Origin of the sequence: Janthinobacterium sp. KBS0711, assembly GCF_000988085.1 — a bacterium.
GTDB classification, from domain to species: Bacteria; Pseudomonadota; Gammaproteobacteria; order Burkholderiales; family Burkholderiaceae_D; genus Janthinobacterium; species Janthinobacterium lividum_E.
In genome coordinates this window covers 1074855-1132525 of record NZ_LBCO01000024.1, presented here as the reverse complement: position 1 = coordinate 1132525, position 57671 = coordinate 1074855, and the positions used below count along the sequence as shown (strand labels likewise).

The window sequence follows — 57671 nt, the reverse complement described above, 5'->3', positions numbered from 1 at the left end:
TGGTGACGGCCCATCGCCGGCCCGTGTTTGCCACCGCCAATGCCGTGGATTTGCTGCGTGATTCTTTCCGCGCCGTGCGGCATCAACGGCCGTTCGCTATCGACGCCATCGTCATCCTGCCCGATCACCTGCACTGCATCTGGACCTTGCCTGAAGGCGATGCCGATTTCATGATGCGCTGGAGGCTGATCAAGACGTGGTTCAGCAAGCATGCAGAATTTAAAGACGTTTGGCAGCACCGTTTCTGGGAGCATGTGCTGCGTGACGAGAGCGACTTCGCAAACCACGTCGATTACATCCACTACAACCCCGTCAAGCATGGTCTTGTGAGTAAAGTCATCGATTGGCCGTATTCCAGTTTTCACCGGTATGTAAGGCAGGGATGGTGTGCCGCGGATTGGGGCGGGGATGGTGTGGATGTGGCGGGTGTTGGGCGGGAGTGAGCAGCGCTAACAGTGTTGTCGGATTACGCGCTGCGCGCTAATCCGACAACGGCGCAAAGCATGCAATGTAAGACCTACACTTTTAAAAATTCCTCTTTCCCACCCAGCCAGCGCGCCAGGTGCGCTTCCACGGTGGCCGCTGCGGCGGCCGTGGTGGCGTGCAGCAGGTCGTGCGCCACGTCGCGCGCCTGGTCGACCAGCCATTGATCCGTTTCCAGGTCGGCAAAGCGCAGCATGGCCTGGCCGGATTGGCGCGCGCCGAGGAATTCGCCGGGGCCGCGGATTTCCAGGTCGCGGCGGGCGATTTCAAAACCGTCCGTCGTTTCGCGCATGGTCATCAAGCGCTGGCGCGCCACGCCGCCCAAGGGGCCCTGGTACAGCAGCAGGCAGACGCTGGCTGCCGAACCGCGGCCCACGCGCCCGCGCAGCTGGTGCAGCTGCGACAAGCCAAAACGCTCGGCGTGTTCGATCACCATCAGCGAGGCGTTCGGCACGTCGACGCCCACCTCGATGACCGTGGTGGCCACCAGCACATGGATATGCCCGGCGATGAAGGCGTCCATCACTTCCTGCTTTTCCGCCGGTTTCAAGCGGCCGTGCACGAGGCCCACCTGCAGCGCGGGCAGGGCTTCGGCCAGCATCATGTAGGTGTCGGTAGCCGTCTGCAGCTGCAGCGCTTCCGATTCCTCGATCAGCGGGCAGACCCAGTACACTTGCCGGCCTTCCAGCGCGGCCGCATACACGCGGGCGATGACTTCGTCGCGGCGGTTCTGGTCGATGGCGCGCGTGACGATGGGGCTGCGGCCGGGCGGCAGCTCGTCGATCACCGACACTTCCAGGTCGGCGTAATACGTCATGGCCAGGGTGCGCGGGATGGGCGTGGCCGACATCATTAACTGGTGCGGCACGGCCGCGCTGTCGCCCTTGTTGCGCAGGGTCAGGCGCTGGCCCACGCCGAAGCGGTGCTGCTCGTCGACGATCACCAGGCCCAGTTTGGCAAACAGCACGTTATCCTGGATCAGCGCATGCGTGCCGATCACCAGCTGCGCTTCGCCCGATTCGATTAGGGCCAGCGCGGCCGTCTTTTCCTTTTTCTTCAGGCTGCCCGTCAGCCACGCCACCTTCACGCCCAGCGGCTCCATCCAGGCGGCGATCTTGCGGAAGTGCTGCTCGGCCAGGATCTCCGTGGGCGCCATCAGCGCGGCCTGGTAGCCGCTGTCGATGGCTTGCGTGGCGGACAGGGCGGCGACGACCGTCTTGCCGCTGCCGACGTCGCCCTGCAACAGACGCTGCATCGGATAGGGCTGGCGCAGGTCTGCGCGGATTTCCTCAAGCACGCGCGCCTGCGCGCCCGTCAGCTTGAAGGGCAGGGCGGCGGCGAAGGCGTTCGACAAATTGCCGACGATGGGCAGCGATGCCGCACCTTTCGAGCGGCGCGCGCGCTGGGCGCGTTTGAGCGACAGCTGCTGCGCCAGCAGCTCATCGAACTTCATGCGCACCCAGGCCGGGTGCGAGCGATCCATCAGCGCGCTTTCATCGATGTCCTGCGGCGGGTAGTGCAGCAGGTGCACGGCGGCGCGGAATGGCGACAGCTGCATCTCGCGCAGCAGCTGGTCCGGCAAAGTGTCCTGCCAGTCGATGCGGCGCATGGCGTCGGCGATTTCGCGCCGCAGCACGTGCTGCGACAGGCCTTCACCGGACGGGTACACGGGCGTGAGTGCGGTGGGCAGGGGCGCGCCCTCGTTGACCACTTTATACGTCGGGTGCACCATCTCGGCGCCGAAAAAGCCGTGTTTGAGTTCGGCGCGCGCACGTACCCGCGTGCCTTCGGCCAGCTGCTTGACCTGGCTGCCGTAGAAATTCATGAAGCGCAGCAGCAAATTGCCCGTTTCGTCGGCAATCGTCACCAGCAGCTGCTTGCGCGGCTTGAAATTGACTTCGCACTTGGTGACGATGCCCTCGACTTGCCACGACTCGCCGCCGCGCAGGCAGGCGTCGCGTATCGTGTAGACCTTGGTCTCGTCCTCGTAGCGCATCGGCAGGTGCAGCACCAGGTCCATATCCGTGCGCAAGCCCAGTTTGGCCAGCCGGCTTTCCGTGCTGACCACTTTTTTGACGGCTTTCGGCTTCGCGGCCGGCTTGGCTGCGGGAGGAAGATCGGGCTTTGGATCGGACATATGCAAGGTTTTGGTGCCGCTAGCGTAAAATAGAGGGTTGTCCGGCACACCCTGTGCGTACCGCAGTTGTAAATTGTTGCGGCGGATTATTGTAATGCCTGTATAGGCGCACAGTATAGTGCCAGATGTTCCATTGCGCACTCCTAATCATTTTTGACGTACTTTTGAAGCAAAACGCATGTATTCGCTTTCCGATTTCGATTTTAATTTGCCGCAAGAAAACATTGCGCAAACTCCATTGGCCGAGCGCAGTGCCTCGCGCCTGTTGCATCTGGACGGCGACGCTTTGGTCGACCGCCAGTTCGCCGACATCGTCGGGCTGTTGCAGGCGGGCGACCTGCTGGTGATGAACGATACGCGCGTACTCAAGGCGCGCTTCTTTGGCGTCAAGGAAAGCGGCGGCAAGATCGAGGCGCTCGTCGAGCGCGTGCTCGATGACCGCACCGTGCTGGCCCAGGTGCGCGCGTCGAAGTCGCCGCCGCCCGGCTGCCGCATCCGCCTGGCCGACGCCTTCGATGTGACGGTCGGCCAGCGCGCCGGCGAATTCTTTACCCTGCACTTCGAGGCCGACGTGTTCGAGCTGATCGAGGCGCATGGCCGGCTGCCGCTGCCGCCGTACATCGAACACGATGCGGACGCATTCGACGAGACGCGCTACCAGACCGTGTTCAACAAGGTGCCCGGTGCTGTCGCCGCGCCGACGGCCGGCCTGCATTTCGATCAGACCCTGCTCGATCAATTGAAGGCCAAGGGCGTCAACTTCGCCTATGTGACCCTGCACGTGGGCGCTGGCACCTTCCAGCCCGTGCGCACGGAAGTGCTGGCCGAACACAAGATGCATACCGAGTGGTACACCATGCCGCAGGAAACCGTCGATGCCGTGCGCGCCGCGCAGCTGGCCGGGCGCGACGTGGTCGCCGTCGGTACGACCAGCCTGCGCGCGCTGGAATCGGCCTCGCAAAGCGGCCAGCTGGTGGCGGGCAGCGCCGATACGGCCCTGTTCATCACGCCCGGCTATGCGTTTAAAACGGTGACGCGCTTGATCACCAACTTCCATTTGCCGAAGTCGACCCTGCTGATGCTGGTGTCGGCCTTTGCCGGCTATGCGCCGATCCGCAGCGCCTACGCGCATGCGATCGCGCAGAATTACCGTTTCTTCAGCTATGGCGACGCGATGCTGCTCACCACGCAATCGCGCGCTCCGCTGAACCTTGATACTCCCGTGAAAGACTGACATGCTGGAATTTACATTACTCAAGACCGACACGAGCGGCCTGACCAAGGCACGCCGCGGCACCTTGAAACTCAACCATGGTGTCGTGCAGACGCCGATTTTCATGCCAGTGGGCACTTACGGCTCCGTGAAAGCCATGTCGCCGCTGGAACTCAACGAGATCGACGCGCAGATTATCCTGGGCAACACTTTTCACTTGTGGCTGCGTCCAGGCAACACCGTCATGGAGAAATTCGGCGGCTTGCATGGTTTCATGGGCTGGAACAAGCCGATTCTGACGGATTCCGGTGGTTTCCAGGTGTTTTCGCTAGGCGCCATGCGCAAGATCACGGAAGAGGGCGTGCATTTCAATTCGCCCATCAACGGCGATAAATTGTTCCTCTCGCCGGAAGTGTCGATGCAGGTGCAGCGCGTCTTGAATTCGGACATCGTCATGCAGTTCGACGAATGCACGCCGTATGAAATCCAGGGCCGTCCGGCCACCATCGAGGAAGCGGCCAAGTCCATGCGCATGTCCTTGCGCTGGGCGCAGCGCTCGAAGGACGAGTTCCACCGCGGTGAAAACCCGAATGCGCTGTTCGGCATCGTACAGGGCGGCATGTTCGAAATGCTGCGCGACGAATCCTTGGCCAAGCTGGAAGAGATCGATTTCCCCGGCATCGCTATCGGCGGCCTGTCCGTCGGCGAGCCAAAGGAAGACATGATGCGCATGCTGGCTCACGTGGGCCCGCGCCTGCCGGCCAACAAGCCCCATTACCTGATGGGCGTGGGCACGCCGGAAGACCTGGTGGCGGGTGTGTCGAACGGTATCGACATGTTCGACTGCGTCATGCCGACGCGCAATGCTCGCAATGGCTGGCTGTTCACGCGTTTTGGCGACATCAAGATCAAGAACGCCAAGTACAAGGAAGACCAGGCGCCGCTGGACGAGACCTGCAGCTGCTACGCCTGCCGCAATTTCTCGCGTGCGTATTTGCACCATTTGCACCGCTCCAAGGAAATCCTCGGTGCGCGTTTAAATACCATCCACAACCTGCATTACTACCTGGACCTGATGCGCCAGATGCGCGAAGCGCTCGATGAAGACCGTTTCCACGCGTTTACCCTGCAATTCCACGCGGAACGCGCACGCGGAACTTAAGAAAACCTTATCTGGCGCCCTGGCCGCAGCATGGCCGGAAGTTTTGTGTATTGGTGCTTGGACGGGGGCGATAAAGCATTGCATAATGCCTTTTTAGCCCCATTTGAAGCTGCCATGCCTGCAATTGGAGGCTTGGCGGATTGCCAATGCTAGAATACAGCGCTATTTTTTCAAACTGATTAGAACTGGAGTCACCGTGTTTTTCATTTCCAACGCTTATGCGCAAGCCCCAACCGAAGCCCTGGGCCTCGGCGGCAACCTGACCAGCTTCCTGCCGCTGGTATTGATGTTCGTGGTCATGTATTTCCTGATGATCCGTCCACAGCAAAAACGCGCCAAAGAACAACGGGCGATGATGGACGCGCTGGCCAAGGGTGACGAAGTCGTCACCGCCGGTGGCATGCTGGGCCGTGTTGTCAAGGTAGTGGACGCTTACGTCACCATCGAAGTGGCGACCGGCACCGAAATCACGGTGCAAAAGAGCTCCATTACCACCTTGCTGCCTAAAGGCACCCTGAAGGCGCTGTAATTCCTCGCTGTCATTGCCTCGGCAATGACTCAACGGGGCGGCTATCCGCCGCCCCTCGCGACGCCTCCGACGCTCAACACTGAACGCTGAATCAATATGAATCGCTATCCTGCCTGGAAATACATCATCATCGTCGTCGCCTTATTGCTGGGCGCACTCTATACGGCGCCCAATTATTTCGGTGAGTCACCGGCGCTGCAAGTAACCAGCGGCAGGTCGACCGTCAAAGTGACGGGCGAGCTGATGACGCAAGTCGAGCAAATATTGACGAAAGAGAACGTCAAGTCGGAAGGTGTCACCATGGATGGCGCCGGCAACCTCGCCTCCGTGCGCGTGCGTTTCGCCGATCCCGATACCCAGTTCAAGGCGAAACTGGTGCTGGAAAAGGACCTCAATCCCGATACGACCGATCCCGCGTACATCGTGACGGTCAACCTGCAAGCCAATACGCCAGTGTGGATGCAAAAATTGCATGCCTTGCCCATGTTCCTGGGCCTGGACTTGCGCGGTGGCGTGCACTTCCTGATGCAGGTCGATGCGAAAGCCGTACTGAACAAGAAAGTCCAGGGCGTCCAGTCCGCCGCGCGTAGCGTGTTGCGCGACAAGAATATTCGCCACGCCGGCATCGAGCGCGTGGGCGACAGCGTCCAGATCAACTTCCGCGACGCGGAAACGCGCCTGAAGGCAAAAAATGTGTTGTCCGACCAGATGACGGAACTGGCGTTTGCCGATGCGGGCGAAGGCAGCGACCTGAAACTGAACATCACCCTGAAGCCGGCTGCCCTGAAGGCAACCATCGATGAAGGCGTGAAACAGAATATCTCCACCCTGTCCAAGCGCGTCAACGAGCTGGGCGTCGCCGAGCCGCTGATCCAGCAGCAAGGTCCTGACCGCATCGTGGTGCAATTGCCTGGCGTGCAGGACGTGGCCCGCGCGAAAGCCATCATCGGCCGCACGGCCACCCTGGAAGTGCGTCTGGTCGATGAAACTATCGTGCCTGGCACCGAACTGTCGAGCGCCATCCCGTTCAACTCGGAACTGTTCACCGTCGGCAAGGGCGTACCTGTCGTGCTGGCGAAAGACGTGATCCTGACGGGCGACTATATTTCCAGCGCCACGGCCAGCTTCGACCAGAACCAGCAGGCGGCCGTATCGATCGACCTGAACGGCGACGGCGGCCGCAAGATGCGCGAAGCGACGCGCGAACGCGTGGGCAAGCGCATGGCCATCGTGCTGTTTGAAAAGGGCAAGCCGGAAGTGCTGTCGGTTGCCACCATCCAGCAGGAACTCGGTTCGCGCTTCCAGATCACCGGCATGGGCGGCGCGGAAAACGCCAACGAACTGGCGCTGCTGCTGCGCTCGGGCGCCCTGTCCGCACCGATGACCGTCATCGAGGAACGCACGATCGGACCGCAGCTGGGCGCGGAAAACATCGCCAAGGGCTTCCACTCGACCTTGTACGGCTTCATCGCCATCGCCATCTTCATGATCGCCTACTACATGCTGTTCGGCGCCTTCAGCGTGCTGGCCCTGGCGGCCAACCTGCTGTTGCTGATCGCCTTGCTGTCGATGATACAGGTGACGTTGACCTTGCCCGGTATCGCCGCTATCGCGCTGGCGCTGGGTATGGCGATTGACGCCAACGTGCTGATCAATGAACGTATCCGCGAGGAGCTGCGCGCCGGCAATACGCCGCAAGCGGCGATCGCCGCCGGCTTCGACCGCGCCTGGGCCACGATTCTCGACTCGAACGTGACCACCCTGATCGTCGGCCTGGCGCTGCTGGCCTTCGGCAGCGGCCCCGTGCGCGGCTTCGCTGTCGTGCATTGCCTGGGTATTCTGACCTCGATGTTCTCCTCCGTGTTCGTTTCGCGCGGCGTGGTCAACCTCTGGTATGGCCGCAAGAAAAAGCTGACGACCTTGTCGATCGGCACGGTGTGGGTGCCGGGCACCAGCAAATAAGCGGCGTCCCCGACTCACTCCATAGCGACAACAGCGATCGCGTCCGGTGGCACAGCCGCCGGACGCACAGAATAGAACTCAGAGGATTTCATGGAATTTTTCCGGATCAAAAAAGATATTCCCTTCATGCGCCATGCGTTGATTTTCAACGTGATTTCGGCCGTGACCTTCCTTGCCGCCGTCTTCTTCCTGGTGCACAAGGGCTTGCACCTGTCCGTCGAATTCAAGGGTGGCACCTTGATGGAGGTGAAATACCCGAAGGCAGCCAATCTTGAAGGCATACGCGGCACCCTGATCAAGATGGGCTATGAAGAGCCAGGCGTGACCAGCTTCGATACGGCGCGCGACGTGATGATCCGCCTGCCCGTGGAAAATGGCGTCAGCGCCGCGAACACGTCGCAGCGCGTGTTCGAAGCCTTGTGCAAGGCCGAGCAAGGGACGACCAAGGGCATCGATACCGTCACCGAAAAGGGTGAGCACGTCATCAAGAGCGCGTGCATGGACGCTGCCGGCAGCGAAGCGGTCGTGCTGCAGAAAGTCGAATTCGTCGGCCCGCAAGTGGGCGAGGAACTGGCGCAGAATGGCTTGAACGCGCTGGTGATGGTGATTCTGGGCGTGATGATCTACCTGGCCATCCGCTTCGAGTGGAAATACGCCGTCTCGGCCATTATCGCCAACTTGCATGACGTGGTGATCATCCTGGGCTTCTTCGCCTTCTTCCAGTGGGAATTCTCGCTGACGGTACTGGCGGCCATCCTGGCGGTGCTGGGCTATTCCGTCAACGAATCGGTGGTGATCTTTGACCGTATCCGCGAAAACTTCCGCAAGCAGCGCAAGGCGAGTGTGCATGAAGTGATCGACAGCGCGATCACCAGCACCATTTCGCGTACCATCATCACCCACGGCTCGACCCAGATGATGGTGCTGTCGATGCTGGTCTTCGGCGGCCAGACCCTGCACCATTTCGCACTGGCGCTGACCATCGGTATCTGCTTCGGTATTTACTCGTCCGTGTTCGTCGCGGCCTCGATCGCCATGTGGCTGGGCGTCAAGCGCGAAGACTTGATCAAGCCGGTCAAGGAAAAAGACGAAACCGACGGCGCCGTGGTGTAAGCGCAGGGTTTTTTGCAGCTTGAATGAAAGAACGATCACCGTTTGCGGTGGTCGTTTTTTTTTGTGACGGATGACGATGAAGCGTTTTTTATGGGTAGGTCTGATGGCGGGCGTGACGGCATGCGCGGGCGCCGCCGATTTCAGCCGTGTCGATGCGGGCAGCATCGCCATGCGCGGCCCGATTGCCGAGGGCGACGTGGACAAGCTGCGGCCGCTGGCCACGCGGGGCACCGCGCTGTTGCGCGTCAATAGCGACGCGGGCGACCCGCAGGCGGCGATGCAGCTGGCCCGCCTGGTGCGTCAGCTGCGGCTCGACATCGCCATCGACACGGTATGTGCGGGCAGCTGCGCCCTCTACGTTTTCCCCGCTGCGCTGCGCAAGAGCATTCCCGCCGACGCCGTGCTGGCGCTGCAGGAATCGGCTTTCCTGCGCGCGCGGATGGACCGGGTGCAGATGCGCCGCAGCCTGGTTGACGCTGGCGTGGCGGCCGAGGACCTGGACAGCGAAACGACGGCGCTGGCGGCCCGGTTGGCAGAGACGGCGGCGCAGGAAGCGGCGTTTGCCTTGGAGTTGGGCATTGCCCCCGCCTTTTACCGCGACTTCCGGCAAGTGGCGGCGCAGGCCGATAGCGTGCGCCAGCGCTTTCCCGACCAGGAGGCGGCCGTCTACTGGTGGCCGGCCGCCGCCCGTCTGCAGCGCTGCTACGGCATCGCCGGCGTGGACGAGGGCGCGCGCGCGGCGCGCCTGGCGCCCGACGGCTATGTGTACGTGCCGGCCCTGTCGGCCCTCGTCATGGGCGACCAGGCTTTGCAGGGCTGCCCATGAGCCGCAGCGGCCGTTTATTCCTGCTGATGGACGCCATGCGCGCCAAGCGCGTACCCGTCACGGCGGCCCAGCTGGCGCAGCAGCTGGGGGTATCCGAGCGCACGATTTACCGCGATATCCAGACCCTGGCCGAACTGGGCGCGCCCCTGCAGGGCGAAGCCGGCATCGGCTATGTGCTGCGCCGCGGCGCCTTCCTGCCGCCGCTGATGTTCGGTCCCGATGAACTGGAAGCGCTGGTGCTGGGGGCGCGCTGGGTGCGCCGGCAAGGTGATGCGGGCCTGGCGCAGGCGGCCAGCAATGCCCTGGCCAAGATCGCCGCCGCTTCGCCGCGCGACTTGCGCGACAGCATGGCCGAGACCAGCTTGTGGGTGCCGCTGGGGCGTCCCGCCGATGGCACGCAGCCGGCCGACCGTTACGTGCAGCCCGTGCGCGAGGCGATCCGCTACGAACAGAAGCTCACGCTGGCCTATCAGGATGAGCATGGCAGCGCCACCTCGCGCACGGTGTGGCCGTTCGCCCTGGCTTTTTTCGAAGGCAAGCGCCTGCTGGCCGCCTGGTGCGAGCTGCGCGGCGATTACCGGCATTTCCGCATCGATCGCATCGCCGAGGTGCTGCAGCATGCGGAGCGCTATCCCACGCGGCGCCATGTGCTGCTCGATGCCTGGCGCAAGGCCCACGAGATTGACCCGGAATCCTGACATTCGCTCCTGACAAAAACTGTCAGTGACGGCGACTACGATGGTGGCTTCTTCACTCACCGGAGCCATCCATCATGCGCCTGTACCACCACCCCATGTCTTCGAATGCCCGCCGTACGCTGATGACGGCGATCCACCTCGGCTTGCCGCTGGAGCTGGCCGAAGTCGACCTGATGAATGCGGACGACCGCCGCCGCCTGCTCGAACTGAACCCGAACGGCAAAGTGCCCGTGCTGGCCGATGGCGATTTCCTGCTGTGGGAATCGTGCGCCATCATGCAATACCTGGCCGAGCAGGTGCCGGGCCAGACGATTTATCCGCAGGCGCCGCAAGCGCGCGCCGACGTCAACCGCTGGCTGTTCTGGGCCGCGCAGCACTTTGCGCCCGCCGTCAGCGTGCTGGCCTGGGAGCGCGCCTGGAAAGGCATGACGGGCAATGGTCCGGCGGACCCGCTGGAAGAGGCGCGCGGCGAGCATGAACTGCATGCCTGCGCCATGGTGCTGGACGCGCACCTGGCGCAGCGTGAGTGGCTCTGCGGCGATGCCTTGACCTTGGCCGAGTTCGCCGTGGCCGCGCCGCTGATGTACAGCGAGGCCGTGCGCTTGCCGCTGGCGCAGTACCAGCACATCCAGGCGTGGTTTGCCCGCGTGCGGCAGCTGCGCGCCTGGCAGGAAACGGACGTGGAACTGTTGCCGGGATAATCTGCGCGCTAAGTGAGCCAGCGCACGGAGCCGGCGCGGCGCAGCGCATAAGATAGGGCTGTCTCTTTCAGGACATCCCTAGCTTTGGACTTTACCCGCTTTCGAGCGGGTTTTTTTTGTTTGGAATGCTTGGCGCCTGCTGCTGATAGTGAGTGCTTGCATTCGGCGTGGCAGGCAGCTTAGTGCACGAGCACCTTCAGCAGCGACTGCACTTCATCGTCCGATTCTTCCATGATGCTCGACAAGGTCGCATCGTCGCCGATCAGGCAATCGATGCTGCGCGCGGCGCGGGCGGCCCGCACGGCGATGGCGGCCGGGCTTTCGTTGAGCGGCGACGAGACGGGCGCCAGGTCATTTGCCAGCAGCAAGGTGTCGCCCAGCGATTCGGGCGGGATGGCGCGCAAGCCTTCCCACAGAGCGTCGATGGCGCCCATCACCGCTTCCGGCACTTTCAGTTTGGTCAGGACGCCATGGCCGATGGCCTGTTCGCCATGTTCGACCCAGTCCTCCGGTTCGCCGTCGAGGATGCCGGGGAATTCGGCCGCGCGCGACAGCAGATAAAAGCCGCCCACTTCATGCATGATGCCGGCAAACAGGGCCGTATCGGGGTCCACCTTGGTGACGCGGCGGGCCAGTACCTGCGACAGGGCCGCCACGTGGGCCGTATGCTCCCACAGCTGGTTAGCCTTCGCCTGCAGCACGGGATCGGTGATGGTGCTGCCCAGCTGGCGCACGATCAGCGATGCCACCACCGATTGCAAGGTACGCACGCCGAGCCGCTGCACGGCGTTGCGCACGCTGGTGATTTCATTGCCGGAACGGTTGAACGCCACGGAATTGGCGATGGCCACCGTGCGCGCCGCCAGCAGCGGGTCAGCCTGCACCAGCTTGGCGGCGGCCTCGATATGGCAGTCGGGATCGGCCAGCGCCTCTTGCAGCTTGAGCGAAGCGTCCACATTGGCAGGAAAGGTCAGCTCGCCACGAGCGGCTTGTGCGGCGATGCTTTTAAAGGCGTCGAGTCTGTTCATTGAAAAAATTATACTCGCAATATTTCCGTGCGGAACTTTTTAAGCATGATCTTTTCGCAAACAGCCTGGCAAAAGGCAAGCAAAGCCCCATAAACGGAAAAAGGCATGCCGCTGGATCAGCGGCATGCCCTTTTTGGAGCATGCGAGCGTTATCAGTCTGCTTCGCTAAATATCGCGTCGCAGCCTTCAACGAGTTCGTCGCTGTCTTCCAGCTCATCGGTCAAGCCCAGGTCGAACAGTTCCTCGACGGCGTTCATGAAGCTGTTGTGCTTGGTGGCGCCGATCAGGCGGTAGATTTCACCGTCTTCATTGCGCACGCCGATGATCAGTTTTTCCTGGCGCACCAGTTCCGGCGTGCTGGCGTTGAGCAGCAGGTTGCCGATGATGTGTTTATCGAAATGAGCAGGCTTTTTGCCTTCGAGCAGTGAGGTTTTCAACTTGGTTTCCTTTGTCTTGTTTGAATGTCTGTGCTTGGTGAATAGTCAGCCGTGGCCGTTGGCGATGACGTGTTTCAAGCCCGCCAGGGTGGTTTCCAACCGCATGAAATCGTCTTCGGTATAGCCGTCGAACAGGCGCTGGCCCTGCTTTGTCAGCTTGGGGAACACGTCATGAAACACCTGTTCGCCCTCGCAGCTCAGGCGCACGTAATAGGAACGCTTGTCGCGCGGACAACGTTCGCGTATCACCAGCCCCTTTTGTTCCAGGCGGTCCACCACGCCCGTCAAAGTTCCCTTGGTAATCAGGGTTTTCTGGCCCAGTTCCTTGTAGGACATGCCGCGGGTGTTGCCGAGCGTGGCGATGATGTCGAATTGCGCATGCGTCAAGCCGTACTGGCGCACGAAGTCGCTAGAAAACCGCTCGAAGCCTTGCATGCATTCGGCCAGCAGCCGGATACTTTTTAAATATCGTTCACCCATGGTGGTGATTATATCCTTCCGCTCCGCTTTTTTCCGCCGCGCCTGGATGCGTCCTTGCATGAGGGGCTGAATGGGGCGGAAGTCCGGTATCATGTGGGCAACTCAGCCCTTGCCCCTGGCCCGCCTCGCCGATGTCCTTCGCTAATCTTTCCCGTATCGGCCTCGACAAACCGCTGCGTTTGCTGCTGGTGCATGCCGGCGACGCCGAGTCGATTACCTGGGCCGGCCTGGTGCAGCCGCTGCGCCTGTGCGGGCGGGCGCTGGGGCCGGAGGCCCTGCAACTGGACGTGCGCACGCCGGAACAGGTGGCCGCGCAGGGCGGCAACTGGCATATCGCGCTGCTGGTGGCCGACGAGACGCAGGCGCCGCTGCGCGCCGAGCTGTGCCGGGCCGTAATCGAGCGCTGCCGTTCGGCGCCATTCTGGGGCGGCGTTGGCGCGGCCGTGCTGTGGCTGGCCGACGCGGGCGTCATGGATGGCGTGCGCATCGCCTTGCCGTGGGCCCTGTACGCGGATGCGGAAGCGAAGGCGGAACGGGCCATCCTGACGCCGCATTTGTTCGACATTGATGGCCCGCACATCACCTGCTGCGGCGGCGCGGCCAGCATCGATTTTTCGCTGACCCTGATCGAGACCATCTTTGGCGCCGATGTGCAGGCGCTCGTCAAGGAAGCGCTGTGCGTGGACAAGGTGCGCGGCAAGGAAGAGCGCCAGAGGGTGGCCTTGCAGGCGCGTTTCGGCGTGCTGCAGCCCAAGCTTTCCGAGGCGGTGACCTTGATGGAAGCCAATATCGAGGAACCGCTGTCGACGGACGACATCGCCAGCCTGGTGGGCCTGTCGCGGCGCCAGCTGGAACGGCTGTTCAAGCAATACCTGGGCAGCCTGCCGTCGCGCTACTACCTGGAGCTGCGCCTGCAACGCTCACGGCAACTATTGCTCGATACACATTATTCCATCGTGCAAGTTGGCCTGATGTGCGGCTTTTCCTCCGGCTCGCACTTTTCCACGGCCTTTGGCACCCTGTTTGGCAATACCCCGCGCGAAGAGCGGCAAAGAAAGCTGATGCCGCCTGTTTGATTAAAGCAAGCCCGGCTGTGATGAATTGTGAAAATCCTTGTCGCAGATTCAAAAGAGTTTTAGCATCCCGCTTTTTATAATGCAGTACACACGTAGCTGTCGTAGCTGCGGAGTACCTAACATATTGATGGGGAAATGCTATGAATGCCAAGCTTGATTCGACCGTAACGGCTCGTCCAGTCACCCGGGAAACCTTTGACCAGGTCCTCGTTCCTACCTACGCCCCTGCAGCCATGGTGCCCGTGCGCGGTTCCGGTCTGGACCTGTGGGACCAGTCAGGCAAGCATTACCTCGATTTCACCTCCGGCATCGCCGTCAACAGCCTGGGCCACTGCCATCCGGCCCTGGTCGACGTGCTGACCAAGCAAATCAATAATTTGTGGCATTTGGGCAACGGTTACACCAACGAGCCTGTCCTGCGCCTGGCGCTGGCCCTGACGGAAGCGACTTTCGCCGACCGCGCCTTCTTCTGCAACTCGGGCGCGGAAGCCAACGAAGCGGCCCTGAAACTGGCGCGCAAGTACGCGCACACCAAGTTCGGCGCGCACAAGTCGCGCATCATCTCGTGCTTCAGCTCCTTCCACGGCCGCACTCTGTTTACCGTCTCCGTCGGCGGCCAGGCCAAGTACACGGAAGGTTTCGAGCCGCTGCCGCAAGAGATCGACCACATCGCCTACAACGACATCGAAGCGGCGCGCGCCGCCATCGGCGATGACGTGTGCGCCGTGATCGTCGAGCCGGTACAAGGCGAAGGCGGCGTGGTGCCGGGCAATCCGGAGTTCCTCAAGGAGCTGCGCGCCCTGTGCGACAAGACGGGCGCCCTGCTGATTTTTGACGAAGTCCAGTGCGGCATGGGTCGCACTGGCGCCTTGTTCGCTTACATGGGCTACGGCGTCACGCCAGACATCCTGACGGCCGCCAAGGCGCTGGGCAACGGCTACCCGATCGGCGCCATGCTGACCACGAATGAACTGGCGCAGACCTTGGCCGTCGGCACCCACGGCACCACCTACGGCGGCAACCCGCTGGCCGCCACCGTGGCCTTGACCGTGCTGGACACGATCAACACGCCGGCATTCCTGGCGCGCGTGAAAGAAGCGAGCGTCAACACCATCGCCATGCTGCAAGGCTTGATCACGGATTACCCGCAAGTGTTCTCCATCGTGCGCGGCAGCGGTTTGCTGCTGGGCCTGGTCGTCACCGATGCCTATAAAGGCCGCGCGAAGGACATCCAGAAAGCGGCCGAAGCGCAAGGCTTGATGGTGCTGATCGCCGGCATGGACGTGGTGCGCCTGGCGCCGGCCCTGATCGTCTCGGACGAGCAGATCGCCGAAGCGGGCCGTCTGCTGCGCGCCGCCATCGACGGCATGCTGAAAGCCTGAAGCTAGCCCCGCTCCTGTTTGATCACCGGCCCGCCGCTTTGCTGCGGGCCGGCTTGGTTCTACCCGGGTATTCAGCCCAAGTATCGTCAGCATTGAAGGAGTACCCATGTATGTTGTCCGTCCGGTAGAAATTGCGGATATTGCAGCCCTCGAAGCGCTGGCCGCAGTCACCATGCCGGGTGTCCATACCCTGCCGAAGACGCGCGAAAAAATCGCCGCCTCCGTCGAGCGCTCCATCGCCTCGTTTGCCGCCCATGTCGACATCCCCAGCGAAGAGTCGTATCTCTTCGTGCTTGAATCCCTGCTCGACAAGAGCATTGCCGGTACGGCCGCCATCTTCGCCTCGGCCGGCTCGAACGGCACCTATTTTTCCTTCCGCAACGACGTCATCCAGCAAGTCTCGCGCGACCTGAACATCAGCCACAGCGTGCATGCGCTGACCCTGTGTTCCGAGTTGACGGCGTACTCGCAACTGTCCGGCTTCTATGTGCGCAACATGGAGCAGGCGGGCCTGGAAGCGGCCTTGCTGTCGCGCGCGCGGCTGCTGTTCGCCGTGCTGGCGCCACACCGCTTCGGCGACCGCTTCTTCGTGCCGCTGGCCGGCATCACGGACGCCGATGGCCAGTCGCCATTCTGGGATGCGCTGGGCCGCAAGTTCTTCCAGATGGATTTCCTCGATGCCGAAAAAGTCATCGGCGGGGCGCGCAACCGCACCCTGATCGTCGAACTGATGCCGCACTACCCCGTGTACGTGCCGCTGCTGCCCGGCGACGCGCAGGCGGCCATGGGCCAGATCCACCCGAGCGGCGAACTGGCGTTCAATCTGCTGACGGAAGAAGGCTTTGAAGCGGACGATTACATCGACATCTTCGATGGCGGCCCGATCCTGCAGGCGCACAAGCATGCGCTGCGTTCGTTTACGGGTTCGCTCACGCGCCGCGTCGTCGCGGGCGTGACGCCCAGCCGCACGGGCCTGAAAGTGCACTATGCGGTCGCTTCCGGCGCCGAGCGCAATTTCCGCGCCGTCACCTTCACGTGCGATGCGCTCGAAGCGCAGGACACCGTCGGCTTGCCGGCAGACTTGCTCGAAGCGCTGGCCGTGGCCGAAGGCGACAGCGTCATTTGCGTACGTATCTAAGGGAGTTAATTTTATGCTAGTAGTACGCGCCATCAACGCCAATGACCTCGATGCCCTGTATGGCCTGGCCAGCCAGGTCGGCACCGGCATGACCACCCTCAAGCCGGACATGAAAATGCTGGGCGACCGCCTGGCCATCGCCTGCGCCTCGTTCGCCGAAACCATCCCGCCCGAAAAGCGCGACTATATGTTCGTCATGGAAGATACCGACACGGGCCGCCTGGCCGGCGTGTGCGCCATCAAGGGCGCGGTGGGTCTGGACGAACCGTTCTATAACTACCGCATCGGCACGCTGGTCCATTCCAGCCGCGAGCTCGATGTGTTTACGCGCATGGAAACCCTGTACCTGTCGAACGACCTGACGGGCAGCACGGAACTGTGCTCGCTGTTTCTGCACCCCGATTACCGCAGCGGCAACAACGGCAAGCTGCTGTCGAAAAGCCGTTTTCTCTTCATCGCCCAGTTCCCGCAACTGTTCACGGAAAAGCTGATCGCGGAAATGCGCGGCTACCAGGCACCGGACGGCAGCTCGCCGTTCTATGAAGGCCTGGGCCGCCATTTCTTCAAGATGGATTTCCACCACGTCGACGACTTGACGAGCCTGGGCAAAAAATCGTTCATCGCCGAACTGATGCCGCGCCAGCCCATGTACGTGGCCTACCTGCCTGACGAAGCGCAGGAAGTCATCGGCAAGGTGCATCTGAGCACGGCGCCTGCGCGCCGCCTGCTGGAACAGGAAGGCTTGCACTTCGAAGGCTATGTCGATATTTTCGACGCCGGTCCCGTGCTGCAGGCGCGCGTCTCCGAACTGCGCGCCATGCGCGACAGCATGCCGGCCGTGCTCGACGCGGCGACTGTGCCAGTGCCTGCGCCGGAAGCGTGCGGCGATGCCGCCCAGGCCGAGCCTTACCTGGTGTCGAACACCGACCTGAAAGATTTCCGCATGATCGTCACCAGCGCCAATCCGCACAGCGGCAAGATCGCGCTCGATGACGATGAACTGCATCTGCTGCGCTGCCATCACGGCGACACCGTGCGCACCTTGTCACTCAACCCGAGGAAGCATCCCCATGTCTAACGTATTGAATGCATCTACCGCAGCATCGAACTTCATCAACGGCGCCTGGCTGCCAGGCACGGGCCGCGAACTGCTCACCATCGATCCGTCGAACGGCAAGCAGACCTGGGCCAGCCTGGAAGCGACGGAACGCGAAGTCGAGCAGGCATGCCAGGCCGCGCGCGCCGCTTTCGAAGCGTGGGCTGACACGCCCGTCGACGAGCGCATCGCCATCTGCGTGCGCTTTCGCGAACTGCTGAAGGAACATGCGGAAGCGCTGGCGCTACTGATCTCGGAAGAAGTAGGCAAGCCGCTGTGGGAGTCGCGCACGGAAGTGGCCACCATGGCCAACAAGATCGATATCTCGGTGCAGTCGTACAACGCGCGCACGGGCATCACGCAAAGCAAGATCGCCGATGGCGACGCCGTGCTGCGCCACCGCCCGCATGGCGTGTTCGGCGTGTTCGGCCCGTACAATTTCCCCGGCCACCTGCCCAACGGCCACATCGTGCCGGCCCTGATCGCCGGTAACACCATCGTCTTCAAACCCAGCGAATATGCGCCGCGCACGGCCATCAAGACCGTGCAGCTGTGGCAGCAGGCGGGCTTGCCGGATGGCGTCGTCAACCTCGTCAACGGCGGGCGCGACACGGGCGTGGCCCTGGGCGCCAATCCACATCTCGACGGCGTATTGTTTACGGGTTCGTGCCAGACGGGCATCAGCCTGCACCGCCAGTTCGGCGGCCAGCCGGGCAAGATGCTGGCGCTGGAAATGGGCGGCAACAACGCTTTAGTGGTGTGGGACGTCAAAGACGTGGACGCGGCCGTGCACCACGCGATCTTCTCCGCCTTTGTGTCGGCCGGCCAGCGCTGCACCTGCGCGCGCCGCCTGGTGGTGCAGGATAACGCCGCCGGTGCTGCCTTCATCGCGCGCCTGGTGGAAGTGGCCGCGAAACTGGGCATCGGCGCGTCCGACGCCCAGCCACAGCCGTTCATGGGCCCAGTGGTGTCGAGCACCGTGGCCGCGCGCCTGGTGCAGGCGCAGGCGGACATGGTCGCCAAGGGCGGCACCACCTTGCTGCAGATGCGCCAGTTGAATCCCGCGGCGGGCTTTGTCACGGCCGGCATCGTCGACGTCACCAATGCTGTTGGCATTCCCGACGAAGAGTGGTTCGGCCCGCTGCTGCAAGTGGTTCGCGTGGCCGATTTCAATGCGGCCCTGACGGTGGCCAACGCCACGGAATTCGGCCTGGCAGCAGCGCTGTTGTCCGACGATCCGGCCCTGTGGCAAACCTTCCAGGTACGCGCGCGCGCCGGCATCGTCAACTGGAACCGTCCGACCACGGGCGCGGCCAGCACGGCGCCGTTCGGCGGCATCGGCAAGTCGGGCAACCACCGTCCGAGCGCCTATTACGCGGCCGATTACTGCGCCTATCCGGTCGCCTCGATCGAGAACAGCGCGCTGGAAATGCCGGCCAAGCTGTCGCCCGGCCTGAATTTTTAAGAAGGTTTCATAAGGAATACCCATGCACAGCACGCGCGAATACAATTTTGACGGCCTGGTCGGCCCATCGCATAACTATGCGGGACTCTCGTTCGGCAATGTGGCCTCGTTCAGCAATGTGAAAAGCGCTTCGAATCCGAAGCAGGCCGCCTTGCAGGGCCTGGCGAAGATGCGCGCGCTGGCCGCGCGCGGCTTTGCGCAAGCCTTGCTGCCGCCGCAGGACCGGCCGAATTTCCGCCTGCTGCGCTCCATCGGTTTCACGGGCACGGACGCCGAGGTGCTGGCGCGCGCCTACAAGGAATCCCCGGTGATTCTGGCCTGCGCGTATTCCGCCTCGCCCATGTGGACGGCGAATGCCGCCACGGTCAGCCCGTCGGCGGACACGCAGGATGGCCGCGTGCATTTCACGGCCGCCAACCTGAATAACAAGCTGCACCGCGCCTTCGAGCACGCGCAGTCGGCGCGCAGCCTGCGCGCCATTTTCAGCGACGACAAGCACTTCGCCGTGCATGACGCGCTGCCGTCGACACCGGCCTTTGGCGACGAGGGCGCGGCCAACCACACGCGCCTGGGCGCGAGCCACGGCGCGCCATCGGTGGAATTGTTCGTGTATGGTCGGGTGGAGTTCGACCCGTCCGCGCCGTCGCCGAAGCGCTACCCGGCGCGCCAGACCCTGGAAGCGTCGCAAGCCGTGGCGCGATTGCATGGCCTGGACGCGAAGCGCACCGTGTACGTGCAGCAGAACCCGGACGTGATCGACCAGGGCGTTTTCCATAACGACGTCATCGCCGTCGGCAATGGCAATGTGCTGTTCTATCACGAGCAGGCGTTTGCCGATGAAGAAGCAAGCTTGTCGCAGCTGCGCCGCGCCGTCGCCGCCACGGGTACGCAACTGGACGCGCTGCGCGTGGACACGGGCCAGGTGCCGATCCAGGATGCGGTGACCAGCTATCTGTTCAACAGCCAGTTGCTGACGAAAGAAGGCGGCAAGATGGCGCTGGTGATACCCCAGGAATGCCAGGAAAACCGCGCCGTGTCGCGCTACCTGGAAGGCCTGGTGGCCAGCGGTGGACCGATCGACGAACTGATACATTTCGACCTGCGCCAGAGCATGCGCAACGGCGGCGGGCCTGCCTGCCTGCGTTTGCGCGTGGCCCTGACGGAAACCGAGGCGCGCGCCATGCACCAGGGCGTGATCATGACGGAAACGCTGTACCATCGGCTGGTGCAGTGGGTGGAAAAACACTACCGCGACCATCTGGAGCCGGGCGACCTGGCCGACCCGCAGCTGGCGCTGGAAGTGCATGCGGCGCTTGAAGAATTGACGATCATCCTCAACTTACCTGGATTGTACGACTTGTAGGCGATAGAAAAATACACAGAAAATCCGAGACAACTATCCGTAGCACAGACAAAATTGGACGGGCGACCCCCGTCTCTTGACACCGCTGCCGCCCAGCCACAAGCCCGAACGACAGCGTTGGACATTCACATTACCGTAATGGAGATGCAAGATGAATCACACGCCACAAGATTTGCGTACACAAACGCTGGAGCTGATTAACGCGGCTGGCAATGCAGGCAAGGCGGCAGCGCCTGTCGTGCAGCTGGTGCAGGCCTGGCTCGACTCGCTCGATGCCGAAGACCTGGCCGATATCGCGCCCGACAGCCTGGCGCCCGTGCTGGTCGAGGGCTTCACGCAAGCGGCCAAGCGCACGGGCAGCGGCTGCCAGATCGCCACCCTGCGTTATGCGGATGGCCGTGGCGGCATGGCGAGCGCCTTGCTGATCCTGAACGAAGACATGCCTTACCTGGTCGACTCCATCGTCATGGCCATGCGCCGCCAGCACCTGGCCGTGCGCGGCGTGATGAATACCGTGCTGCCCGTGCGCCGCGCCGCTGACGGCAGCGTCGAAGCGGTGCGCCAGTCTGGCGACCCGCTCGAATCGTATGTGCTGGTGCTGCTCGACGAAGAGCTGGCGCCGGAAGCCCTGGCCGCGCTGGTCGCCGCCCTGGAGACGGTCGCGCGCGACGCCGCCATCGTGCGCCGCGATGCCGCCGCCATGAGCGAGCGCCTGGCCGCCGTCGCCACGGCGGCATCGCAGCATGGCGAAGAAGGCGCGGAAGTGGCGGCCTTCCTGGAGTGGGCCCGCAGCGGCGGCTTTGAAGTATTCGGCTACGCCTACTATCGCGTCAAGCCGGGCGTGCGCGAACTGGAACGCGACATTCCTAGCCGCGTCGGCGTGCTGCAGGATACGGCGCACCCGGTCTACGGCACCTGCCTGGCGAACATCCCCGGCGACTTCGACACCCTGGCCAAGCGCGACTCGGCGCTGTCCATCGTCAAGGCCGACGTGGCAGGCACCTTGCACCGCGACCAGCAGCTCGACTTCATCGGCGTGCGCGACATGGATGCGCAAGGCGCGATCCTGGGCGAGCATTGCTTCGTCGGCTTGTTTACCCGTGCCGGCAATTCCACCCCGCTGGCGGCGCTGCCGTTTGCGCGCGGCCGCGTGGCCAAGGTATTGAGCCTGGCCGGCGTGCGCCAGCAAGGCTTCCGCGCCGAGAAATTCCGTGAAATCCTTGAGTCCTTGCCGCGCACGGAAGCGCTGGAAGCGGACCTCGACTGGCTGGCGCAAGTGTGCGGTTCCGTCGTCTCGTTGTACAAGCAGCCGCGCACCAAGGTCTTCGCGCGCCGCGACGTGTACGCGCGCCACCTGAACGTGCTGGTCTACCTGCCGCGCGAGCGTTACAGCGCCAGCGTCGCATCGAGCCTGGCAAAAGCCCTGCAAGCCAGTTCCGGCGCCACGCATGTGAGCATGCAAACCCTGGTGGCCGACGGCCCCCTGGCGCGCGTCTACCTGATCGCCCACGCCGCGCGCTACCCGCTGGACCTGGAAACGGATATCGAACAGCCGCTGCTGAGCGTGCTCGATGGCTGGCATAACGGCTTTGCCGCCGTGGCCGACGCCGTGCCCGACGTGGCCCTGCGCACCAGCCTGCGCAAACTGTGCGCCACGTTACCGCTCGATTACGTGGCCGCCACGGCACCGGCCGTCGCCTTCCGCGACCTCGACACCATCTTGCGCAATACGGATCCATCGCACGTGGCCGTGCGCATCGAGACGGGCGCCGTCACCACGATTCGCCTGTATTCGGCCAACAAGGTGCCGCCGCTGTCGACCATCCTGCCGGCCCTGCACAACGCGGGCGTGGCCATCGACCGTGAACAGGCGTATTCCGTTTCGCTGGCCGACGGCACGCGCTATTTCGTCACCAGCCTGACGGTCGATGCCGCCAGCGCGGCGAAACTGGCGCAGCCATCCGTCGTCGCCGTGGCGCAGGAGTTGTTTGCTTCCCTGTTCAACGACACGGCTGAAGATGGCCGCTTGAATGGCCTTGTCATCGAAGGCGGCTTGTCGACGCGCGAAGTGCAGCTGGTGCGCGCCTATACCAGCTACTGGCGCCAGACGGGCAGCCGCTTCTCGGTGCGCTACATTGCCGAAAGCCTGCGCAAGCAGCCGGCCCAGGTCAAAGCCCTGGTCGAAGCGTTCCTGCAGCGCTTCGATCCTTCGCTGTCCGACGCGCAGCATGCGCAAGCCCTGGAAAGCATCGCCGCCATCAAGGCTGGCCTGCCCTCCGTGAACCATGCCGATACCGAGGAAATCCTCGGCGCGCTGGCCGACCTGATGGCCGCCACCCTGCGCACCAGCTACTTCCAGAACAATCAACAAGGCGACAAGATCATCTTCAAGTTTGACACCAGCAGCCTGGCGCTGGTGCCGGAACCGCGTCCTTACCGCGAGATTTTCGTCTTCTCGCGTCGCTTCGAAGGCGTGCACCTGCGCGGCGGCCCGGTCGCCCGTGGCGGCTTGCGCTGGTCCGACCGCATGGAAGACTACCGCACGGAAGTGCTGGGTCTGGTGAAAGCGCAGATGGTCAAGAACGCCGTCATCGTGCCGGCCGGCGCGAAGGGCGGTTTTGTCTGCAAGATGATGCCGAAGGACGCCGTGCGTGAAACCATCGCGGCCGAAGGCGAAGCCGTCTACCGCCTGTTCATTTCCAGCCTGCTGGAAGTAACGGACAACCGTTCGCTGGGCAATATCGTTCCGCCAGTCGACACCGTGTGCTTCGATGAAGCCGATCCATACCTCGTGGTGGCCGCCGACAAGGGCACGGCCACGTTCTCGGACATCGCCAACGGCATCGCCGTGCAGCGCGGTTTCTGGCTCGGCGACGCGTTCGCTTCGGGCGGCTCGAACGGCTACGACCACAAGAAACTGGGCATCACCGCCAAGGGCGCGTTCGAAGCCGTGAAGCGCCACTTCTATGAAATGGACCACGACCTGAACACCACCCCGATCACCATGGTCGGCGTGGGCGACATGTCGGGCGACGTGTTCGGCAATGGCGTATTGCTGTCGCGCCAGTTGAAACTGGTGGCCGCGTTCGACCACCGCCACATCTTCCTCGACCCGACGCCGGACGTCGCCGTCTCGTTCGAGGAACGCGCGCGCCTGTTCGCCTTGCCGCGCTCCTCGTGGGACGACTACAACAAGGGCTTGATCTCGGCCGGCGGCGGCGTGTATCCGCGCTCAGCCCGCACCATCGAACTGTCGCCGCAAATCCGCGCCGCGCTCGATATCGCGGAAACTTCGCTGCCGCCGGAAGAACTGATGCACCGCATCCTGAAGTCGCCCGTGGACCTGTTCTACAACGGCGGCATCGGCACCTACATCAAGGCCTCGACGGAAACGCACGCACAAGTGAAGGACCGCGCAAATGACCACATCCGCGTCAGCGGCAATGAGCTGCGCGTAAAAGTCGTGGCCGAAGGCGGCAACCTCGGTGCGACGCAGGCGGGCCGTATCGAATTCGCGCTGGCCGGTGGCCGCATCTTCACCGATGCGATCGACAACTCGGCTGGCGTGGATTGCTCGGACCATGAAGTGAACGTGAAAATCTGGCTGGACGTGGAAGTCAACGCGGGCAAGCTGACGGAAGAAGAACGCAACCGCGAGCTGTATGCGATGACGGACGACGTCGAGCGCCTGGTCTTGCGCGACAACACGCAGCAGACGCATTTGCTGGTGCGCGAGTTGCAGGCGCAAAGCGAAAGCGCGGTGCAGGATGGCTATGCCGCCCTGATCGCCAGCCTGGAAGAAGAGGGCGCCCTGTCGCGCGAGCTCGAGCAGCTGCCGTCGGTGGCCGAACTGGCGCGCCGCAAGCTGGACAACCGTGGCTTGACGACGCCGGAACTGGCGGTGGTGATCGCCAACGTGAAGAACCGCTTCAAGCGCATCCTGTCCGCCTTGCCGTTGACGGGTGAAACGTGGGCCGAGCCGGTGCTCAAGCCGTACTTCCCGTCCTTGCTGGTGGAAACCCGTTCGGCGCTCGATCATCCGCTGGCCAACGCCATCCTGGCGACCGTGCTGGCCAATGAAGTGATCAACCGCTGCGGCCCGCTGATGATCCGCAACCTGGCGGCGGAACACGGCGTGGACGAATCAAGCGTGATCCTGGCATGGGGCCAGGCCTGGGTGGCGCTGAACCTGGCGCCCGTGTTCGACGCGCTCGATGCGGATGCCTTGACGATTCCACGCGACGTGTCGATCAAGGTCGATGCACAAACGCGCGTGCTGCAGCAAACGATGATCGCCGGCGTGCTGTCCGTGCCGGCCGAGCAATTGCGCGGCGCCGGCCTGGCCGAACTGACACGCCTGTTTGGCGCGGAATCGAAGCGCGAGCTGCTCAAAGCTGTCGGCATCAAGTCGGAAGCGGTGCTGGTGCCGGGCTTGACGCCGGCCTTCGTGCAGGCGTGGGATGCGGTCGATGCGCTGGAAGTCGTCGCCGGCTTCCTGTTCCCGGCCCTGTCCGTGCCGCGTCCTGCTTCGATGGACCTGGCTTCCTTCCTGCAAGTGGGCCTGGCCCTGCGCAGCCAGGCAGGCATCGATACCTTGGAACGTGGCCTGAAGCTGGCCGCGCAAGGCAAGTCGCAGGAGCAGTTGCGCAACTACGCGCAGCAAGCCCTGCGCCGCACGCAACAGCGTCTGCTGACGCAGGTGCTGGCGCGCGCCGAGCAAGGTAATGCGGGCCAGGCTGTCGATGCCGTGACGGGCGCGCTGGGCTTGTCGGCGTATGTGGCGGCGACGGAACTGGAGCAAGCCATGCTGGACGTGTGGACCTTGTCGGAAGCCGTGAATAAAATCACGGCGAAAACCCCAGCGGAAGCGGCGGTGTAATGACGCAAGAAGTAACCCAGGTAGTAACGCCGGTAGTGCAGGCGCTGGCGCAGGCCGATTTCAGCGGCGTGGCCCAGTTGTTTTCGGACGCCGGTTTCACGGTGGCCTTGCCGGCGCCCGGCATGCTGCAAGTCGTCAAACCGGGAGCCGGCCGCGCCAGCGTGGCCGTCTCGGTGGGCGTGCATGGCGACGAGACGGGACCGATCGAAGTGCTGGCGCATCTGCTTGACGCCTTGTCGCGCGATGCGTCCGCACTGGCCGTCGACCTGCTTGTCTGCGTGGGCAATGTCGATGCGATCCGGGCCGGCAAGCGTTTTATCGACGCCGACCTCAATCGCATGTTCCGCCCCGTACGGGGCAGCCTGGCGCAAGCGGCGGAAAGCGCGCGCGCCGATGAAATGATCGCCGCGACAACAGCGTTCTTTGCAGCGGCGGGATCTGTGCGCTGGCACCTGGATTTGCACACGGCCATCCGGCCTTCCGTGTATCCCACGTTTGCCATCGTGCCAGACCTGGTGGCCGACGACGCCAAGGCACAGCTGATCGATTGGCTGGGCCAGGCCGCCATCGGCGCCATCATCATGAACCCGCAGTCGGCTGGCACGTACAGCTATTATTCGGCCGAGCATTTCGGCGCGGCCGCCAGCACGGTGGAACTGGGCCGCGTGGGCACCCTGGGGCAGAACGATCTGTCCCTGTTCGACGACGTGTCGCGGGCGCTCGATGGCTTGCTGCGCGGCTTGCCTGCGCAGCCCGTCAAGGCGCAACCGCACGTGTTCAAGGTGGCGCAGGAAATCATCAAGCACAGCGATGAATTCCGCATGGCTTTTGATCGCAGCACGCAGAATTTCACATCCTTGCCGCAGCACGCCGTGATCGCCAGCGATGGCGACCATGTGTACACGGTGCGGCACGCGGAAGAGCTGGTGGTGTTTCCGAATCCGGACGTGCGCGTGGGCTTGCGCGCCGGTCTGATGGTGGTGCGCGTGTCCTGATCTTCACGCCATGCACGGCAGCAGGCGCCAGCCGGGGGAACCCGCCTGGCGCTTTTTTTTGTGGAAAAAATTCCGCACAGAAATAATTATCCATTAAGCAATCAGTTGATTTAAAATATTTACCCTTTGCAATTTTTTGGACCGATCATGTTGAAACGCCTGCTGACAGCCTTGCTGTGCCTGACCCTCTCCGGCCTGACGGCTGCCGCCCCTGCCGAAGAGAAGGCTGCCACAACGGAAATGACTGCCGAGCAATTCCTTGCCCAGCTGCACCTGCAGCGCGGCAAGATCACATTGCCAGGCGGTATCGCCACCCTGGATTTGCCCGCCAGCTTCCGTTATTTGTCGCCGGCGGACGCCGAGCGCGTGCTGGTCGAGGCCTGGGGCAATCCACCGGGCATGGAATCGCTGGGCATGATCGTGCCCGCCAAGACCAGCGTGCTCGAGCGCGATAGCTGGGGCGTGGTGGTGACGTATGAAAAGGAAGGGCATATCAAGGATGACGATGCGGACAGCATCAAATACGACGAATTGCTCAAGGATATGCAGGCGTCCGTGCTGGAAAATAATGCGGAGCGCAAGAAGCAGGGCTATCCCGGCATCCATCTGATGGGCTGGGCGGAAAAACCCAGCTATGCCAAGGATACGCACAAGCTGTACTGGGCCAAGGACCTGATGGTCGATGGCGGCGAGCACTCGCTGAACTACAACGTGCGCGTGCTGGGCCGCGAAGGCGTGCTGAATCTGAACGCGATTGCCAGCATGCAGCAGATCGCGACGATCAAGCAGGAAATGCAGCAAGTGACGGCGTTCACGGAATTTACCGACGGTAACCGCTACACGGATTTCGACAGCAAGACGGACAAGGTGGCCGAGTACGGCCTGGCGGCGCTGGTGGCCGGTGGCGTGGCCAGCAAGCTGGGCCTGTTTGGCAAACTGCTGGCGCTGCTGCTGGCCTTCAAGAAAGTGCTGATCCTGGCCGTCGTGGGCGGCGGCGCGGCCATCGTCAAGTTTTTCACTGGCAAGCGCAAGGACAAGCCGGCGCCGCAGCCACTGCCGCAGGAGTCTGTTGAACAGCCGGCGCATTTACCGGACGGCAAGGTCAACCTCGACAAGTAAAAGTAACTGGGCCGCTCGGTGCGCTGACGCACACGGACGCGCTGCCGGAAAGCGGCGCCTCGGGTACACTGGCTCATCGTTCACTATCAGGAGTCAGCCATGTCCGTGTCCATGTATCAGGCAACCATTCCCGTCTTCATCCGCGGCTTGCGGGTCGTCTCGGCCCTGCTGGAAAAAGCGCAAGCCCATGTGGAGGAAGATGGCATCGTGCCCGAGATTTTGCTGGGCGCGCAGCTGGCGCCCGACATGCTGGACTTGACGGCGCAGGTGCAGCGCGCCAGCGATACGTCGAAGATGTCGGTCGAACGCCTGAGCGGCGTGCCGGCGCCGAAGTTCGAGGATAACGAAGCGTCGTTCGAGCAGCTGCAGGAACGCATCGCCAACACCATTGCCTACATCGACAGCGTGAATGCGGGCCAGATGGCGGGCAGCGCGCAGAAGGAAGTCGTGCTGAACTGGACGGACGAGGGGACAAAGTTCTCGGGAGATGACTACCTGCTCAGCTTTGCCTTGCCGAACTTCTATTTCCACGTTTCCATGGTCCACGCCATTTTGAGAAACAATGGCGTGGCCGTGGGTAAGCTCGATTATCTTGGTCCTTACGATTAACGTTGCGGCTGTTGTTCCACCTGGTTCTGTACCGCATTGCCCAGCATGCCGCCGCCGATCACGCCGGCCACCGTTGCCAGCGCCTTGCCGCGGCCGCCACCTACCTGATTGCCGATCAAGCCGCCGATGACGGCGCCCGTGCCGATGCCCACGTAGTTCGGTTGTGCCGGTGCCGGCGCAGGTATTGGCTGCTGCTGGCGTGCCGGTTCGCGGTAGGCCGTGTCGCGGTAGCCATCATTGTTGTCATTGTAGGCAGGGCGCGCTTGCGCCACTTGCGTGTGGTGCACGACGCGCTTGTGCACGACGGGCGCCGGGGCTGGTGCCGGGGCCGCTTGTGCGACGACAGGCGCGGCCACCGGCGCAGTCACGGGCGCTGCCAGGGCGGCGGCGCCGGCCGGCGTCATGGCGGCCACGTCGGCAGGCACGGCAGGCACATTCGCCCGCGAATTGGGCAGGATGCCGGCGATGGACGCCGCGCCGACCAGGCACAGGACCGTCACGGAAATGGCGGCGCCGGCCATCAAAGGGTGGATGCGGCTGGCGGTAGTCGTCGTGTTCATGTGTTCTCCTGGGGTGGTACTGCGGGTGTTATTGATGTGTCCAGATTAGCGGCCCCGCCCGCGCAAGGCTAGCCCTTGCGCTGTATCAAACGTAAGCAGGTGTAAGCCGCGCTTTCCAAAGCACAGTAGAATCGGTGCTTCCCCTTTTCCGGAGTCCGCCATGAGCCAGCTATTCACGCCGTATGCACTGGGACCGCTGCAGGTGGCCAACCGCATCGCCATCGCGCCCATGTGCCAGTACTCGGCCGACAACGGCAACGCCACCGACTGGCACATGATCCACCTGGGCCATCTGGCCCTGTCCGGCGCGGGCTTGCTGATGACGGAAGCGACGGCCGTCTCACCCGAGGGACGCATCTCGGCCGAGGACCTGGGCCTGTGGTCGGATGCGAATCAGGCTGCGCTGGCCAAGGTGGTGCAGGCCATCCGCCGCCATGCGCCGATTCCGCTGGTGGTGCAGCTGGGCCATGCGGGACGCAAGGCGTCGAGCCGCGCGCCCTGGCAGGGTGGTTCCTGCGTGCACTTGGCCGAGGGCGGCTGGCAAACGGTGGCCCCGTCCGCCATCGCCCATGCAGCGGGCGAAACCGTGCCGATCGCGCTCGACGAGATGGGTTTGCTGCAAGTGAAGGGCGCCTTTGTCGCGGCCGCCCAGCGCGTGCATGCGCTCGGCATCGAAGGCATCGAACTGCACGCGGCGCACGGTTATCTGCTGCACCAGTTCTTGTCGCCGCTGTCCAACCAGCGCACGGATGCGTATGGCGGCAGCCTGGAAAACCGCATGCGCTTTCCGCTGGAAGTGTATGAGGCCGTGCGCGCCGCCGTGCCTGACTCGGTGGCCGTGGGCGTGCGCATTTCCGCCACCGACTGGGTCGAGGGTGGCTGGGAAATTGAGCAAAGCGTGCGTTTCGCGCAGGAACTCAAGCAGCTGGGCGCCGACTTCATCCACGTCTCCAGCGGCGGCATTTCGCCGCAGCAGCAAATTCCCGTGGGCCCGGGCTATCAGGTGGCGTTCGCCGAACGCATCAAGCGCGACAGCGGTTTGCCTACCATCAGCGTGGGTCTGATCACGGAAGCGCAGCAGGCGGAAGACATCATCGCCAACGGCCAGTCCGACATGGTGGCGCTGGCGCGCGCCATCCTGTTCGACCCGCGCTGGCCCTGGCATGCGGCGGCCCAGCTGGGCGCGCAAGTGTCGGCGCCGCCGCAGTACTGGCGCTCGCAGCCGCGCGAATTCAAGAACCTGTTCGGCGACACGACCCTGGGGCAGCGCTAAGGGAACGGCTCTGCTACACTGACGCTTCTTCCCCATTTCTCCAGGACGCTTCGACATGCGCCATTGATACTGCCGTGCTGTGCACGGCCTCGCCCATCCCGCCACAGCGCATAGCGCCGCGCGGGTTCGCCAGCCTTGCTCAAGGAGTATCCATGCCCGCATTACTACAACTCGACCGTCTGTCCTTCGTGCTGCCCGATGGCCGCGCCCTGTTTTCCGATTTGCAATTTGGCTTTGCCCCGCAACGTATCGGCCTCGTCGGCGATAACGGCGTGGGCAAGAGCGTGCTGGCGCGCCTGCTGGCGGGCCAGGCGCCGCCGTCTTCCGGCGCCGTGCGTTGCGACGGCAGCGTGCATTACGTGGCGCAGGAACTCGATCCTGAGCGCTATCCCAGCGTGGCGGCCTTGGCCGGCATGGACGACTTGCTGGCCGCGCTGGCGCGCATCGCGGCAGGCAGTGTCGACGAAGCCGATTACGCTCTCGTGGGAGATCGCTGGGATGCCCACGCCCGTTTGCGCCAGGCGCTCGATGCGCTCGATTTGCGTCATGTCGATGCCGACACGCCAACGGCCAGCCTGAGCGGCGGCGAGCGCCAGCGCGTCGCCCTGCAGGGCGCCTGGCTGTCGCAGGCGGACTGGCTGGTGCTCGATGAACCGAGCAACCATCTCGACGTGCAGCAGCGCGCCCGCCTGGTGGCGCAGATGGCGCGCTGGCCGGGCGGCTTGCTGCTGGTCAGCCATGATCGCGGCTTGCTCGAGCACGTCGATGCAATCGTCGAGCTGTCGAGCCATGGCTTGCGCAGCTATGGCGGCAATTACGCGATGTATGCGCAGCAGCGCGCGCTGGAACAGGCCGGTTTTGCGGCCGCGCTGCAGGCGGAAAAGGCGGGTGCCAAACGCGAACAGCGCGAGGCGCAGCAGCAGGCCGAACGGCAGCAGAAACGGGTGGTGCGTGGTGAAAAGGACGGCCGCGAAGGCAATCAGAGCAAGCTGCTGCTCGACGCAAAAAAGGAGAAAAGCCAGGATAGCCAGGGCAAGCTGCGCCTGCGCGCGCAAGAGGCGCAGCAGGCGCGCCAGCAAAGGGTGATGGACGCCAGCGCCCGCTGCGCGCCCGAGATGGAGCGGCTGCTGCTGGCGCCCGACAGTGCCGTGCCGAATGGCAAGCTGATCCTGGAATTGCGCGATCTGGTCTTGCCCTATGGCCAAGCCCAGCCTGTGAGCCTGGTCATCAGTGGGCCGCGCCGCCTGGCAGTGACGGGCAATAACGGCAGCGGCAAGTCGACCCTGCTGCGCGTGGTCGCCGGGCAACTGGCGCCCGCCGGCGGCGAGCTACTGTGCCATGCACGGGTGGGCTGGCTGGACCAGCATGCGGGACTGCAAGACGGCGAGCGCAGCGCCGTGCAGCGCTTGCAGGCACGCAACAGCATCGTGCCGGAAGGCGAGCTGCGCACGCGGCTGGCGCTGCTGGGCATTGCCGGCGCGCGCGCCACCATGCCCAGCCAGCTGCTCAGCGGCGGCGAGCGCCTGAAGGTGGCGCTGGCGGCGGAACTGTATGCGCAGGCGCCGCCGCAACTGTTGCTGTTAGATGAACCCGACAATCATCTGGACCTGGCCAGCCTGCAGGCGCTGGAGCAGATGCTGCTGCAATATCGGGGCGCGTTACTTGTGGTTTCGCACGACCAGGCATTTCTGAAGGCGATAAACCTTGACCCGGAGGGCTTGACATTGCGCAAGTGACAATTTAATGAAAAAAGTCACGCTCGATGCCTGTAGAGCATGCTTCATGAACCGATGCTGAATTTTGTTTGATTGTCGGTATAATCCACTGAATAACCGGGCCTATTTGTGAACTAAAACTGCTGGTTCACCAATATGATGACGTTTAATCTGGCACTGTTGTCGGTCACTACCGCGCTGCCAGGGCGTCATCCTGCGTGCCCTGCCGTGCATGAATTTTGGTTTCGCTTATATTGTTTTCTTGGAGAAATAGCATGTCGTTTTACGAAAAACTCAAAGCCCTCAACATCGAACTGCCAGTCGTTGCCGCGCCAGCTGCCGCCTACGTGATGCATGCCCGCACGGGCAACACCGTCTTCCTGTCCGGCCACCTGGCCAAGAAGGATGGCAAGGTCTGGGTTGGCCAACTGGGCAAGGACGTCACCACGGAAGAAGGCAAGATCGCCGCGCGCGGCATCGCCATCGAACTGATCGCCACCCTGCAAGACGCGTGCGGCGGCGACTTGAACAAGGTCAAGCGCATCGTCAAGGTCATGAGCCTGGTCAATTCCACCTCCGCATTCACGGAACAGCACCTGGTGACCAATGGCGCCTCGGAACTGTTCGTCGAAGTCTTCGGCGACAGCGGCAAGCATGCGCGCTCCGCCTTCGGCGTGGCGCAAATCCCGCTGGGCGCTTGCGTCGAGATCGAGCTGATCGCCGAATTGGCCTAATCATCTGAGCATGCCGGCGCTTGCCGCCGGCTCGCCTTTTCCTCCTTTCCAGCAAGAGCGGAACCGCCATTGGGGTGGAGGGATCGGTGTATTCAAGAAAAAAACGGAGACACGTAATGAAAACGAGTGAACAAGGCTTGCACCGCGGCCTGGGCGAGCGGCAGATCCGCCTGATGGCGCTGGGCGCCGCGATTGGCGTGGGCCTGTTTTTGGGTTCGGGCAACGCGATCAAGATGGCCGGTCCCGGCATCATGCTGTCGTACATCATCGGTGGCGCGGTCATCTTCATGATCATGCGCGCACTGGGCGAAATGGCCGTGCATAATCCGGTCGCCGGCTCCTTCAGCCGCTATGCCCAGGATTACCTGGGACCCCTGCAAGGCTATCTGACGGGCTGGAACTACTGGTTCCTGTGGCTGGTCACGTGCGTGGCGGAAATTACCGCCGTCGCCATCTACATGGGTATCTGGTTCCCCGACGTGCCGCGCTGGATCTGGGCCCTGGCGGCCCTGGGTTCCATGGGCGCCATCAACTTGCTGGCCGTGAAAGCCTACGGCGAGTTCGAGTTCTGGTTCGCCCTGATCAAGGTCGTCACCATCATCCTGATGATCGTCGGCGGCACGGGCATGATCATCTTCGGTCTGGGCAACGACGGCGTGGCCATCGGCATCTCGAACCTGTGGACGCATGGCGGCTTCTTCCCGAATGGCGCGCAGGGCGTGCTGATGTCGTTGCAGATGGTGATGTTTGCCTACCTGGGCGTGGAAATGATCGGCCTGACGGCTGGCGAAGCGGCGAACCCGAAGAAATCGATTCCCGACGCCATCAATTCCGTGTTCTGGCGCATTTTGATTTTCTATGTCGGCGCCTTGTTCGTCATCCTGTCGATCTACCCATGGAATGAAATCGGCACCACCGGCAGCCCCTTCGTCATGACGTTCGAACGCCTGGGCATCAAGACGGCCGCCGGCATCATCAACTTCGTCGTGCTGACGGCAGCCTTGTCGTCGTGCAATGGCGGTATCTTCAGCACGGGCCGCATGCTGTACAACCTGGCGCTGCAAGGCCAGGCGCCGAAGGCGTTTGCGGAAACCACGGCCAGCGGCGTACCGCGCCGCGCCATCCTCGTGTCCGTCTTCGCGCTGCTGCTGGGCGTGCTGCTGAACTACCTGGTGCCGGAAAAAGTGTTTATCTGGGTCACCTCGATTTCCACCTTCGGCGCCGTCTGGACTTGGGGCGTGATCCTCGTCACGCAGATCCAGTTCCGCAAGACCCTGACGCCGCTGGAAATCAAGAACCTGGCCTTCCGCATGCCGTTCGCGCCCTACGGTTCCTGGATTTCGCTGGCTTTCCTGGCGCTGGTGATCGGCCTGATGGCGTATTTCCCCGATACGCGCATCGCCCTGATGGTGGGACCGGCCTGGCTGATCCTGCTGACGGTGCTGTACTACGCGCTGGGCCTGGCGCCGAAAGAGCGCCGCGACGACGTGCCGCAAGGCTACGAAGCAGGCTGGCCGCCGGCCGATGTGCCACACGGCAAGAAGTAATTCAGCTGAACTGAGCTGAACCAGAAGCGCGCCCCTGCCCCTGCAGCGGCGCGCTTTTTCTTTCATCTCGGCAATCTCACACTCCGCTAGCGCCTATGCGCGTTTGGCGGCGCACGCTTGGCGTTGTTTCCTTGCATCAAAGTTCTGTTTAGCTGAGCCGATGAAAGCCCTATAATCGCTTAGTTTTTAAAATGGACGCGATCTTTCCGGTTTTCTGCCAGGTAGGGCCGGAGCGCTATTTGTTTTTACCCGTCATACGAAAGACGTATGCCTCATAAAGGAATGCTAGTGAGCCAAACCCTGGTCCAGAAAATTTGCCGCACCAAGCCGATCGATACCACGGTCGAATATGGTGAAGGCCTCAGCAGCAGTGGTTTGAGCCGGTCCATCGGCCTGTTTTCCCTCACCATGATCGGCGTCGGCGCCACCATCGGCACGGGCATTTTCTTTACCATGGTCGAAGCCGTCCCCAAGGCGGGTCCTTCGGTCGTCCTGTCTTTCCTGATCGCCGCCATCACGGCCGGCCTGACGGCCTTGTGCTATGCGGAGCTGTCGTTCCGCATTCCCGCCTCCGGCTCCTCGTATTCGTTTGCCTACGCCACCGTCGGCGAGTTTCTTGCCTTCATCATGGCCGCTTGTCTGCTGCTCGAATACGGCTTGGCGGGCAGTGCTGTGGCCATCGGCTGGTCGTCCTACCTGAACAACTTCCTGGAAAATGCGTTTGGCTGGCACATACCCGAGATGCTGCGCACGCCGATGATCGTTTCCGGCCCGCACGGCATGGAATTTCATGCCGGCCACATCAACTTGCCGCCGATCTTTTTGATCTGCATGTGCGGCTTCCTGCTATTGCGTGGCGCCAAGGAATCGGCCCTGATGAACGCCATCATGGTCGTCATCAAGCTGTCCATCCTCGTATTCTTCATTGCCATTGCCTTCTCCGGCTTCAATGCGGACAACTTCGTGCCCTTCTTCAATACCGACAATAGCAAGGGCTTTGCCGGCATGACGGGCGTGACGGCGGCGGCCGGCACCGTCTTCTTCTCCTTCATCGGCCTCGATACGGTGGCCACGGCGGGCGACGAAGTGAAAGACCCCAAGCGCAATGTGCCGCGCGGCATCCTGTATGGCTTGCTGATCGTCACCGTGTTCTATTTGCTGGTGGCCGTGGCCGCCCTCGGTGCGCAACAGGCGAAATTGTTCGAAGGCCAGGAAGCGGGCCTGGCGGTGATCCTGCAAAACGTGACGGGCAAGACCTGGCCCGCGCTGGTGTTGTCGGCCGGCGCCGTCATTTCCGTCTTCAGCGTGACCCTGGTGACGATCTACGGCCAGACGCGCATCCTGTTTGCCGTCAGCCGCGACGGCCTGATCCCGAAATCGTTCCAGAAGATCCACCCGCGCACCTTGGTGCCGGTCAGCAATACCATCATCGTCTGCCTCGTGGTGGCCGTGGTGGCCGGTTCCATCGATGCGACTTACCTGTGGGACATGGTCAGCATCGGTACCCTGACGGCCTTCATGGTGGTGTCGATCGCCGTGCCCGTGCTGCGCCACAAGCAAGGCGCGAACCGCATCGAAGGCTTCAGCGTGCCGTTCGGCCCGTATGTGATTCCCGGCCTGAGTGTACTCGCCTGCCTGTACATCATGCGCGATTTGCCGCATACGACGTTTGTCGTGTTTAGTATCTGGATGACGGTGACGGTGGCCATTTACTTCCTGTACAGCATGCGGCATTCGCACCTGGGCAAGAAGGCCCGCTAATGCAGTCTGTTCCATCCAAAACCGCCGCGCTTGCCGGCGGTTTTTTTTATTTCTAACCGGAATTTACATGATGAAAATAACTGATCTGGCCGCCTGCGGCTTGCTGGCAAGCAGCCTTCTGGGCACCACGGTACAGGCCGCCGCTGCAACCGGGCCGGCATTGCGCGATTACCGCGCCGTGGCCCTGTCGGCCGATGGCCGGCGCATCGCCGCCATCGAGTCGAGCAAGGCGGGCGAGCAAGCGCAGCGCCCGCATGCGGCCATCGTCGTGCGCGACGCCGCCAACGGCGCCATCGTGCAGCAATTCGATCCATGTGCCGTGTGTTCCTACGACAAGCCCAGCTGGTCGCCCGATGGCCGGCAACTGGCCTTTGTCGGCTACGACGCGAAGGCGGGCACGGCGCAGTTGTACCTGGCCACCCTGGCGCAGGCCCAAGCTCGCATGTTGACCAGCATCAAGGGCGTGGCCAGCACGGCGCGCTGGTCGCCCGATGGCAAGCAACTGGCCTTGCTGGCGACGGTCGGCGCGCGCAAGCTGGCCGGCGCCGTGGAGGCGGGGGCGCGCCAGGTGGGCGAAGTGGGCAGCGAAGACGACGCCCAGCGCATCGCCGTCGTGCCTGCCAGCGGCGGCGAGCTGCGCTTGCTGTCGCCAAACGACACCTATGTGTATGAATACAGCTGGACGCCCGATGGCCGCGGCTTTGTCGCCACCAGCGCGCAAGGCAATGGCGACAGCAACTGGTGGGACGCCAAGCTCAGCCATATTGATGCGGCCACGGGCGCCCTGCGCGTGATCGCGTCGCCGGCCATGCAGCTGAACTTGCCCTCGGTCTCGCCCGATGGCAAGACAGTGGTCTTCATCGGCGGCCTGATGAGCGATTTCGGCTCCATCGGCGGCGATATCTACACGGTGCCGCTGGCCGGCGGCACGCCGCGCAATGTGACACAAGACTATCGCGGTACCTTCAATGGCGTCGTCTGGCGCGGCGCCGGCTTGCTGGCAACGGCCCTGATCGATTCGCAGCTGGCGCTGGTGCCCGTCGATGCGCAGACCGGCCCCAGCCAACCTGTGCTGCTCGGTGAGCTCAGCAGCAGCGGCAGCGATGGCCGTCTGTCGTTCAGCGCCGATGGCTTGCAAGCGGCCGCCGCACAGGAAGATTTTACGCACGCTTCCTACCTGGTGGCCGGGCCGGTGGCCCAGCTGAAAAAGATCACGCGCGACAATGACGGTTTTGCGCCGCAGCTGACGGTGCAAAACGTGGGCTGGAACAACGAGCAATACAAGGTGCAGGGCTGGCTGCTGGGACCGTTGAAGACGGACGCCGGCAAGCGCTACCCGATGGTCGTCAACGTGCATGGCGGTCCTGGCGCGGCAGCTTCGCCCCGTTACGTGGGCGCGGGCACCCTGATCCACGAATTGACGCAAAAAGGTTATTTCGTCTTCCTGCCCAATCCGCGCGGCAGCTTTGGCCAGGGCCAGGCTTTTACGCGTGCCAACATGGCGGACTTTGGCGGCGGCGACTGGCGCGACATTCTCACTGGCATCGATGCGGTGCAAAAAGTGGCGCCCGTCGACGGCCAGCGCCTGGGCCTGATCGGCCATTCATATGGCGGCTTCATGACCATGTGGGGCGTCACGCACAGCGACCGTTTCAAGGCGGCCGTGGCGGGCGCGGGCGTGTCGAACTGGATCAGCTATTACGGCCAGAACGGCATCAACCAGTGGATGATCCCGTTCTTTGGCGCCTCCGCCTATGACGATCCGGCCGTCTACCGCAAGGCTTCGCCCATCGAATCGATCAAGGCGGCCAGGACGCCAACCCTGATCTACGTGGGCGAGCGCGACGTGGAAACGCCGGCCGCCCAGTCGCTGGAATTCTGGCACGGCTTGCGCGCCATGGGCGTGCCGTCCAGCCTGTTCATCTACGACGGCGAAGGCCATTCCTTCCGCAAGCCCGAGCACCAGCGCGACTTGCAAAAGCGTACTATCGGCTGGTTTGAGCGCTACCTCAAGTAGCTCGCCTATACATCCAGGCGCAGCTGCAAGCCCGTTGCCGTGTACGTCGGCGTCACCTTGAAACCATCGACCGTGATGCTGTCGAACTTGCCTTTCAGGCTGGCGCCCTGCAGCACGGTCAGGGTGTCGCCGGCGGCCGGCTTGTAGCCGTTCTGGAACGTCACCTTCAGGCTGCCGCCCGCCACCGTCATCTGGCCCGCCACGCTCAGGCGGCCTAGCTGTCCGCTGCCCAGCTTTAATTCCAGGTTGCCGTTGGCCAGCTGCGTGTACTTGCCGGCCAGCGCCAGGCCGGACGGTGCATTGCTGACCAGGGTGCCGCCGCTGACATACACGTCGCCCTTGCCGAAGGCCGTGGCCGACAAGCCTTCCAGGCGGCCCCCTTCCAGCTGCGTGCCGCCGCTCCAGCTATTGTTGCCGCCCAGCTTCAGTGTGCCCGTGCCTTGCTTGTTCAGCTTGCCCGTGCCGCCGATGTCGTTGCGCCAGCGGTCGACGGCGTAGAAGCCGCCCTTGGCCGCATCCATGCTGATGACGACATTGCCCGTGAAGACGGCATAGCCGTCGGCGGCGGCAAACAGGTTCAAGCGGCCCCAGCCTTCAGCATCGTCCATCACCGGGTAGCCCGATGGCAAGGCCGTTGTTTTCAGCACCACGCGGCGCTGCGCGTCGGACAGATACGGCAAACGCGTTTCCAGCAGCACTTCCGCGCCTTTCGGCACGACGGCCGGCGCATTGGCGGCGCCTGTCTGCGCGAAACCGAAGGTCAGGCGGCGGATATAGGCGGCCTTGGTGCTGGCGTAGTCCGCAAAGCGGTCGTTGGCGCCGGTGCCCGAATGGGCGTAGTCATAGAAGGTGTCGGCCGTGGTGCCGGTTTTCGCCATCAGGGTCGTGTGCGCCTGCGTTACGGCGGCGGCCTTGGTGGCGGCCGTTGCCGGGTCGAGCAGGTTGGCGGCGACGATGGCTTGCGCCTGCACGCGGCCGCTGATCACGTCGAGCGGCGAATGCATGCCGGCGATGATGCGGTTTTCACCGAGCTCCAGGCCCCGCGCCACCATTTCCTGGTAGCGCTCGGGCAAGGCATACGCCATGCCCAGCGCGCCGCGCACGGCTTCGGCCGAATGGCCGCTGGTAAAGCCGCCATCGGTGGCGGGCGTGGCGCTCCTGGCCGGCAGCAGGGCCGGGATCACGGCCACATTGCTGCTCCAGCGGAACGGGCGCGCATATTTGTAGAAGCGCTTGGCCGGTTCCGTCGAGCCATTGTTGCCCATGGCGTTGACGAGGCCCACCACGTTGCCGAACTCGGCATTGGCGCTGCCCGCCACGCCCGTGTTGCTGCCGCTGTCGTTGTAGAGTTTGCTTGTCGCATCCGGCGCAATGTCTGTGATGCTGGTGGTCTGGCGCGCCGCGCTGCGCCAGGCGTCTGTCAGCGGACCCATGCCGTCGGTGATGCTGTAGCCCTTGCCGCGGCGGTCATCGAGGTAGGCGGCCAGTTCCTGCGCGGGGGTGCGGCTGGTGGTGGCTTTGATGACGAAATCGATGTTGGCATTGTGCACGCTGGCATTGACGATGGTGCCGCCCGGCGTGCCATCGTTGGGCACGCCCGTCCAGGCGGAAGGCACGACGGCGGGGAAGCCGTCCACGGCCGGCGCCGAGACGCCGGCATCGACGATTTCCGTCAATGGTTTCCAGATGTCGAGCATGCCGATCAGCACGCGCACGCCCGCATTCGTGGCGGCCGTGGCGTAGCGCGCATCGCCGCGCTGGTTGCTGGCGATATTGTCGACAAAGGGGAGGGCTGTGGCCGATGGCGGCGCCGTATCGGGCGCGCCCTGGTCGGCGGGCGCGGCGGGAATGACGAGCGCCGTTTCCTGGTGGTCGGAACCGCCGCAAGCGGCAAGGGCGAGGGCGGCGCTGATGGCCAGCGCCAGCGGCAGGCGCCGGCTCAGGGGAAATGCGTGCATGGAAGACCTTGGCTGGAAGTGGAAAAACCATGGCAGCATAGAGAAGCCAGATGACCTCCTGATGACACCACTTGCGCCAGGGCGCCCCCCAAAGATTATCTGGGGGCCACGATATGCACGATCGCCGCGCTATGTACTACGATCTTGTCGGCATCGGCTTGCAACAGGCGGATGCGTCTTTTGACCAGCGGCCAGCCCGACCAGTCCACTTCGCTCACGGGCGGGGCGGCAGCAGCGGCCAGCGGGGCGCTGATGGCGGCCTTGTCGTCGAGCTGGTCCAGCGCGCGCGACAGGGTCAGACACACTTGCGTATGGCTGTGGCCAAGCAGGGCGTTGACGGGCGCGACGGGCAGCTGGCTGGCATGGCGTCCCAGGATCGAGCGCAGCGCCGCCACGTGGGCGACCAGCAAATAATTTTGCACGATGAACAGGTTGATGTCTTCCACTGCCCGCTGCTTGCTGGCCGGTTCGTCGAGCATGCGTACCAGTGCCGAGCTGAGCGCGGCCAGGCTGTCCATCAGTCGCTTGCGTTCGATGCGGTAGGCGAAATCATCGAAACACTTTCCTTGCAGCAGCGCGAAGCTGGCTTGCATGTATGACAGGTTCACGTTCAGCACCTGGCGCACGAGGCGCGGCAGGCTCTGGTATTCCCAGTTGGCCAGCACGAAGCTGAATACGGTGGCCACCGCCGCGCCGATCAGGGTATCGATCAGGCGTTCGCTGACGAGGTTCGGGTTGCTGGGCGCCACCAGGTGCATTTGCAGCAGAATCATCAGGCTGACGGCGATGGCCGTGTAGCGGTAGCGCAAATAGATGAAGGTGGGCGTGGCCACGATGGAGAGGAACAGGATGGCCATCAGCACGATATTGCTGTGCACGAAGCGGATCACGATGGCCGTGACCACGCAGCCGATGATGGTGCCGATGATGCGGTCGGCGCGGCGCTGGCGCGTCATGCTGAAGGTGGGGCGCAGGATGATGACGATAGTGAGCACGATCCAGTAGCTGTGCGCCGCATACGGCAGCCAGTGGCCGATCAGCAATCCCACGGAAATGGCCATCGACACGCGCAGGGCGAAGCGGAACACGGGCGAGTCCAGGCGCAAGTTGGCCAGCAGGGTCTTCAGTTCGTATTTCTGCTGCGACAGGAATGGCGCCATGTCCGCGCCGCTCCAGAATGGCACGTTGTCGTAGACTTTTTGCGTGGCCAGGTGCAGCTCAGCTATCATTTTCAGAATGGCGCGAATCTTGTTGCGCTGCGCGCGTAACGTCGCCAGTGCCTCTTGCGCGCTGTTGCCTTTTGCGTGCAGGCGGGCAATTTCTCCTTCGATGTCGGCCCATTCCTTGTCATAGCTGATCTGCGCATACGAAGCGCGCTTGCGCGTGACGGCGTAGGCGACGGATTCGATGTCGCGCGCCGCCTTGTAGGCCAGGTCGTGCAGGGATTTCAGCACGTCGGAGTCGGCCAGGTGCTGGCGCAGCAGCGCGTAATCCGTGTGCGTGGAAAGGATCAGTTCATACAGATCGAGCATGCACACGTGCACTTGCACGACGATGGCGTCCTTGCTGTTCTTGTGGCTGCGCAGAATCAGATCGCGCGACGCCTGCTGGCGGTCGGCCAGGATGCTTTGATGGCGCACCAGCTTGTTGAACTGCTCCGTCAAATTGAAGCGTGCATCGTAGAAATCGGCCTTGATGTCGATGTAGGCGGCCAGTTCGAACAGGGCTTCGGCCAGCACTTGCTGCTTGATGCGGTGGCGCAAGACCCAGGCGATGGCCATGGCGTAGGCCAGATAGATCAATCCCCCCAGCATGAACAGGCCCGCGTGGTGAAACGATTGCTGCCACGTCATCTGATGCTCCATCGACATGGTCATGATGAACAGGGCGGCCAGTTGCAAGGGCATGGATTTCTTGCCGTACACCACCATCATGCTGGCGAGGAAACTGACGAGCACGAGCACCGTCATCAACAGCCACTGCACGGGGCCGCACAGGCTGATCAATAAGGTCACGGCGCTGCACAGCAGCACGGAAGCCAGCATCTCGTTGAACTTGTGGCGCAGCGGGCTGGGCATGTCCATCAGGGTCGTGCACAGGGCGCCGATGCATACCGTCATGGCGGTGGCGCTGTCGCTGATTTCCTGGGTCAGCAAGGCCAGGCCGACCAGGCCGATGGCCACGCGCAAGCCCAGGTAAAAATAATGGCTGTAAATAAAGGTGCGCAGGTTCAGTGCGTAGTGCATGGGATTACCTTGTGGGCAGGGCACAGAAAGAGGCGCCGCACCGGGGTCTCCGATGCGGCGCCAGGATGTTGCATTCGCTACAGCCCGGAGTTACATCAGGGCGATGACAGGGTAACGCCGCCATTCCGGCTCGGCAAAGCGCTGGCAGTGTGCAAAGATGAAGTCGAGCACGGCTTCCTGATTGCTCAGCAGGGCAGGGTTGGCCGCTTTCCAGTCGGCAAACTTGGCCGCCAGCGCCGGCTCATCGCGCAGCAGTTCGGACGCCATGTCTTCGAACACGTAATCGGAAAATGCTTCTTTCTTTTCCAGCACGCTGTTGAAGAAGCCCCAGCGGAAGAAGCTGTCGTGCGCCTGCGGTTCCAGGGTTTCCACCGCATAGCGGGCATTATCCTGGTCCAGGCTGACAACATAATCGCCCGCCTGCACGGTGAACTGGCCCGTGCGTGCTTCCACGTCGACCGTGTCGTGGAACATGTGGCCTTCGTAGGCCGTGGCGCGCGTGCCGACCTTGGTGATGTGGTAGTAGCGCGCCGTTACCGTCTGTTCGGCGGTGATGCGTGACATTTCGACGCCGTTCCAGCGCAGGCGTTCGATGACTTCGCGCCACGCCTGCGGCACGACATAGGCTTTCGGCGCGGCCACGGTGACGTCCGCATCGAAGCGGTTGTAGTAGGCGATATCGCGTTCCCACGGCTGCGAGCGGTCGTAGGACAGGCGCTGGTAATCGCCGAGGATACTTGGCGTGTATTGCGCCGCATAGCCCTTGAAGGGGAAGGTCGACGGCTGTTCTTCATTCATGGCCCAGTGGATGGGCCACTCGGCTTGCGTGCGTCCCGCCGCCTTGGCTTGCGCGCGCAGTTGCTTGATCTGTTCGCCGTGTTTGACCGTGAACGCCATAGTGATGTCGAGCAGGGTGCGCATGGAGGCGTAGCGGTCGGCAAACGGTTTCAACATGTGCGTTTCCGGCATGAAGCCGATAACGTGATGCAAGGCCGCAAAGCCGGTCGAGAAACGGGGCACTTCGAGGAACTCGGCGATGCCGTGGTCGGGACTATCCTTGACGGGGTTCACATACGGGCAGGTGGGCCAGCCGGCGCTTTCCATCTGCGCAAAGATGTGCGGCAGCATGGTGTCTTGCAGGAAGGGACCCAGGCCATTGCCCAGCTTGTCCGTCTGCGTGTGGATCAGGGTCATCGTGTACGGGTAGTCGGCGCCGTTCGACGTGTGCGTGTCGACCATCACGTCCGGGTCCCAGTTGGCCAGCAGGCGATTGAACACTTGCGCGTTCAGGCTGTCGCACTTGATGAAATCGCGGTTCAAGTCCAGGTGGCGGCTATTGCCGCGGAAACCGAATTGCTCCGGGCCATCCTGGTTCACGCGCGACGTGTTGGAGCGGTTCAGGCTGCCATCGACGTTGTAGATGGGAATGAACAGCAGCACGGTGCTACCCAGCGCCGCCAGGCGTTCCGGCTGCGTGCACAGGTCGCGCACGATGGCCATGCAAGCGTCGATGCCTTCCGGTTCGCCCGGATGGATGCCGTTGTTGTTGAAGAAGACGGTGCGGCCTTCACGCTTGATCTGTTCGCGGTCGAACACGCCGTCCGCGCTGACGACGCCAGCGTGAATAGGCACGCCCGAATCGGACAGGCCGATCTGTTCGAAATGCAGCACTTGCGGGTAGCGTGCGGCGAGATCTTGATAGAAGGTGATGCATTCCAGCCAGGTCGTGGTCTGGTTGTGGTTACCGAGTTCGTAGGTCGTGCGCAAGTCTGGTGGCATAGCGGTCTGAGTCTGGGAGGGGGAAGGCGCGCTGGGTAAGTACGCCCGCTAGGGGCCAATTGTAGCACCGGCGTTGGCGCCTTGAGGCGCGGCAGAGGTGCCGGGCCGCACTTGTGTTATGAATAGGTTTCACGCGCGAGGGGGAGGCGGCATGGTGAAGACGGTGACAGCGATGGCGATGGCGGCGCTGCTGTGGTGGGCTTGCCTGGCGGCACAGGCGGCGCCATTGCGCTTGCCAGCAGGCAAGGGACCGGTGGCGCAGGGCGGCTCCGTCACAGCCGCTGCACAGGGCGCGCTGATACGCTACCGGGGCTGGCTGCTGGCCGTCGATGGGGCAGTGTCGGAAGAACGGCCCGACGTCTTGCTGACGTCGGCGCAAGCGGGCCACGCGCCGCAGCTGCAGACCGGGCCCACGCAACGCCCTTTGCCGCTGTGGTCGGCCCTCGAATTCGTCAAGGGAAATGCGCGCCTGCGCATCACGGCGCTGCCGGGGCCCGATGAGCTGCCCGCGCTGCTGCTGGACTTTGGCGGTGGCGACTACCGTATCGTGATTCCCGCCGCCGGTATTGCCCGGCAAGCGTATCCGCTGCTGGCGCAGCGCTTTCCCGGCGCCGACCTGGCCTTGCTGCTGCACGATGGCCGGCGGGTGATGCTGCCCTTGGGAAGTGGCAGGGCGCAAGTGTTTGGCGAGGAGCAAGCCGTGCCTTACCGTTTCACCAAGGTAAAACGCTAGGCGAAAAAAAGCCACTCCCGCAGGAGTGGCTCAGGCTAAAGCGCCCGTTGCCGGGTTATTGCTTCTTGTTATTCAGCGCCCATTTCTTTCAGCAGGTTGTCTGCGTGGTCGATGTGTTTCATGTTCCACAGCATGTAGCGCAGGTCGACCTGGATCGAACGGGTGTTGGCCTTGTTGTAGTCCCAATCGGAAATAATCGAGTCCAGGGTGCCGTCGAAGGCCAGGCCGATGAATTCGCCTTTGGCGTTCAGGGCAGCCGAACCGGAGTTGCCGCCGGTGATGTCCAGGGTAGCCAGGTAGTCGACCGGTACGGTTTTCAGCTTGGGATCGACGAATTTACCGAAGTCCTTGGCTTTGATCGCGGCCAGTTGATTTGCCGGTGCATTGAACTCGCCCTGGCCCGTGGCTTTGGCGGCGACGCCATTGACGGTGGTGAAGGCAGACCAGGTGGTGCCGTCGGCGCCATGGTCGCGGCCGGCTACTTTGCCGAACGTGACGCGCAGGGTGCTGTTGGCGTCAGGATAGACGGCTTGGCCCTTGCTCTTCATGAAGGCAATTTTGGCTTTCATGTAGTTGGCGTAGGCTTGCTGGATCTTGCCGGCCAGTTCTTCGTCTTCCGCTTCGTTTTTCAGCGAATCCGGGTACATGGCAACGGCTGCCTGGATGAAGCTGTCCTTGCTGGCCTGGAATTCGGCTGGCGTGCGTTTCAGCCATGCTGCGCGCTCGGCCTTGTCGGCCAGCTTGCTGCCTGCATACAGTTTGTCCAGGGCGGCGGACAGGTCGGCTGGCGACATGCCGTCCTTGATGCCGATGGCGGCGTCGAAGCTGGCGCGGCGTTGTGCTGCCGGTTGCGCTGCGTACTTGGTCAGGCTGTTCAGTACCAGCGCCTTGTCGACTTTTTCATCGTAGGTGCGCTCGACCGAAGTGATGCCTGCTTCCAGGCGTGGCAAGTCGCGCGTCTGGTAGCCGGATTTGCGTTCCGTATCGGCCTTGGTGCCTTCGTTCGACAGGCGGTACAGGCTGCGTGCCGTGTTCAGCAGGCGCGGCTGTGCGTAGCTGAGGAAGAAATCGCGCTTGGTGTCGGCATCGCGCTCGGCGATCAGCTTTTCCACTTGCTCGATATCGCCGGCAAATTCCGCCTTGCGTGCCGGCGTGGCGTTGACCCAGGTCTTCAGGGCTTCATGTTCCGCCGTTTTGCGCGCCAGGAAGTCGCTGCCGGCGTACGAGTCCAGCATGCCTTGGCGGTTCTTGTAGTAATTGTTCACGCCGGCAACTTGACCCGCGTATTTCAGGGCAACATCCTTGTTGTCCTTGGTTTCGCGCGCGATGATGGCCAGGGTTTCGCCCGACGCTTTCACGAAGGCCGGGTAGTTCCAGTCAAACGTGTACGCCACTTCCGATGGCAGGCGGTGACGGTTGGTGCGGCCAGGGTAGCCCAGGACCATGACGAAATCGCCTTCTTTCAAGCCATCCTTGGCCAGTTTCAGCACGTGTTTTGGCTGGTAAGGCACGTTGTCCTTGCTGAAGTCGGCAGCTTTGCCGTCTTTGCTGACGTAGGCGCGGTAGAAACCGTAGTCGCCCGTGTGGCGTGGCCACATCCAATTGTCGGTGTCGCCGCCGAATTTACCCACACCGGCTGGAGGCGCGTGCACCAGGCGCACGTCGCGGATTTCCAGTTGTTTGATCAGGTAGAACTCCAGGCCGCCGTAGTAGGCCGACACGGTGCAGCGGAAGCCCGCTTCTTTTTCGCATTCGGCGACCAGTTTCTTCTGGTTTTTCTCGATCGCGTCGATGCGTGCCTTGCCTTGCAGCTTGGCCACGTCGGCGGTGATGATCTTGTCGCTGACATTGGTCACGGCCGAGGTGACGAAGATGCGGCTGCCTGGGGCGGCCGGCAATTCTTCAGCGAACGTCTTGGCCAGGAAACCGTTGGCCAGCAAATCGCGTTCCTTGGTCGAGTTGACCGCCACGCTGTTGTAGACGCAATGATGGTTGGTGGCAACCAAGCCTTGCGGCGAGACGAACGACGCCGAGCAACCGCCCAGGCTGACGATGGCGCCCATCGGGAATTCGGTCAGTTTGGTGAGGTTGGTCGGATCGAGTTTCAGTCCGGCCGCTTTCAGTTCCTTGGCTACTTGTGGCAGCTGTTGGGGCATCCACATGCCTTCGTCGGCGTGTGCGAAGTTGCTCAGGATGGCGAGCGCGATGAGAGATTTTTTCATTCGAGTTCTGTTCTTTTACATTGTAGGGAAGTCGGAATCAGCGGAGTACCCGCTGATTGTGCAGCGGGCGACATAGAGTATCCGTATCGAACTCGCACTAGTCAATCACATTTTCCGGGCAGCATGTTCGCATGTGCTTGTTTGAATGGCATCATTTTGCTTGGCGTAGGGGCGGAAACGGGCTGGCAACGGGCATTTTTCCGTGCGGCGGCTGTGGTATTTGTACATACGTGTCCTGGCGACAATGAAAAGTGGCCGGGCGCTTGCGCGGCCCGGCCACTTGCTGAATACGCTGCTTTTTGTCTGCTTAGCGTATTTTGCCGCGGCGTAAAAGATTCACGATGCCCAGCAGGATGACGGCGCCCAGGAACGAGACGAGCAACGAAGCCAGGCTGAAATTGTCGCTATTGATGGTGCCCGTGCCGAACAGGGGCGCCAGCAGCCAGCCGCCCAGGAAGGCGCCGACGATGCCGACGACGATATTGAGGAAGATGCCCTGTTGCGCATTGGTTTTCATGACCATGCTGGCCAGCCAGCCAATGACGCCGCCAATAACGATCCAGATAATGAAATTCATGTAGTCCTCCGCGCGTGGATAAGTGGGTGTGCCATGTCAGAACAACATCATGCCAATGGATAGTGATGCCGCACGATAGAAAAGTCCAGCGGATTCGCGTGGCGCATGCAAAAGCCCGCCTGGCTGCGGGCAGCGAGGCGGGCTTGTCGGGCGGCAAGGTCGTGTTTAGTCGGCCTTGATCGCTTCTACCTGGATGGCCAGCTTGACTTCCGGCGAGAACGCCGGCATGCCGTAGTTCAGGCCAAAGTCGCTGCGCTTGAATTCCGCCGTGGCGTCGGCGCCGCACACTTCACGCTTGTAGCGCGGGTGCATGATGCACTTGAACTTGCTCACGTTCAGCTTGACGGGCTTGGTCACGCCCAGCAGGGTCAGTTCGCCATCGACTTCCACCAGCTGATCGCCGTTGAACTTGAGCGACTTGCTCTTGTAGGTGATTTCAGGGAATTTCTCGACATTGAACATGTCCGCTTTTTTCGCGTGCGTGTTCATGGCGTCCAGGCCAAAGTCGATCGAATCGGCATCAATGACGAGGTCCAGGCTGCCCGTCTTGGCGGCGCGGTCCAGGGTGACCGTGCCCTTGGTCTTGTTGAACTTGCCGCGCCAGACGGACATGCCCATGTGATCGGCTTCAAAGCTGGGGAAGGTATGCGTCGGGTCGAGGTTGTAGGTGTCGGTAGCGGCCATGGCCGAACCCGCGCCGGCCGCTGCCAGCACGGCGATCATCAAGTGCTTCAATTTCATTGCATTCCTAACTAAGTTGAACAACAGATTTTTGGATGTTACTGAGCTGAAACATGAAACTTAATCGTGACCTCATCGGCAACCATGCTCGTGTCTTTCCACTCGCCTTCGCCGATGTTATAGGTCAGGCGCTTGATCGGCAGGGCGCCGTCAAAGGCGTATTTTCCGCCATCGGCTTTCACCGCCAGGGGGAAGGTCACGTCGGTGGTCTTGCCTTTGATGCTCAGCTTGCCTGTCACCGTCAGCTTGCCCGCGCCCGCCGCCTTGATGCTGCTCGAGACAAAGGTGGCTTTCGGGAACTGGGCCGAGTTGAACCATTCTTTCTTCGCCACTTCCTTGTTGTACTCCGGGTCGCCGATATCGATGCTGGCCGTCTCGATTTCCACCGACGCCTTCGAGGCGTCCGGCGCGGCCGGGTTGTAATCGATGGCGATATTGAATTTCTTGAACTTCGCTTCCACAGGCACGTTCATTTGCTTGAACACGGCCGACACGCTGGTCTTGGCGGGATCGACTTTCAGCAAGGTGGCGGCGGTGGCGGCCACGGACAGGCCCAGCAGGGAAGCGAGGACGATGCGTTGGGTGGTTTTCATCTTGTTTTTTTCCTGTAGTTTCAGTGAGCAAAGCAGATTAAGACGGACTTGGAACGCCGGACAAAACCGTAGCGAGCGGAAGTGAGTTGTGGCCGAGAAGCGGAACTGTGCTTTTAGCACAGTGAGCATCGCAGGCCGCAAATCGCGACGCGCAGTAGGTTTGGTTCGACGTTCTTAGGGCAGCATGCGCTTAAGCACGCCATCACGGTCGATGAACTGGTGCTTCAACGCGGCCAGCACATGGGCGGCCACGGCGGCGGCCATCGTCATGTTCAGAACATAATGAATCTCTTTTAAAAGCGGCTTAAGTTCCGGGTTCGGCGCCATGATGACGGGCAGCTGGAACAGGCCCAGGTAGACCACGGGCACGCCGGCGGCCAGGGTGTACAGGTAGCCGGAAACGGGCACGGCGAAGATCAGGATGTACAGCAGCACGTGCATGGCGTCGGCCGCCTTCTTTTGCCAGGCAACCATGCTGGCCGGGTGCGGCGGCGGCACGTTGGCCTTGCGCCACAGCAGGCGGATGGCGGCGATGGCCAGCACGGTCACGCCCAGCCATTTATGCCAGGAGAAATATTTGAGCTTGGTGGGCGTCAGGCCGGGAATGTCGACCATGACCAGGCCCATGACGAAGGCGCTGATGATCAGCAGGGCGGTCAGCCAGTGCAGGATGATGGCGGTGGTGGTGTAGCGTTGCATCGATGGCTTTCTTGAAAGTAGTACGTATTAGGACTAATTCGGCCTAATATACCAAAGAAAAGCAAATTGCGCTGCGTGCTGGAGATTCTACAAGAAAGATTGCCGGAAAAACCGCGGGGCGGCCAGCATTTGTATGCTGGCCGCCCCGCGGGAGTGGGATTGTAAGATCCCCATGTGGAAATTGCTTAGATGGCTTTGGCCAATTGCGCGGCGATACCGATGTAGTTGCCCGGCGTCATGGTCAGCAGCACGTCCTTGGCATCTTGCGGAATGGCCAGGCCGTTGACGAAGGTTTGCAGCGCTTCTTTCGAGATGCCCTTGCCGCGCGTCAGCTCTTTCAGCTGTTCGTACGGGTTTTCGATGCCATAGCGGCGCATGACGGTTTGTACGGGCTCAGCCAGCACTTCCCACGTTGCGTCCAGGTCTTGCGCCAGGCGCGCGTGGTTTACTTCCAGCTTGTTCAGGCCGCGCAGGCAGCTGTCATACGCGAGCAGCGTGTAGCCCAGGCCCACGCCGATATTGCGCAGCACGGTCGAATCGGTCAGGTCGCGCTGCATGCGCGAGACGGGCAGTTTTTCCGACAGGTGTTTCAGCACGGCGTTGGCCAGGCCCAGGTTGCCTTCCGAGTTTTCGAAGTCGATCGGGTTGACCTTGTGCGGCATGGTCGACGAACCGATTTCGCCCGCTTTCAGTTTCTGCTTGAAGTAGCCCAGCGAGACGTACGTCCAGATGTCGCGGTTCAGGTCCAGCAGGATCGTGTTGGCGCGCGCGAAGGCGTCGAACAGTTCGGCCATGTAGTCGTGGGGCTCGATCTGGATGGTGTACGGATTGAAGACCAGGCCCAGGCGCTGTTCGATGACGGCCTGCGAGAATGCCGGCCAGTCGAAGCCGGGGTAGGCCGACAGGTGGGCGTTGTAGTTGCCGACGGCGCCATTCATCTTGCCGAGGATTTCCACTTGCTCGATGCGTTTCACGGCGCGCTGCAAGCGGGCCACGACGTTGGCAAATTCCTTGCCCAGGGTGGTCGGGCTGGCCGTCTGGCCGTGCGTGCGCGACAGCATCGGCACGTCGGCATTGTCGTGCGCGATCTGCGTCAGCTTGGCCACCAGGCCGTTCAATGCCGGCAGCATCACGCCATCGCGCGCGGCTTTGAGCATCATGCCGTGCGAGGTGTTGTTGATGTCTTCCGAGGTGCAGGCGAAATGGATGAATTCGGACGCCGCCACCAGTTCCGGCACGTCCGCCACTTGTTCCTTCAGCCAGTATTCGACCGCCTTGACGTCATGGTTGGTGACCGCTTCGATGGCCTTGATGCGGACCGCGTCGGCTTCCGAGAAATCGGCTGCCATCTTGTCGAGCAGGGCGCTCGCTTCTGCCGAGAAAGGCTTGATTTCAGCGAAACCGGCTTGCGACAGCGCTTGCAGCCAGGAGATTTCCACTTTCACGCGGTGGTGCATGAAACCGGCTTCGGACAGGATCGGGCGCAGCAGATCGGTCTTGCTGGCGTAGCGGCCATCGAGCGGAGACAGGGCCGACAGCGTGGAATACGGAGTAGTAGAAGTCATGAGAGCGGACGCAAGTTAAAGAAACGGTTGGCGTGTGGCGCGCGGGGAGGGCAGGGCTATTGCAATACAGCAACACTGGCGGCGCCACAGTAAAGGGCGATTTTACCACCGCTGGCCGCTGGCCAGCCGTCCGTCGGCTGCGGATAGCCCCCATGTTGGCCGAATCCGGCGCCGATGCGGCGTGCCTGCCACACACTGGAGGCCGCCGGGCGCGTGCTGCCAAACACCGCTGCCGCCGATGCTATACTGCTAGCTGCTCCTTTACCTTAAAGTACCTATGAAACTGATCGGTTCCCTCGCCAGCCCGTATGTCCGCAAAGCCCGTATCGTGCTGGCGGAAAAAAAGCTCGACTATGTCTTCGAGCTGGAAAACGTGTGGGTGCCGGAAACCCGCATCGCCCAGGCCAACCCGCTGGGCAAGGTGCCTTGCCTGGTGATGGAGGATGGCAGCACGCTGATCGATTCGAAAGTCATCGTCGAATACCTCGACACGCTCACGCCCGTCTGTAAACTGCTGCCGGCCGGCGGCAATGGCCGCGAGCGGGCCGATATCAAGAATTGGGAAGCGTTGGCCGACGGCATCCTTGACGCGGGCGTGCTGGTGCGCCTGGAGCGCACGCAGCGCCCGCCCGAGCAGCAAAGCGCGGCCTGGATCGCGCGCCAGCTGGACAAAGTCACCCTGGGCCTGGCGGCGCTGGAAGCACGTCTGGGCGAGAGCGCCTATTGCGCCGGCAAGAACTACACCCTGGCCGACGTGGCCGTGGGCTGCGCCCTGGGCTGGCTCAGCTTCCGCTTCCCGGAAATCGACTGGCGCGCGGAGCATCCGGCGCTGGCGCGCCTGTTCGACAAACTGTCCGAGCGCCCATCGTTCAAGGACACCGCGCCGCAGTGAGCGCACGATGACCGGCAACGATTCGAAGGCGCAGCAACGCCTGCAGATGGCCGATATCGCGCGTCTGGCCGGCGTGTCCACGTCGACCGTGTCGCGTGCGCTGAGCGGCAGTTCGCTGGTCAATGAAGAGACGCGCGCGCGCGTCATCGCACTGGCCCGTTCGCTCAAGTATTCCATCAATATCGGCGCGCAAAACCTGCGCCTGAAACAGAACCGCACGGTGGGCGTGGTGGTGCCGTATGACGCGGCCACGCGCCAGCACCTGTCCGATCCTTTCTTTCTCAGCATGCTGGGCAGCCTGGCCGATGCGCTGACGGAGCAGGGCTTCGACATGCTCATTTCGCGCGTGGATGCGGAAACGCTCGATGCGGCCGCCCTGTCCTTCGACAGCGGCCGCGTGATCGGCATCATCCTGATCGGCCAGTGGCGCCACCATGAACAACTGAACCAGCTGGCCGCGCGCCAGGTGCCCATCGTCGTGTGGGGCGCGCAATTGCCGCAGCAGCTGTATTGCACCGTCGGCGGCGATAACGTCGCCGGTGGCAGGCTGGCCACGGAACACTTGCTGGCGGCGGGGCGCCGGCGCATCGCCTTCTTTGGCGACGCCAAGCTGCCCGAAGTGGCGCAGCGCCACCAGGGCTATGCGCAGGCGCTGGCCGCGCAGGGACTGACGCCCGACCCGCAACTGTACGTGGCTGGCTCCTTCCTGCCGCAGGGCGGTGCGACGGACGTGCAGGAACTGCTGGACCGCCAGCTGCCGTTCGACGCCATCTTTGCCTGCAGCGACTTGCTGGCCATGAGCGCCATCAACGCCCTGCGCGCGCGCGGCGTGGCCGTGCCGGAACAGGTGGCCGTGGTCGGCTACGACGATATCGAACTGGCCGCGTATTTCCATCCGCCGCTCACTACCGTGCGCCAGCCGATCCGCGCCGCCGGACGCGCGCTGGTGGCCTCGCTGCTGGCGCTGGTCGACGGCGCGCCTGCGCCATCGCAGCAATTGCCAACCGAGCTGATCGTACGCGCCTCGGGCCGCTGAAGCGTGTTGGCAAGCGATTGCAACCGATTGCAATAATTTCGGATTTCCCCGTTTATTTTCATGCTGCATAGCAGCATGAAAAACGCTGAAATCGCCTTAATCTCCACCTGCTCTCCTCTGTATTACCCGTAATATTCTCTTAAAAACAACAATATTTGCATGTTGCAGCGCTCTATTGCAATCGATTGCAATAAATTCTTATTCGTTGAATAATGGCGTACCGGCTCAGCCAGCGCGCCACGGCATGCGGCGGCCAGTACTCATAACAAGCGGATACCTCGATGTATCGGCACACAACACTGGAGACAAGATGAAGACACGTACTGCTCAACGCGGCTGCATGGCCGCAGCCGTCGCCCTGGCCATGCTGCAACTGGGTGCCGCCCAGGCGCAATCGGCCGCCGACACCGTCAGCGCCGCTCCTGCCGATGGCCTGAACCTGGAACGCATCGTGGTCACGGGCACCACCGGCGGCACGTCCAAAATGAAATCGAGCAATTCCGTCAGCAGCATGGAGCTCGACACCATCCTGCACAACGCGCCGACCAGCGCCGCCGAAGTCCTGCGCTCGGTGCCGGGCTTGCGCGCCGAATCCTCGGGCGGCGAAGGCAATGCCAACATCACCGTGCGCGGCCTGCCCATTTCCGCCGGCGGCGCGCGCTATGTACAGATCCAGGAAGACGGCTTGCCCGTGCTGCAGTTCGGCGACTTCAATTTCACCACGCCCGACAGCTTCGTCAAGATCGATTCCACGCTCGATCACCTGGAAGTGGTGCGCGGCGGTTCGGCCTCCACCCTGGCCACCAATTCGCCGGGCGGCATCATCAATTTCATCAGCAAGAATGGCAAGGAGAAGGGCGGCAGCGTGGCCATCAGCCGCGGCCTGGGCTACGACCAGACGAGGGTCGATTTTGATTATGGCGCACCGATTTCGGAGCGCACGCGCTTCTTCATCGGCGGCTCCTGGCGTACGGGCGAAGGCATCCGCCACAGTGGCGTCAACAGCGAAAAGGGTGGCCAGATCCGCGGCAATGTCACGCATGAATTCGACAGCGGCTTCGTGCGCCTGTCGTTCAAGCACCTCGACGACCAGTCGCCCACGGCCTTGCCCGTGCCGGTCAGCGTGCGCAATGGCCGCATCGGGGAAATCGCCGGCATCGACCCGCGCAAGGCCAGTTTCTATTCGCCGTACTGGGTGCCCGACATGGTGCTGAACAAGGATAACCAGCGCGTGGCCACCCGCGTCAACGACGGCTTGCACGTCAAGAGCGATACCGTGGGTGTGGAAGCATCGTTCAAGCTGGGGCAGGGCTGGAGCGTGAGCGAAAACTTCCGCTATGCCGACAACTCGGGACGCTTCATCGGCGTGTTCCCGTCGAATAACGGCAGCGACGGCAGCTATGTATTTGCCAGCGGCCCGAACCAGGGCAAGCCCTACACGGGCCGCGCGTTTTCCGCCGTGGTGTTCAACACGTCCATCGACGACGCCAGCAATACCCTGAGCGACACCAAGCTGGCCAAGACGTTTGTGCTCGACAGCGGCAAGCTGACCACCACGGCCGGCTTGTACCTGTCGCAGCAAAAGCTGGGCCTGACCTGGAATTTCAACGAATACCTGATGCAGGCCACGGGCGACCAGCCGGCGCTGCTGCAAACGGTCAGCGGCACGCCAGGCTACATCGGCCCGGCCTTCGGCGCCTGCTGCTCGCGCGCCGTCGACATGGAATACCGCACGACGTCGCCCTACCTGAATCTGGCCTGGGAAAGCGGTGCGCTGAATCTCGATGGCGGCCTGCGGCGCGACCGCCAGCACGCGAGCGGCACGGCCAACCAGGCCACCGGCGCGCAAGCGTATCTGCCGTCGACGGTGCAGCGGGTCGACTATACCTTGGGCCACACCTCGTACTCGCTGGGCGCGAACTACAAGCTGCAAGCCAACCTGGCCGTGTTTGCCCGCGTCAGCGAAGGCGTGGCCTTCAATGCCGACCGCATCCTGTTCGGCACGCCGCTCGATGGCAGCGTGCCCGTGGCGATCAATACCGTGCGCCAGCTCGAAGGCGGCGTGAAATGGCGGCGCGGTCCCCTGAGCACCTTCGTCACCGTGTTCCAGGCCAAGACCAAGGAAAGCAATTACGAAGCGACCACCCAGCTGCGCACGGCCAACAGCTATGAAGCGAAGGGCGTGGAGCTGGAAGCTGCCTACAGCGCCGGCGACTTCCGCATCAATGGCGGCCTGACGTTCACGGATGCGGAGATCACGGGCACGGCGGCGGCCGACGTGGCGCTGATCGGCAATACGCCGCGGCGCCAGGCGCGTGTCGTGTACCAGATCGCGCCCACCTATGAGTGGGGGCAGGCTACCCTGGGCGCGAGCCTGGTCGGCACGGGAAAATCGTGGGGCGACGACGCGCACACGATCACCTTGCCCGCCTACCAGGTGCTCAACGCCTTCGTCAATTACCAGCTCACGCCGCAATTGCAGGTAGCGCTGACGGCGAACAATCTGCTCGACAAGATCGGCTATACGGAAGTCGAGGGCGATGGCCATGCGGCCCGCTCGATCACGGGGCGCGCCGTCAAGGTCAGCCTGAAATACGCATTTTAAGCAAGGATAGGATTCATGATCTCGATACGCAGCCCCCTGGCGCGCCTGCTGGCGCCGCTCCCCACGCACTTGCGCGACGATGCGGCGCGCCGCTATGCGCGCCAGGAGGCGGTCTTGCTCGACCGCCTGGGCAGCCTGTATGGCCAGCGGCCGGACTTCCTGCCCTGGCTGGGCGACCTGATGGAAAGCGTGGGGCGGCTGTACGCGGCGCGCGCCCCCGAACTGCGGCAGCAGGATGCGCAGCGCGAAACGCAGCCGGACTGGTTTGCCAGCCAGTCCATGCTCGGTTACAGCGCGTATGTGCAGCGCTTTGGCGGCAACCTGCAGGGCGTGGCGGCGCGCATTGCCCACCTGCGCGAACTGGGCGTGACGTATCTGCATCTGCTGCCGTTCTTGCGTCCGCGCGCCGGCGAAAGCGATGGCGGTTTTGCCGTCGCCAGCTTCGAGGAAGTCGATCCCGCACTGGGCAGCAACGCCGACTTGCTGGCGTTGACGGCGCAGCTGCGCGCGGCCGGCATCAGCCTGTGCTCGGACCTGATCCTCAACCACGTGGCCGACGACCATGCGTGGGCGCTGGGCGCCAAGGCCGGCGATCCGCTGCTGCGCGATTTTTTCCACACCTATCCCGACCGCGTGCAGCCGGACCGCTACGAACGCACCGTGGGCCAGGTCTTCCCGCAGGCGGCGCCCGGTAATTTCACGTTCGTGCCGGAGCTCGAGCGCTGGGTCTGGACCACGTTTTATCCCTACCAGTGGGATTTGAATTACGCCAATCCGGCCGTCTTCGCGGCCATGGCCGGCGCCATGCTGGGGCTGGCCAACCAGGGCATCGAGGTGTTCCGCCTCGATTCGACGGCCTTCCTGTGGAAGCGCGAAGGCAGCGATTGCATGAACCAACCCGAAGCCCACAGCCTGCTGCAAGCGTTGCGGGCGATTGCCGCCATCGTCGCGCCGGGCGTGCTGCTCAAGGCCGAAGCCATCGTGCCCACGCCCAAGCTGCCCGCCTACTTTGGCAGCGATACCGCGCCCGAATGCCATATCGCCTATCACAGCAGCCTGATGGCCGCCGGCTGGGGCGCGCTGGCCGAGGAAAGCACGGACTTGCTGCAGCAGGTGATCGCCGCCACGCCGCCGCTGCCGCCGGCCGCGAGCTGGCTCAGTTACGTGCGCTGCCACGACGACATCGGCTGGAACGTGCTGCTCAATGAAGCGGGCGCGAACGGGCCGGCGCGCCTGGCGCGCATCGCGCGGTTCTTCGCCGGCGCCCCCGGCAGCTATGCGCGCGGCGCCGCCTTCCAGAGCAGCAGCGCCGACAAGGCGCATGGCAGCAACGGCATGGCCGCCTCCCTGGCCGGCCTGGAAAGCGCCACCACGGTGCAGGAGCAGGAATACGCGTTGCGTCGTCTGCTGCTGCTGCATGGCCTGGCCTTGAGCTTTGGCGCCTTGCCGGTGCTGTACATGGGCGATGAACTGGGCATGACCAACGATCACAGCTACACGCAGCGCGCCGACCGGGCGATGGACAGCCGCTGGCTGCAGCGTCCCGCGTTCGACGACAGCCTGCTGGCATGGCGCCACGATGGCGTGAGCGCCAGCGGCCGGCTGTATCCGGCACTGCGCCAGCTGATCGACGTGCGCCGGCGCTTGCCGGCCCTGGCCGCCGCCGCGCCGCGCAGCGTGCTGCCGGCCGCCACGCCGGCCGTGCTGGCGCTGTTGCGCGGCGACGCGTTTCTCAGCCTGAGCAACTTCAGCGGCGCCAGCCAGCGCTACACTTTGCCTGCGGGTGAATGGCGCAACAGCCTCGATGGCAGCGTGCTGTCCGGCACGGTGGGCCTGCAGCCCTGGCATATGCTGTGGCTGGAGCGGGAGCAAGAGCAAGAGCAAAAACAGGAAGCAGCATGAGCGACGCCACCGCGCACCGTCCGCATCTGTCGTTCTGGCAGATCGTCAACATGAATGTCGGCTTTTTCGGCATCCAGTTCAGCTTTGGGCTGCAGCAAAGCAGCATGAGCCCCATCTACAAATACCTGGGCGCCGACGAGGCGAGCCTGCCCTACCTGTGGCTGGCTGGTCCCATGACGGGCCTGCTCGTGCAACCATTGATCGGCGCCATGAGCGACCGCACGGTGACGCGCTGGGGCCGCCGCACGCCGTACTTCCTGATCGGCGCCATCCTGTGCAGCCTGGGCCTGCTGGCCATGCCGTTCAGTCCCACCCTGTGGATGGCGGCCAGCCTGCTGTGGATACTCGACGCGGCCAACAACGTGACGATGGAGCCGTACCGCGCCTTTGTCAGCGACAAGCTCGACAAGAAACAGCACTCGCTGGGTTTTCTCACGCAAAGCGCGTTTACGGGACTGGGGCAGACGCTGGCCTATCTGACGCCGTCGCTGCTGGTCATGCTGGGCATGAACAAGGATGCCGTCAATGGCAGCCATATCCCGCACATCGTCATCGCCGCCTTCCTGATCGGCGCCGTGTTCTCGCTCGCCTCGGTGCTGTGGACCTTGAAGACGACGCCGGAAAA

At 63.0% G+C, this 57671-nt stretch carries 45 protein-coding genes (1 of these 45 only partly in view); 31 read left to right on the top strand and 14 right to left on the bottom strand.

What is annotated here, in order from left to right:
* Positions 1 to 443, top strand: the 3' portion of a protein-coding gene (locus VM94_RS17675; RefSeq protein ID WP_046684541.1) for an REP-associated tyrosine transposase. It extends 49 nt beyond the left edge of the window; the window shows 443 of its 492 coding nt (coding positions 50-492); its start codon lies off the left edge, out of view; its stop codon occupies positions 441 to 443.
* Positions 444 to 517: 74 nt separating this feature from the next.
* On the opposite strand, the gene recG is transcribed toward VM94_RS17675, so the two are convergent.
* Positions 518 to 2620, bottom strand: a complete 2103-nt coding sequence (gene recG, locus VM94_RS17670; protein WP_046684540.1) for an ATP-dependent DNA helicase RecG — start codon at positions 2618 to 2620, stop codon at positions 518 to 520.
* A gap of 178 nt (positions 2621 to 2798) precedes the next feature.
* Between recG and queA the strand changes: the two genes are divergently transcribed.
* The 8 genes from queA to VM94_RS17630 all read left to right on the top strand — a co-directional run bounded on the left by queA (position 2799) and on the right by VM94_RS17630 (position 10824).
* The gene (gene queA / locus VM94_RS17665) at positions 2799 to 3854 is read left to right on the top strand and encodes a tRNA preQ1(34) S-adenosylmethionine ribosyltransferase-isomerase QueA (RefSeq protein WP_046684539.1); all 1056 of its coding nucleotides are present in this window, start codon (positions 2799 to 2801) and stop codon (positions 3852 to 3854) included.
* Between the two features lies 1 nt (position 3855).
* A complete protein-coding gene (gene tgt, locus VM94_RS17660) occupies positions 3856 to 4995 on the top strand; it encodes a tRNA guanosine(34) transglycosylase Tgt (RefSeq protein WP_034745502.1) in 1140 nt (379 codons plus the stop codon).
* 196 nt (positions 4996 to 5191) lie between these two features.
* A complete protein-coding gene (yajC, locus tag VM94_RS17655; RefSeq protein ID WP_046684538.1) occupies positions 5192 to 5524 on the top strand; it encodes a preprotein translocase subunit YajC in 333 nt (110 codons plus the stop codon).
* A 96-nt stretch (positions 5525 to 5620) separates the two neighbouring features.
* A complete protein-coding gene (secD, locus tag VM94_RS17650; RefSeq protein ID WP_046684537.1) occupies positions 5621 to 7486 on the top strand; it encodes a protein translocase subunit SecD in 1866 nt (621 codons plus the stop codon).
* Between the two features lie 90 nt (positions 7487 to 7576).
* On the top strand, positions 7577 to 8599 hold the full coding sequence (gene secF, locus VM94_RS17645) for a protein translocase subunit SecF (protein WP_046684536.1): 1023 nt from the start codon (positions 7577 to 7579) through the stop codon (positions 8597 to 8599).
* A gap of 76 nt (positions 8600 to 8675) precedes the next feature.
* Positions 8676 to 9425 (top strand): hypothetical protein, encoded by a 750-nt coding sequence (locus tag VM94_RS17640; protein WP_138828967.1) that lies wholly within the window; start codon positions 8676 to 8678, stop codon positions 9423 to 9425.
* The gene (locus tag VM94_RS17635; RefSeq protein ID WP_046684534.1) at positions 9422 to 10123 is read left to right on the top strand and encodes a helix-turn-helix transcriptional regulator; all 702 of its coding nucleotides are present in this window, start codon (positions 9422 to 9424) and stop codon (positions 10121 to 10123) included. The genes VM94_RS17640 and VM94_RS17635 overlap by 4 nt, the downstream gene beginning before the upstream one ends.
* 74 nt (positions 10124 to 10197) lie before the next feature.
* Complete coding sequence (locus VM94_RS17630; protein ID WP_046684533.1) at positions 10198 to 10824, top strand: glutathione S-transferase family protein; 627 nt, start codon at positions 10198 to 10200, stop codon at positions 10822 to 10824.
* A 179-nt stretch (positions 10825 to 11003) separates the two neighbouring features.
* On the opposite strand, the gene VM94_RS17625 is transcribed toward VM94_RS17630, so the two are convergent.
* The 3 genes from VM94_RS17625 to VM94_RS17615 all read right to left on the bottom strand — a co-directional run bounded on the left by VM94_RS17625 (position 11004) and on the right by VM94_RS17615 (position 12769).
* Positions 11004 to 11852 carry an HDOD domain-containing protein gene (locus VM94_RS17625; protein WP_046684532.1) on the bottom strand — a complete coding sequence of 283 codons (849 nt, stop codon included), beginning with the start codon at positions 11850 to 11852 and terminating at the stop codon, positions 11004 to 11006.
* Positions 11853 to 12004: 152 nt separating this feature from the next.
* Positions 12005 to 12289, bottom strand: a complete 285-nt coding sequence (locus tag VM94_RS17620) for a hypothetical protein (protein ID WP_034745526.1) — start codon at positions 12287 to 12289, stop codon at positions 12005 to 12007.
* A gap of 45 nt (positions 12290 to 12334) precedes the next feature.
* On the bottom strand, positions 12335 to 12769 hold the full coding sequence (locus VM94_RS17615) for a MarR family winged helix-turn-helix transcriptional regulator (RefSeq protein ID WP_046684677.1): 435 nt from the start codon (positions 12767 to 12769) through the stop codon (positions 12335 to 12337).
* Positions 12770 to 12900: 131 nt separating this feature from the next.
* Between VM94_RS17615 and VM94_RS17610 the strand changes: the two genes are divergently transcribed.
* From VM94_RS17610 to VM94_RS17565, 10 genes are all read left to right on the top strand, one after another.
* On the top strand, positions 12901 to 13845 hold the full coding sequence (locus VM94_RS17610; protein ID WP_046684531.1) for a GlxA family transcriptional regulator: 945 nt from the start codon (positions 12901 to 12903) through the stop codon (positions 13843 to 13845).
* 140 nt (positions 13846 to 13985) lie between these two features.
* Positions 13986 to 15227, top strand: a complete 1242-nt coding sequence (gene astC, locus VM94_RS17605) for an acetylornithine/succinylornithine family transaminase (protein WP_046684530.1) — start codon at positions 13986 to 13988, stop codon at positions 15225 to 15227.
* Positions 15228 to 15333: 106 nt separating this feature from the next.
* Positions 15334 to 16365, top strand: coding sequence for an arginine N-succinyltransferase (locus VM94_RS17600; RefSeq protein ID WP_046684529.1), 1032 nt, complete (start codon positions 15334 to 15336; stop codon positions 16363 to 16365).
* Between the two features lie 13 nt (positions 16366 to 16378).
* Positions 16379 to 17443, top strand: coding sequence for an arginine N-succinyltransferase (astA, locus tag VM94_RS17595; RefSeq protein WP_046684528.1), 1065 nt, complete (start codon positions 16379 to 16381; stop codon positions 17441 to 17443).
* Positions 17436 to 18926, top strand: coding sequence for a succinylglutamate-semialdehyde dehydrogenase (gene astD / locus VM94_RS17590; protein ID WP_046684527.1), 1491 nt, complete (start codon positions 17436 to 17438; stop codon positions 18924 to 18926). Before astA ends, astD begins: the two co-directional genes overlap by 8 nt.
* Positions 18927 to 18948: 22 nt before the next feature.
* On the top strand, positions 18949 to 20289 hold the full coding sequence (gene astB, locus VM94_RS17585; protein ID WP_046684526.1) for an N-succinylarginine dihydrolase: 1341 nt from the start codon (positions 18949 to 18951) through the stop codon (positions 20287 to 20289).
* Between the two features lie 151 nt (positions 20290 to 20440).
* Entirely contained in the window at positions 20441 to 25168 is a 4728-nt protein-coding gene (locus VM94_RS17580; RefSeq protein ID WP_046684525.1) for an NAD-glutamate dehydrogenase domain-containing protein, read from the top strand.
* Entirely contained in the window at positions 25168 to 26163 is a 996-nt protein-coding gene (locus VM94_RS17575) for a succinylglutamate desuccinylase (RefSeq protein WP_046684524.1), read from the top strand. The genes VM94_RS17580 and VM94_RS17575 overlap by 1 nt, the downstream gene beginning before the upstream one ends.
* 147 nt (positions 26164 to 26310) lie before the next feature.
* Positions 26311 to 27282, top strand: a complete 972-nt coding sequence (locus VM94_RS17570) for a DUF2167 domain-containing protein (protein ID WP_082127784.1) — start codon at positions 26311 to 26313, stop codon at positions 27280 to 27282.
* A gap of 99 nt (positions 27283 to 27381) precedes the next feature.
* Positions 27382 to 27891, top strand: a complete 510-nt coding sequence (locus VM94_RS17565) for a DUF1993 domain-containing protein (RefSeq protein WP_046684523.1) — start codon at positions 27382 to 27384, stop codon at positions 27889 to 27891.
* On the opposite strand, the gene VM94_RS17560 is transcribed toward VM94_RS17565, so the two are convergent.
* Positions 27888 to 28451 carry a glycine zipper 2TM domain-containing protein gene (locus VM94_RS17560; protein ID WP_046684522.1) on the bottom strand — a complete coding sequence of 188 codons (564 nt, stop codon included), beginning with the start codon at positions 28449 to 28451 and terminating at the stop codon, positions 27888 to 27890. The genes VM94_RS17565 and VM94_RS17560 overlap by 4 nt on opposite strands.
* Before the next feature lie 160 nt (positions 28452 to 28611).
* On the opposite strand from VM94_RS17560, the gene VM94_RS17555 reads away from it, so the two are divergent.
* From VM94_RS17555 to VM94_RS17530, 6 genes are all read left to right on the top strand, one after another.
* Positions 28612 to 29724, top strand: a complete 1113-nt coding sequence (locus tag VM94_RS17555; protein ID WP_046684521.1) for an NADH:flavin oxidoreductase/NADH oxidase — start codon at positions 28612 to 28614, stop codon at positions 29722 to 29724.
* 152 nt (positions 29725 to 29876) lie between these two features.
* Positions 29877 to 31460: an ATP-binding cassette domain-containing protein gene (locus VM94_RS17550; protein ID WP_046684520.1), complete on the top strand. Its 1584-nt coding sequence runs from the start codon at positions 29877 to 29879 to the stop codon at positions 31458 to 31460.
* Between the two features lie 254 nt (positions 31461 to 31714).
* Positions 31715 to 32173 (top strand): RidA family protein, encoded by a 459-nt coding sequence (locus VM94_RS17545; protein WP_034778908.1) that lies wholly within the window; start codon positions 31715 to 31717, stop codon positions 32171 to 32173.
* A gap of 116 nt (positions 32174 to 32289) precedes the next feature.
* Entirely contained in the window at positions 32290 to 33720 is a 1431-nt protein-coding gene (locus VM94_RS17540) for an amino acid permease (RefSeq protein ID WP_046684519.1), read from the top strand.
* 288 nt (positions 33721 to 34008) lie between these two features.
* Complete coding sequence (locus VM94_RS17535) at positions 34009 to 35481, top strand: amino acid permease (protein WP_072457304.1); 1473 nt, start codon at positions 34009 to 34011, stop codon at positions 35479 to 35481.
* 67 nt (positions 35482 to 35548) lie between these two features.
* On the top strand, positions 35549 to 37498 hold the full coding sequence (locus VM94_RS17530) for a S9 family peptidase (protein ID WP_235432934.1): 1950 nt from the start codon (positions 35549 to 35551) through the stop codon (positions 37496 to 37498).
* 5 nt (positions 37499 to 37503) lie between these two features.
* Here the strand turns inward: VM94_RS17530 and VM94_RS17525 are convergent, their stop codons facing one another.
* The 3 genes from VM94_RS17525 to VM94_RS17515 all read right to left on the bottom strand — a co-directional run bounded on the left by VM94_RS17525 (position 37504) and on the right by VM94_RS17515 (position 43481).
* Positions 37504 to 39456: an acid phosphatase gene (locus VM94_RS17525; RefSeq protein WP_046684517.1), complete on the bottom strand. Its 1953-nt coding sequence runs from the start codon at positions 39454 to 39456 to the stop codon at positions 37504 to 37506.
* Between the two features lie 95 nt (positions 39457 to 39551).
* Complete coding sequence (locus VM94_RS17520; RefSeq protein ID WP_046684516.1) at positions 39552 to 41702, bottom strand: FUSC family protein; 2151 nt, start codon at positions 41700 to 41702, stop codon at positions 39552 to 39554.
* A 90-nt stretch (positions 41703 to 41792) separates the two neighbouring features.
* The gene (locus VM94_RS17515; protein WP_046684515.1) at positions 41793 to 43481 is read right to left on the bottom strand and encodes a M14 family zinc carboxypeptidase; all 1689 of its coding nucleotides are present in this window, start codon (positions 43479 to 43481) and stop codon (positions 41793 to 41795) included.
* A 118-nt stretch (positions 43482 to 43599) separates the two neighbouring features.
* Between VM94_RS17515 and VM94_RS17510 the strand changes: the two genes are divergently transcribed.
* Positions 43600 to 44214 carry a hypothetical protein gene (locus VM94_RS17510; RefSeq protein WP_138828968.1) on the top strand — a complete coding sequence of 205 codons (615 nt, stop codon included), beginning with the start codon at positions 43600 to 43602 and terminating at the stop codon, positions 44212 to 44214.
* Positions 44215 to 44282: 68 nt separating this feature from the next.
* Here the strand turns inward: VM94_RS17510 and VM94_RS17505 are convergent, their stop codons facing one another.
* The 6 genes from VM94_RS17505 to purB all read right to left on the bottom strand — a co-directional run bounded on the left by VM94_RS17505 (position 44283) and on the right by purB (position 50611).
* Positions 44283 to 46436, bottom strand: a complete 2154-nt coding sequence (locus VM94_RS17505; protein WP_046684513.1) for a S46 family peptidase — start codon at positions 46434 to 46436, stop codon at positions 44283 to 44285.
* 307 nt (positions 46437 to 46743) lie between these two features.
* Positions 46744 to 47013, bottom strand: coding sequence for a GlsB/YeaQ/YmgE family stress response membrane protein (locus VM94_RS17500; protein WP_034778894.1), 270 nt, complete (start codon positions 47011 to 47013; stop codon positions 46744 to 46746).
* A 165-nt stretch (positions 47014 to 47178) separates the two neighbouring features.
* Positions 47179 to 47754 (bottom strand): YceI family protein, encoded by a 576-nt coding sequence (locus VM94_RS17495; RefSeq protein WP_046684512.1) that lies wholly within the window; start codon positions 47752 to 47754, stop codon positions 47179 to 47181.
* 38 nt (positions 47755 to 47792) lie between these two features.
* Positions 47793 to 48347 (bottom strand): YceI family protein, encoded by a 555-nt coding sequence (locus VM94_RS17490; protein ID WP_046684511.1) that lies wholly within the window; start codon positions 48345 to 48347, stop codon positions 47793 to 47795.
* 174 nt (positions 48348 to 48521) lie between these two features.
* Positions 48522 to 49046 (bottom strand): cytochrome b, encoded by a 525-nt coding sequence (locus tag VM94_RS17485; protein ID WP_046684510.1) that lies wholly within the window; start codon positions 49044 to 49046, stop codon positions 48522 to 48524.
* 185 nt (positions 49047 to 49231) lie between these two features.
* On the bottom strand, positions 49232 to 50611 hold the full coding sequence (gene purB, locus VM94_RS17480) for an adenylosuccinate lyase (RefSeq protein WP_046684509.1): 1380 nt from the start codon (positions 50609 to 50611) through the stop codon (positions 49232 to 49234).
* Positions 50612 to 50888: 277 nt separating this feature from the next.
* Between purB and VM94_RS17475 the strand changes: the two genes are divergently transcribed.
* The 5 genes from VM94_RS17475 to VM94_RS29075 form a co-directional block, all read left to right on the top strand.
* The gene (locus VM94_RS17475) at positions 50889 to 51503 is read left to right on the top strand and encodes a glutathione S-transferase N-terminal domain-containing protein (RefSeq protein WP_046684508.1); all 615 of its coding nucleotides are present in this window, start codon (positions 50889 to 50891) and stop codon (positions 51501 to 51503) included.
* 7 nt (positions 51504 to 51510) lie between these two features.
* Positions 51511 to 52539, top strand: a complete 1029-nt coding sequence (locus VM94_RS17470; RefSeq protein ID WP_046684507.1) for a LacI family DNA-binding transcriptional regulator — start codon at positions 51511 to 51513, stop codon at positions 52537 to 52539.
* Between the two features lie 310 nt (positions 52540 to 52849).
* Positions 52850 to 55144, top strand: a complete 2295-nt coding sequence (locus VM94_RS17465) for a TonB-dependent receptor (protein WP_046684506.1) — start codon at positions 52850 to 52852, stop codon at positions 55142 to 55144.
* 15 nt (positions 55145 to 55159) lie between these two features.
* Complete coding sequence (locus VM94_RS17460; RefSeq protein ID WP_052755799.1) at positions 55160 to 57046, top strand: alpha-amylase family glycosyl hydrolase; 1887 nt, start codon at positions 55160 to 55162, stop codon at positions 57044 to 57046.
* Positions 57043 to 57671, top strand: a 629-nt coding sequence (locus tag VM94_RS29075) for an MFS transporter (RefSeq protein ID WP_046684705.1), incomplete at its 3' end; no start/stop codon positions are given. The genes VM94_RS17460 and VM94_RS29075, both read left to right, overlap by 4 nt.

What these genes read in the sequence shown, in the direction of transcription:
- recG (WP_046684540.1), bottom strand. Translation starts at nt 2,620, where the DNA reads ATGTCCGATCCAAAGCCCGATCTTCCTCCCGCAGCCAAGCCGGCCGCG.
- queA (WP_046684539.1), top strand. Translation starts at nt 2,799, where the DNA reads ATGTATTCGCTTTCCGATTTCGATTTTAATTTGCCGCAAGAAAACATT.
- tgt (WP_034745502.1), top strand. Translation starts at nt 3,856, where the DNA reads ATGCTGGAATTTACATTACTCAAGACCGACACGAGCGGCCTGACCAAG.
- secD (WP_046684537.1), top strand. Translation starts at nt 5,621, where the DNA reads ATGAATCGCTATCCTGCCTGGAAATACATCATCATCGTCGTCGCCTTA.
- secF (WP_046684536.1), top strand. Translation starts at nt 7,577, where the DNA reads ATGGAATTTTTCCGGATCAAAAAAGATATTCCCTTCATGCGCCATGCG.
- VM94_RS17640 (WP_138828967.1), top strand. Translation starts at nt 8,676, where the DNA reads ATGAAGCGTTTTTTATGGGTAGGTCTGATGGCGGGCGTGACGGCATGC.
- VM94_RS17635 (WP_046684534.1), top strand. Translation starts at nt 9,422, where the DNA reads ATGAGCCGCAGCGGCCGTTTATTCCTGCTGATGGACGCCATGCGCGCC.
- VM94_RS17630 (WP_046684533.1), top strand. Translation starts at nt 10,198, where the DNA reads ATGCGCCTGTACCACCACCCCATGTCTTCGAATGCCCGCCGTACGCTG.
- VM94_RS17625 (WP_046684532.1), bottom strand. Translation starts at nt 11,852, where the DNA reads ATGAACAGACTCGACGCCTTTAAAAGCATCGCCGCACAAGCCGCTCGT.
- VM94_RS17615 (WP_046684677.1), bottom strand. Translation starts at nt 12,769, where the DNA reads ATGGGTGAACGATATTTAAAAAGTATCCGGCTGCTGGCCGAATGCATG.
- VM94_RS17610 (WP_046684531.1), top strand. Translation starts at nt 12,901, where the DNA reads ATGTCCTTCGCTAATCTTTCCCGTATCGGCCTCGACAAACCGCTGCGT.
- astC (WP_046684530.1), top strand. Translation starts at nt 13,986, where the DNA reads ATGAATGCCAAGCTTGATTCGACCGTAACGGCTCGTCCAGTCACCCGG.
- VM94_RS17600 (WP_046684529.1), top strand. Translation starts at nt 15,334, where the DNA reads ATGTATGTTGTCCGTCCGGTAGAAATTGCGGATATTGCAGCCCTCGAA.
- astA (WP_046684528.1), top strand. Translation starts at nt 16,379, where the DNA reads ATGCTAGTAGTACGCGCCATCAACGCCAATGACCTCGATGCCCTGTAT.
- astD (WP_046684527.1), top strand. Translation starts at nt 17,436, where the DNA reads ATGTCTAACGTATTGAATGCATCTACCGCAGCATCGAACTTCATCAAC.
- astB (WP_046684526.1), top strand. Translation starts at nt 18,949, where the DNA reads ATGCACAGCACGCGCGAATACAATTTTGACGGCCTGGTCGGCCCATCG.
- VM94_RS17580 (WP_046684525.1), top strand. Translation starts at nt 20,441, where the DNA reads ATGAATCACACGCCACAAGATTTGCGTACACAAACGCTGGAGCTGATT.
- VM94_RS17575 (WP_046684524.1), top strand. Translation starts at nt 25,168, where the DNA reads ATGACGCAAGAAGTAACCCAGGTAGTAACGCCGGTAGTGCAGGCGCTG.
- VM94_RS17570 (WP_082127784.1), top strand. Translation starts at nt 26,311, where the DNA reads ATGTTGAAACGCCTGCTGACAGCCTTGCTGTGCCTGACCCTCTCCGGC.
- VM94_RS17565 (WP_046684523.1), top strand. Translation starts at nt 27,382, where the DNA reads ATGTCCGTGTCCATGTATCAGGCAACCATTCCCGTCTTCATCCGCGGC.
- VM94_RS17560 (WP_046684522.1), bottom strand. Translation starts at nt 28,451, where the DNA reads ATGAACACGACGACTACCGCCAGCCGCATCCACCCTTTGATGGCCGGC.
- VM94_RS17555 (WP_046684521.1), top strand. Translation starts at nt 28,612, where the DNA reads ATGAGCCAGCTATTCACGCCGTATGCACTGGGACCGCTGCAGGTGGCC.
- VM94_RS17550 (WP_046684520.1), top strand. Translation starts at nt 29,877, where the DNA reads ATGCCCGCATTACTACAACTCGACCGTCTGTCCTTCGTGCTGCCCGAT.
- VM94_RS17545 (WP_034778908.1), top strand. Translation starts at nt 31,715, where the DNA reads ATGTCGTTTTACGAAAAACTCAAAGCCCTCAACATCGAACTGCCAGTC.
- VM94_RS17540 (WP_046684519.1), top strand. Translation starts at nt 32,290, where the DNA reads ATGAAAACGAGTGAACAAGGCTTGCACCGCGGCCTGGGCGAGCGGCAG.
- VM94_RS17530 (WP_235432934.1), top strand. Translation starts at nt 35,549, where the DNA reads ATGATGAAAATAACTGATCTGGCCGCCTGCGGCTTGCTGGCAAGCAGC.
- VM94_RS17525 (WP_046684517.1), bottom strand. Translation starts at nt 39,456, where the DNA reads ATGCACGCATTTCCCCTGAGCCGGCGCCTGCCGCTGGCGCTGGCCATC.
- VM94_RS17520 (WP_046684516.1), bottom strand. Translation starts at nt 41,702, where the DNA reads ATGCACTACGCACTGAACCTGCGCACCTTTATTTACAGCCATTATTTT.
- VM94_RS17515 (WP_046684515.1), bottom strand. Translation starts at nt 43,481, where the DNA reads ATGCCACCAGACTTGCGCACGACCTACGAACTCGGTAACCACAACCAG.
- VM94_RS17510 (WP_138828968.1), top strand. Translation starts at nt 43,600, where the DNA reads ATGAATAGGTTTCACGCGCGAGGGGGAGGCGGCATGGTGAAGACGGTG.
- VM94_RS17505 (WP_046684513.1), bottom strand. Translation starts at nt 46,436, where the DNA reads ATGAAAAAATCTCTCATCGCGCTCGCCATCCTGAGCAACTTCGCACAC.
- VM94_RS17500 (WP_034778894.1), bottom strand. Translation starts at nt 47,013, where the DNA reads ATGAATTTCATTATCTGGATCGTTATTGGCGGCGTCATTGGCTGGCTG.
- VM94_RS17495 (WP_046684512.1), bottom strand. Translation starts at nt 47,754, where the DNA reads ATGAAATTGAAGCACTTGATGATCGCCGTGCTGGCAGCGGCCGGCGCG.
- VM94_RS17490 (WP_046684511.1), bottom strand. Translation starts at nt 48,347, where the DNA reads ATGAAAACCACCCAACGCATCGTCCTCGCTTCCCTGCTGGGCCTGTCC.
- VM94_RS17485 (WP_046684510.1), bottom strand. Translation starts at nt 49,046, where the DNA reads ATGCAACGCTACACCACCACCGCCATCATCCTGCACTGGCTGACCGCC.
- purB (WP_046684509.1), bottom strand. Translation starts at nt 50,611, where the DNA reads ATGACTTCTACTACTCCGTATTCCACGCTGTCGGCCCTGTCTCCGCTC.
- VM94_RS17475 (WP_046684508.1), top strand. Translation starts at nt 50,889, where the DNA reads ATGAAACTGATCGGTTCCCTCGCCAGCCCGTATGTCCGCAAAGCCCGT.
- VM94_RS17470 (WP_046684507.1), top strand. Translation starts at nt 51,511, where the DNA reads ATGACCGGCAACGATTCGAAGGCGCAGCAACGCCTGCAGATGGCCGAT.
- VM94_RS17465 (WP_046684506.1), top strand. Translation starts at nt 52,850, where the DNA reads ATGAAGACACGTACTGCTCAACGCGGCTGCATGGCCGCAGCCGTCGCC.
- VM94_RS17460 (WP_052755799.1), top strand. Translation starts at nt 55,160, where the DNA reads ATGATCTCGATACGCAGCCCCCTGGCGCGCCTGCTGGCGCCGCTCCCC.